The organism is Anoxybacillus sp., assembly GCF_036834105.1.
Classification (GTDB): Bacteria; Bacillota; Bacilli; order Bacillales; family Anoxybacillaceae; genus Anoxybacillus.
In genome coordinates, this window is record NZ_DAITON010000001.1 from 1 (window position 1) to 57,612 (window position 57,612).

63 protein-coding genes are annotated in these 57,612 nt (G+C 42.9%); all 63 read right to left on the reverse strand.

Annotation, left to right across the window (positions count from 1 at the left end):
• On the reverse strand, positions 1 to 505 hold a 505-nt coding region (locus V7Z64_RS00005; protein ID WP_334107599.1), incomplete at its 3' end, for a M16 family metallopeptidase.
• On the reverse strand, positions 498 to 1,460 hold the full coding sequence (locus V7Z64_RS00010; RefSeq protein WP_442884989.1) for a polysaccharide deacetylase family protein: 963 nt from the start codon (positions 1,458 to 1,460) through the stop codon (positions 498 to 500). The genes V7Z64_RS00010 and V7Z64_RS00005, both read right to left, overlap by 8 nt.
• Positions 1,461 to 1,580: 120 nt before the next feature.
• Positions 1,581 to 3,689, reverse strand: a complete 2,109-nt coding sequence (gene pnp, locus V7Z64_RS00015) for a polyribonucleotide nucleotidyltransferase (protein ID WP_297989766.1) — start codon at positions 3,687 to 3,689, stop codon at positions 1,581 to 1,583.
• A gap of 109 nt (positions 3,690 to 3,798) precedes the next feature.
• Positions 3,799 to 4,068 (reverse strand): 30S ribosomal protein S15, encoded by a 270-nt coding sequence (gene rpsO / locus V7Z64_RS00020; protein WP_091699953.1) that lies wholly within the window; start codon positions 4,066 to 4,068, stop codon positions 3,799 to 3,801.
• Between the two features lie 82 nt (positions 4,069 to 4,150).
• Positions 4,151 to 5,119 carry a bifunctional riboflavin kinase/FAD synthetase gene (ribF, locus tag V7Z64_RS00025; RefSeq protein ID WP_297989770.1) on the reverse strand — a complete coding sequence of 323 codons (969 nt, stop codon included), beginning with the start codon at positions 5,117 to 5,119 and terminating at the stop codon, positions 4,151 to 4,153.
• Positions 5,120 to 5,128: 9 nt separating this feature from the next.
• Complete coding sequence (gene truB / locus V7Z64_RS00030) at positions 5,129 to 6,025, reverse strand: tRNA pseudouridine(55) synthase TruB (protein ID WP_297989773.1); 897 nt, start codon at positions 6,023 to 6,025, stop codon at positions 5,129 to 5,131.
• Between the two features lie 48 nt (positions 6,026 to 6,073).
• A complete protein-coding gene (gene rbfA / locus V7Z64_RS00035) occupies positions 6,074 to 6,433 on the reverse strand; it encodes a 30S ribosome-binding factor RbfA (protein WP_003394813.1) in 360 nt (119 codons plus the stop codon).
• Between the two features lie 14 nt (positions 6,434 to 6,447).
• Positions 6,448 to 6,726, reverse strand: a complete 279-nt coding sequence (locus tag V7Z64_RS00040; protein ID WP_003394815.1) for a DUF503 domain-containing protein — start codon at positions 6,724 to 6,726, stop codon at positions 6,448 to 6,450.
• On the reverse strand, positions 6,723 to 8,906 hold the full coding sequence (infB, locus tag V7Z64_RS00045; protein ID WP_297989777.1) for a translation initiation factor IF-2: 2,184 nt from the start codon (positions 8,904 to 8,906) through the stop codon (positions 6,723 to 6,725). Before infB ends, V7Z64_RS00040 begins: the two co-directional genes overlap by 4 nt.
• Before the next feature lie 18 nt (positions 8,907 to 8,924).
• Positions 8,925 to 9,224 (reverse strand): YlxQ family RNA-binding protein, encoded by a 300-nt coding sequence (locus V7Z64_RS00050; protein WP_297989778.1) that lies wholly within the window; start codon positions 9,222 to 9,224, stop codon positions 8,925 to 8,927.
• A complete protein-coding gene (gene rnpM, locus V7Z64_RS00055) occupies positions 9,217 to 9,498 on the reverse strand; it encodes an RNase P modulator RnpM (protein ID WP_297989780.1) in 282 nt (93 codons plus the stop codon). Before rnpM ends, V7Z64_RS00050 begins: the two co-directional genes overlap by 8 nt.
• Before the next feature lies 1 nt (position 9,499).
• Entirely contained in the window at positions 9,500 to 10,603 is a 1,104-nt protein-coding gene (gene nusA / locus V7Z64_RS00060; RefSeq protein ID WP_297989782.1) for a transcription termination factor NusA, read from the reverse strand.
• Between the two features lie 26 nt (positions 10,604 to 10,629).
• A complete protein-coding gene (gene rimP / locus V7Z64_RS00065) occupies positions 10,630 to 11,100 on the reverse strand; it encodes a ribosome maturation factor RimP (RefSeq protein ID WP_297989784.1) in 471 nt (156 codons plus the stop codon).
• Positions 11,101 to 11,248: 148 nt separating this feature from the next.
• Positions 11,249 to 15,541 carry a PolC-type DNA polymerase III gene (locus V7Z64_RS00070; RefSeq protein WP_297989786.1) on the reverse strand — a complete coding sequence of 1,431 codons (4,293 nt, stop codon included), beginning with the start codon at positions 15,539 to 15,541 and terminating at the stop codon, positions 11,249 to 11,251.
• 104 nt (positions 15,542 to 15,645) lie between these two features.
• Positions 15,646 to 17,340, reverse strand: coding sequence for a proline--tRNA ligase (locus V7Z64_RS00075; protein ID WP_297989787.1), 1,695 nt, complete (start codon positions 17,338 to 17,340; stop codon positions 15,646 to 15,648).
• A gap of 28 nt (positions 17,341 to 17,368) precedes the next feature.
• Positions 17,369 to 18,619, reverse strand: a complete 1,251-nt coding sequence (gene rseP, locus V7Z64_RS00080; protein ID WP_297989789.1) for an RIP metalloprotease RseP — start codon at positions 18,617 to 18,619, stop codon at positions 17,369 to 17,371.
• 15 nt (positions 18,620 to 18,634) lie between these two features.
• Entirely contained in the window at positions 18,635 to 19,780 is a 1,146-nt protein-coding gene (gene dxr / locus V7Z64_RS00085; RefSeq protein WP_297989791.1) for a 1-deoxy-D-xylulose-5-phosphate reductoisomerase, read from the reverse strand.
• 15 nt (positions 19,781 to 19,795) lie between these two features.
• On the reverse strand, positions 19,796 to 20,563 hold the full coding sequence (locus V7Z64_RS00090; RefSeq protein ID WP_297989793.1) for a phosphatidate cytidylyltransferase: 768 nt from the start codon (positions 20,561 to 20,563) through the stop codon (positions 19,796 to 19,798).
• 6 nt (positions 20,564 to 20,569) lie between these two features.
• Positions 20,570 to 21,334, reverse strand: coding sequence for an isoprenyl transferase (locus tag V7Z64_RS00095; protein WP_297989795.1), 765 nt, complete (start codon positions 21,332 to 21,334; stop codon positions 20,570 to 20,572).
• A 93-nt stretch (positions 21,335 to 21,427) separates the two neighbouring features.
• Positions 21,428 to 21,979, reverse strand: a complete 552-nt coding sequence (gene frr, locus V7Z64_RS00100; protein ID WP_297989797.1) for a ribosome recycling factor — start codon at positions 21,977 to 21,979, stop codon at positions 21,428 to 21,430.
• 1 nt (position 21,980) lies between these two features.
• Complete coding sequence (pyrH, locus tag V7Z64_RS00105) at positions 21,981 to 22,703, reverse strand: UMP kinase (RefSeq protein ID WP_297989798.1); 723 nt, start codon at positions 22,701 to 22,703, stop codon at positions 21,981 to 21,983.
• A 61-nt stretch (positions 22,704 to 22,764) separates the two neighbouring features.
• Positions 22,765 to 23,646, reverse strand: a complete 882-nt coding sequence (gene tsf / locus V7Z64_RS00110) for a translation elongation factor Ts (RefSeq protein WP_297989800.1) — start codon at positions 23,644 to 23,646, stop codon at positions 22,765 to 22,767.
• Between the two features lie 117 nt (positions 23,647 to 23,763).
• Positions 23,764 to 24,471, reverse strand: a complete 708-nt coding sequence (gene rpsB, locus V7Z64_RS00115) for a 30S ribosomal protein S2 (RefSeq protein WP_003394841.1) — start codon at positions 24,469 to 24,471, stop codon at positions 23,764 to 23,766.
• Between the two features lie 138 nt (positions 24,472 to 24,609).
• Complete coding sequence (locus V7Z64_RS00120; protein WP_297989803.1) at positions 24,610 to 25,044, reverse strand: DUF6115 domain-containing protein; 435 nt, start codon at positions 25,042 to 25,044, stop codon at positions 24,610 to 24,612.
• Between the two features lie 10 nt (positions 25,045 to 25,054).
• Positions 25,055 to 25,312 carry a hypothetical protein gene (locus V7Z64_RS00125; RefSeq protein ID WP_297989805.1) on the reverse strand — a complete coding sequence of 86 codons (258 nt, stop codon included), beginning with the start codon at positions 25,310 to 25,312 and terminating at the stop codon, positions 25,055 to 25,057.
• 42 nt (positions 25,313 to 25,354) lie between these two features.
• Positions 25,355 to 26,095, reverse strand: coding sequence for a FliA/WhiG family RNA polymerase sigma factor (locus V7Z64_RS00130; protein ID WP_297989807.1), 741 nt, complete (start codon positions 26,093 to 26,095; stop codon positions 25,355 to 25,357).
• An 18-nt stretch (positions 26,096 to 26,113) separates the two neighbouring features.
• Positions 26,114 to 26,428, reverse strand: coding sequence for a hypothetical protein (locus tag V7Z64_RS00135; protein ID WP_297989809.1), 315 nt, complete (start codon positions 26,426 to 26,428; stop codon positions 26,114 to 26,116).
• Entirely contained in the window at positions 26,428 to 26,928 is a 501-nt protein-coding gene (locus tag V7Z64_RS00140; RefSeq protein ID WP_297989811.1) for a chemotaxis protein CheD, read from the reverse strand. Before V7Z64_RS00140 ends, V7Z64_RS00135 begins: the two co-directional genes overlap by 1 nt.
• Positions 26,921 to 27,556, reverse strand: a complete 636-nt coding sequence (locus tag V7Z64_RS00145) for a chemotaxis protein CheC (RefSeq protein ID WP_297989813.1) — start codon at positions 27,554 to 27,556, stop codon at positions 26,921 to 26,923. The genes V7Z64_RS00140 and V7Z64_RS00145 overlap by 8 nt, the downstream gene beginning before the upstream one ends.
• Before the next feature lie 7 nt (positions 27,557 to 27,563).
• The gene (locus V7Z64_RS00150) at positions 27,564 to 27,995 is read right to left on the reverse strand and encodes a chemotaxis protein CheW (protein ID WP_297989815.1); all 432 of its coding nucleotides are present in this window, start codon (positions 27,993 to 27,995) and stop codon (positions 27,564 to 27,566) included.
• Positions 27,996 to 28,019: 24 nt separating this feature from the next.
• The gene (locus tag V7Z64_RS00155) at positions 28,020 to 30,029 is read right to left on the reverse strand and encodes a chemotaxis protein CheA (protein ID WP_297989817.1); all 2,010 of its coding nucleotides are present in this window, start codon (positions 30,027 to 30,029) and stop codon (positions 28,020 to 28,022) included.
• Positions 30,030 to 30,043: 14 nt separating this feature from the next.
• Positions 30,044 to 31,114 carry a protein-glutamate methylesterase/protein-glutamine glutaminase gene (locus V7Z64_RS00160; RefSeq protein ID WP_297989818.1) on the reverse strand — a complete coding sequence of 357 codons (1,071 nt, stop codon included), beginning with the start codon at positions 31,112 to 31,114 and terminating at the stop codon, positions 30,044 to 30,046.
• A gap of 12 nt (positions 31,115 to 31,126) precedes the next feature.
• Positions 31,127 to 31,996, reverse strand: coding sequence for a MinD/ParA family protein (locus tag V7Z64_RS00165; RefSeq protein WP_297989821.1), 870 nt, complete (start codon positions 31,994 to 31,996; stop codon positions 31,127 to 31,129).
• Positions 31,993 to 33,096 carry a flagellar biosynthesis protein FlhF gene (flhF, locus tag V7Z64_RS00170; protein ID WP_297989823.1) on the reverse strand — a complete coding sequence of 368 codons (1,104 nt, stop codon included), beginning with the start codon at positions 33,094 to 33,096 and terminating at the stop codon, positions 31,993 to 31,995. Before flhF ends, V7Z64_RS00165 begins: the two co-directional genes overlap by 4 nt.
• Positions 33,093 to 35,129 (reverse strand): flagellar biosynthesis protein FlhA, encoded by a 2,037-nt coding sequence (gene flhA / locus V7Z64_RS00175; RefSeq protein ID WP_297989826.1) that lies wholly within the window; start codon positions 35,127 to 35,129, stop codon positions 33,093 to 33,095. Before flhA ends, flhF begins: the two co-directional genes overlap by 4 nt.
• 16 nt (positions 35,130 to 35,145) lie before the next feature.
• A complete protein-coding gene (gene flhB, locus V7Z64_RS00180; protein ID WP_297989828.1) occupies positions 35,146 to 36,228 on the reverse strand; it encodes a flagellar biosynthesis protein FlhB in 1,083 nt (360 codons plus the stop codon).
• Between the two features lies 1 nt (position 36,229).
• The gene (gene fliR, locus V7Z64_RS00185; RefSeq protein ID WP_219985337.1) at positions 36,230 to 37,009 is read right to left on the reverse strand and encodes a flagellar biosynthetic protein FliR; all 780 of its coding nucleotides are present in this window, start codon (positions 37,007 to 37,009) and stop codon (positions 36,230 to 36,232) included.
• Entirely contained in the window at positions 37,006 to 37,275 is a 270-nt protein-coding gene (fliQ, locus tag V7Z64_RS00190) for a flagellar biosynthesis protein FliQ (RefSeq protein ID WP_003394866.1), read from the reverse strand. The genes fliR and fliQ overlap by 4 nt, the downstream gene beginning before the upstream one ends.
• A gap of 14 nt (positions 37,276 to 37,289) precedes the next feature.
• Positions 37,290 to 37,955: a flagellar type III secretion system pore protein FliP gene (gene fliP / locus V7Z64_RS00195; RefSeq protein WP_297989832.1), complete on the reverse strand. Its 666-nt coding sequence runs from the start codon at positions 37,953 to 37,955 to the stop codon at positions 37,290 to 37,292.
• A complete protein-coding gene (gene fliZ, locus V7Z64_RS00200; protein ID WP_297989834.1) occupies positions 37,948 to 38,577 on the reverse strand; it encodes a flagella biosynthesis regulatory protein FliZ in 630 nt (209 codons plus the stop codon). The genes fliP and fliZ overlap by 8 nt, the downstream gene beginning before the upstream one ends.
• A gap of 12 nt (positions 38,578 to 38,589) precedes the next feature.
• The gene (locus V7Z64_RS00205) at positions 38,590 to 38,949 is read right to left on the reverse strand and encodes a response regulator (RefSeq protein WP_003394872.1); all 360 of its coding nucleotides are present in this window, start codon (positions 38,947 to 38,949) and stop codon (positions 38,590 to 38,592) included.
• A gap of 19 nt (positions 38,950 to 38,968) precedes the next feature.
• Entirely contained in the window at positions 38,969 to 40,120 is a 1,152-nt protein-coding gene (gene fliY, locus V7Z64_RS00210; RefSeq protein WP_003394874.1) for a flagellar motor switch phosphatase FliY, read from the reverse strand.
• Complete coding sequence (fliM, locus tag V7Z64_RS00215) at positions 40,110 to 41,108, reverse strand: flagellar motor switch protein FliM (protein ID WP_219985336.1); 999 nt, start codon at positions 41,106 to 41,108, stop codon at positions 40,110 to 40,112. Before fliM ends, fliY begins: the two co-directional genes overlap by 11 nt.
• A gap of 31 nt (positions 41,109 to 41,139) precedes the next feature.
• The gene (gene fliL / locus V7Z64_RS00220) at positions 41,140 to 41,553 is read right to left on the reverse strand and encodes a flagellar basal body-associated protein FliL (protein WP_297989876.1); all 414 of its coding nucleotides are present in this window, start codon (positions 41,551 to 41,553) and stop codon (positions 41,140 to 41,142) included.
• 1 nt (position 41,554) lies between these two features.
• Positions 41,555 to 41,782, reverse strand: a complete 228-nt coding sequence (locus V7Z64_RS00225) for a flagellar FlbD family protein (RefSeq protein ID WP_003394880.1) — start codon at positions 41,780 to 41,782, stop codon at positions 41,555 to 41,557.
• 40 nt (positions 41,783 to 41,822) lie between these two features.
• A complete protein-coding gene (locus tag V7Z64_RS00230; RefSeq protein WP_297989839.1) occupies positions 41,823 to 43,211 on the reverse strand; it encodes a flagellar hook-basal body complex protein in 1,389 nt (462 codons plus the stop codon).
• A 78-nt stretch (positions 43,212 to 43,289) separates the two neighbouring features.
• Entirely contained in the window at positions 43,290 to 43,658 is a 369-nt protein-coding gene (locus tag V7Z64_RS00235; protein WP_297989841.1) for a TIGR02530 family flagellar biosynthesis protein, read from the reverse strand.
• Between the two features lie 13 nt (positions 43,659 to 43,671).
• Complete coding sequence (locus V7Z64_RS00240; protein ID WP_297989843.1) at positions 43,672 to 44,139, reverse strand: FlgD family protein; 468 nt, start codon at positions 44,137 to 44,139, stop codon at positions 43,672 to 43,674.
• 11 nt (positions 44,140 to 44,150) lie between these two features.
• Entirely contained in the window at positions 44,151 to 45,494 is a 1,344-nt protein-coding gene (locus V7Z64_RS00245; protein WP_297989844.1) for a flagellar hook-length control protein FliK, read from the reverse strand.
• Positions 45,495 to 45,508: 14 nt separating this feature from the next.
• Entirely contained in the window at positions 45,509 to 46,120 is a 612-nt protein-coding gene (locus V7Z64_RS00250) for a MotE family protein (protein WP_297989846.1), read from the reverse strand.
• Between the two features lie 6 nt (positions 46,121 to 46,126).
• The gene (fliJ, locus tag V7Z64_RS00255; protein ID WP_003394893.1) at positions 46,127 to 46,570 is read right to left on the reverse strand and encodes a flagellar export protein FliJ; all 444 of its coding nucleotides are present in this window, start codon (positions 46,568 to 46,570) and stop codon (positions 46,127 to 46,129) included.
• 7 nt (positions 46,571 to 46,577) lie between these two features.
• Positions 46,578 to 47,891: a flagellar protein export ATPase FliI gene (fliI, locus tag V7Z64_RS00260; RefSeq protein ID WP_297989849.1), complete on the reverse strand. Its 1,314-nt coding sequence runs from the start codon at positions 47,889 to 47,891 to the stop codon at positions 46,578 to 46,580.
• The gene (fliH, locus tag V7Z64_RS00265) at positions 47,888 to 48,667 is read right to left on the reverse strand and encodes a flagellar assembly protein FliH (protein WP_297989851.1); all 780 of its coding nucleotides are present in this window, start codon (positions 48,665 to 48,667) and stop codon (positions 47,888 to 47,890) included. Before fliH ends, fliI begins: the two co-directional genes overlap by 4 nt.
• Complete coding sequence (gene fliG / locus V7Z64_RS00270) at positions 48,651 to 49,670, reverse strand: flagellar motor switch protein FliG (RefSeq protein WP_297989853.1); 1,020 nt, start codon at positions 49,668 to 49,670, stop codon at positions 48,651 to 48,653. The genes fliH and fliG overlap by 17 nt, the downstream gene beginning before the upstream one ends.
• A gap of 13 nt (positions 49,671 to 49,683) precedes the next feature.
• Entirely contained in the window at positions 49,684 to 51,270 is a 1,587-nt protein-coding gene (gene fliF / locus V7Z64_RS00275) for a flagellar basal-body MS-ring/collar protein FliF (RefSeq protein ID WP_297989855.1), read from the reverse strand.
• 29 nt (positions 51,271 to 51,299) lie between these two features.
• Positions 51,300 to 51,593 (reverse strand): flagellar hook-basal body complex protein FliE, encoded by a 294-nt coding sequence (gene fliE / locus V7Z64_RS00280; protein ID WP_297989857.1) that lies wholly within the window; start codon positions 51,591 to 51,593, stop codon positions 51,300 to 51,302.
• 11 nt (positions 51,594 to 51,604) lie between these two features.
• Positions 51,605 to 52,042, reverse strand: a complete 438-nt coding sequence (flgC, locus tag V7Z64_RS00285) for a flagellar basal body rod protein FlgC (protein ID WP_297989859.1) — start codon at positions 52,040 to 52,042, stop codon at positions 51,605 to 51,607.
• A gap of 3 nt (positions 52,043 to 52,045) precedes the next feature.
• On the reverse strand, positions 52,046 to 52,426 hold the full coding sequence (gene flgB / locus V7Z64_RS00290) for a flagellar basal body rod protein FlgB (protein ID WP_297989861.1): 381 nt from the start codon (positions 52,424 to 52,426) through the stop codon (positions 52,046 to 52,048).
• A gap of 164 nt (positions 52,427 to 52,590) precedes the next feature.
• Positions 52,591 to 53,370 (reverse strand): GTP-sensing pleiotropic transcriptional regulator CodY, encoded by a 780-nt coding sequence (gene codY, locus V7Z64_RS00295; protein ID WP_297989863.1) that lies wholly within the window; start codon positions 53,368 to 53,370, stop codon positions 52,591 to 52,593.
• A 12-nt stretch (positions 53,371 to 53,382) separates the two neighbouring features.
• Entirely contained in the window at positions 53,383 to 54,762 is a 1,380-nt protein-coding gene (gene hslU / locus V7Z64_RS00300; protein WP_297989865.1) for an HslU--HslV peptidase ATPase subunit, read from the reverse strand.
• 12 nt (positions 54,763 to 54,774) lie between these two features.
• Positions 54,775 to 55,323, reverse strand: a complete 549-nt coding sequence (hslV, locus tag V7Z64_RS00305; RefSeq protein ID WP_297989867.1) for an ATP-dependent protease subunit HslV — start codon at positions 55,321 to 55,323, stop codon at positions 54,775 to 54,777.
• A gap of 14 nt (positions 55,324 to 55,337) precedes the next feature.
• A complete protein-coding gene (xerC, locus tag V7Z64_RS00310; protein WP_297989869.1) occupies positions 55,338 to 56,240 on the reverse strand; it encodes a tyrosine recombinase XerC in 903 nt (300 codons plus the stop codon).
• A 60-nt stretch (positions 56,241 to 56,300) separates the two neighbouring features.
• The gene (gene trmFO, locus V7Z64_RS00315) at positions 56,301 to 57,599 is read right to left on the reverse strand and encodes an FADH(2)-oxidizing methylenetetrahydrofolate--tRNA-(uracil(54)-C(5))-methyltransferase TrmFO (protein ID WP_297989878.1); all 1,299 of its coding nucleotides are present in this window, start codon (positions 57,597 to 57,599) and stop codon (positions 56,301 to 56,303) included.
• Positions 57,600 to 57,612: the final 13 nt, after the last annotated feature.

The window sequence follows — 57,612 nt, forward strand, 5'->3', positions numbered from 1 at the left end:
CACCTGTAAATGTCGCTAACGTTTGCTCCGTTCCTAAAATCGGATAACCGAGCGGGTGATTACCGTAACTCGCTTTGCTCAATAAGTCATGAACGAGATCATCCGGTGTATCTTCGTACATTTTAATTTCTTCGAATACAACATTTTTTTCCTTTTGTAACTCATCATCTACAAACGTAGAGTGGAAAAACATATCCGCTAATATATCTAAAGCAAACGATGCGTGCGTATCTAATACTTTGGCATAATAGCACGTATATTCTTTTGATGTAAAAGCATTGACTTGACCGCCTATACGGTCAAACGATTCCGCAATATCGCGCGCTGAACGTGTCTTCGTCCCCTTGAAAAACATATGTTCAAGAAAGTGTGAAATCCCATTGTTTTGTTCATTTTCATTGCGTGATCCGGTGCCGATCCAAATTCCGATGGCTACTGATCTTACCGTTGGAATATGTTCGAGTACAACTCTTACCCCGTTTTGACACGTATATGTTTTAATCAATTCCCTTCCTCCTACTTTTTACAATTCTTTCCTCACTCAATAATGTAGACACATTGTCAATTTCATATTCTTGTTTTTGTAACGATTGAATTAACGGCTCTAACGCTTTCACTGTTGATACAGTCGGGTGCATTAAAATCATCGCCCCATTATGCACTTTCGATGTTACTCGTTCCACTATAACAGATGGGGACGGTTTTTGCCAATCAATTGTATCAACTGTCCACAAAATGGTATACATCCCGAGTTCATGGGCAATATGAACAACATCGTCACGATAACTCCCGCTTGGCGGTGCGAAAAACCGTGGCTTGATTCCTGTCACCGCTTCAATCGCATCGTTTGTTTTAACCATTTGTTCTCGAATCGCTTGTTTACTCATCATTTTTAAATCCGGATGGTTATAGGAATGATTGCCTATTTCATGTCCTGCATCTACAATCATTTTTACAAGTTGTGGATTCTCTTTCACCCAGCGCCCTTCTAAAAAAAACGTTGCTCGAACGCTGTATTTTTCAAGAATACGTAGCATGTCCGGGATATGTTCACTTCCCCAAGCAACATTAATTAAAAAGGAGACCATCGGTTTATCTGGATGTCCCCGATAAATAGGAGATGGTGGCAAATCAGGCAAATGAACGGTAGGTGATACTTGTTTATACACGAGCTGTTGCTCGGAAAATGTTCCGCTTCGTTTCATTTGTTCATACGATGCCTCAACATCTACTTCTAGTCCGTTGTATCCTGGAATGGCCTTCCAAACACGATCGACTTTCGCATTTTGTGCCGGAATGCTATATTGTTTTGCACGTTCCACAATTTGAATATATAACGGATCGCTTTGTTTCGTCGCTGCTATATGCCGTAATTCATAAATATATGTTGTCGTCCACGGATTTTGCACAACGATGGACGCCACACATACGATGATCGCTAAAAAAATCGCTCGCTGCACGCTTTGTTCCCTCCTTTTCTAATAAAGAGGGTATGTATAAAAAGGACAAGGTAGAACGAGCGCAAAAAAATTTTACACACAGCAAAGAAGCCAAGGGGAGGCGAACCCAAGGCTCCATTTTTATTGCTCTACTTCTTTTTGATCGCGCAATACGGCTTTACGCGATAAGTTTACGCGGCCTTGTTTATCGATTTCCGTCACTTTCACTAAAATTTCATCGCCGATGGAAACGACATCTTCCACTTTTCCTACCCGCTCCTCCGCTAGTTCCGAAATGTGGACAAGACCATCTTTTCCGCTAAACAATTCGACAAACGCTCCGAATTTTTCAATTCGTTTGACTTTCCCTAGATATACTTGTCCTACTTCCACTTCACGAACGATATCTTCAATGATCTTTTTCGCCTTTTGGTTCATTTCTTCGTTCACAGACGAAATAAAAATTGTACCATCTTGTTCAATATCAATTTTTACGCCAGTCTCCTCAATAATCTTGTTAATTTGTTTGCCGCTCGGACCGATGACGTCGCGAATTTTATCTGGATTAATTTGCATCGTTAAAATTTTTGGCGCATATTTTGATAGTTCTTTGCGTGGCTCGCTGATCGTTTGCATCATATGTTTTAAAATTTCAAGGCGACCTTTGCGTGCTTGCTGCAACGCTTCCTCTAAAATCTCACGCGATAAACCTTTAATTTTAATATCCATTTGCAAAGCGGTGACGCCTTTTTCCGTTCCAGCCACTTTAAAATCCATATCGCCTAAATGGTCTTCCATCCCTTGAATATCCGTCAAAATTGTATAGTGCTCTCCCTTTTTCACAAGACCCATAGCAATTCCAGCAACTGGAGCTTTAATCGGTACACCAGCATCCATCATTGCCAACGTGCTTGCGCAAATGCTCGCTTGAGATGTTGAACCGTTTGATTCTAGCACTTCGGATACAAGACGGATTGTGTATGGAAACTCTTTTTCAGATGGGATAACCGGTTCAAGCGCACGCTCACCAAGCGCTCCATGTCCAATTTCACGGCGCCCCGGTCCGCGCATCGCTCCTGTTTCCCCAACTGAAAATGGCGGGAAGTTGTAATGGTGCATAAATCGTTTTGTCTCTTCAATGCCGAGCCCATCTAAAATTTGCACATCACCAAGTGCGCCGAGCGTACATACGCTAAGTGCTTGTGTTTGACCGCGCGTAAATAAGCCGGATCCGTGCGTGCGTGGTAAAAGTCCAACCGCTGAGGAGAGTGGACGTATTTCATCTACTTTTCGTCCGTCTGGGCGCACTTTCTCTTCCGTAATTAAACGGCGCACTTCTTCTTTGACAAGTTTATATACAATCTCTTTTACTTGCTTTATTGTCTCTTCATCTGCTTCTTGTTCCTCATACGCAGCAACAACATCGGCTTTTAATTGTTCAATCGCTGCTTCACGTGCTAATTTTTCAGGCACTTGTACAGCCCGTTTGATTTCGCCCTCGACACGAGCGCGAATGTCTGCTTCAAGTTGGGCATCGAGCTCATAAAGAACGACTTCCATCTTTTCTTTACCGACTTTTGCTGCAATGTCTTCTTGAAATGCGATTAACCGCTTAATTTCCTCATGACCAAACATGATTGCTTCAAGCATCACTTCCTCAGGTACTTCATTCGCCCCTGCTTCAACCATGTTAATCGCATCTTTCGTCCCTGCTACAACAAGGTGCATATCGCTTCGTTCCATTTGAGCAACCGACGGATTAATGACAAATTCTCCATCGACACGACCAACTGTTACTCCTGCGATCGGTCCTTCAAACGGAATATCAGAAACAGTTAACGCAAGCGAAGAACCGAACATAGCGGCCATTTCTGGCGAGCAATCTTGATCGACGCTCATGACCATGCTGACGACTTGCACTTCGTTACGAAACCCTTCAGCAAATAGCGGACGAATCGGGCGGTCGATTAAGCGACTAGCTAAAATCGCTTTTTCGCTCGGACGTCCTTCACGTTTAATGAATCCCCCTGGAATTTTACCGACAGCATATAAACGTTCTTCATAGTTGACTGTTAAAGGAAAAAAGTCAACACTTTTTGGCTCTTTCGATGCTGTTGCTGTACTTAATACGACCGTATCCCCGTACCGTACTAATACCGCACCGTTTGCTTGTTTCGCTAATTCACCGATTTCAACGGTTAACGGTCGACCTGCCCAGTCGATCGAAAACACATGTTTTTCATGTTCCATATAAACCGAGTACCCCTCTCTATGTACAAATCAAAAGTTACGTTTGTTTTAGTATAATCAAATATCGGTGCAAATACTAATAAAAAGCGGGAATGCTCCCGCTTTTTACTTATCGGCGTAATCCGAGTTTGTTAATCAATTCACGATAACGGTTGACATCTTTGTTACGTAAGTACGTAAGTAAGTTACGACGACGACCAACCATTTTTAAAAGACCGCGACGAGAATGATGGTCTTTGCGATGAACGCGTAAATGTTCGTTCAAGTTGTTAATTTGCTCAGTAAGGATAGCAACTTGTACTTCTGGAGAACCTGTGTCAGTTTCGTGAATTTTGAACTGGTTGATGATCTCGTTTTTACGCTCTTGTGTTAATGCCATCCTTGTTCACCTCCTCTTTTTTCAACCCCAATTACCGAGCAAACGCCGGTGACTCGTATTGCCCAGCAATGGTTAACATACACTAAATAGAATACATGTTTTTCCGATAAAATGCAAGGGGATTTTGAAAATATTCGCGTGCAGCTTGGGCATCGCGATGAATTTGTTCCACAAGTTCATGAACAGAAGAAAATGCTCGTTCATCACGCAATCGTTTATGCCATTGGATAGACACATTTGCTCCATAAATGTCTGTCGAAAAATTAAACAAATGTACTTCAATCGTTGGTTCGTCCCGTCGTACTTGAAACGTCGGTTTATATCCGACATTGCATACGCCTTCCCACGTTTTTTCATCAATCGTGACCGTTACCGCATATACGCCGATGCGTGGGATAATGTAGTCATCGTCAAGTGCAATATTGGCCGTTGGAAATCCGATCGTCCGCCCACGTTTGTCTCCGTGAACGACTGTACCTGTAACTTTATACCATCTTCCAAGCAGATGCGGCAATTGCTCGACATCTCCTTGAGCCAATCGTTGCCGAATGTATGTCGAACTAATTTTTTCTTCACCAAACGTTTGTTTCGGAATGACTGTTTGGGTAAATTGTTCACGGGAATGAAACGGCAACGTTTCCATCGTTCCTTTTCCGAGACGACCGTACGTAAAATCAAAACCTGCCACAACATGCTTTACGCCAAGTCCGATGATGTATTCATCTACAAACTGTTGTGGTAACAAATGAGCAAATTCAGCGGTAAATTCAACGACGTATAAATAATCCACACCAAGTTTTGCGATTTGTCGCTCTTTTTCTTTTAACGGCGTAATGAAACGAACATGTTGCTGTGAGCGTCCGAGCACAACAGACGGATGCGGATGAAACGTCATGACGGCGCTTTTATATTCGTGACGGTCAGCTATTTGCTTCGCCGTTTCGATCACTTTTTGATGTCCTAGATGAACACCGTCAAAATAACCGAGCGCCATAACGAGCGGATGATCGTTTTTTTTATGTAACGGATGAGACAGCCAAATGGTTTTCATCGTTTTCACCTACAATACTTTTAAAGGTTTCATATAACTTCGCTTCGTCGGATGAGGCATATAAATCGCTAACGCTTCCCCACATGCATTCAACATTAACATACGTTCAGGCATAGAAGATGGAGCAAGAAGAAGCGCACCGTTTTTTACTTTTTTCTCTTCTTCCGTATTTACTACATATGTCGGCATATGCGCTAACGCACGTTCAATCGGCCATAATAACGCATGAACATTTCCTTCTTCTATATGACGTTCAATTTGTTCAAACGTCACACATTGTTCAAGTGTGAATGCCCCAGATGCCGTGCGAACGAGATGCGACATGTGCGCTGGGTAACCGAGCTTTTCACCCATTTGAACGGCGAGCGTACGTACGTACGTCCCTTTGCTGCATGTAACCCGAAAGCGAAAAGAAATGCGCTCTCCCGTAAAAACGGTTCGTTCGTCGAGCAGCTGCAGCTCGTGAATGTACACCATCCGTTTCGGGCGCTCTACTTCCATGCCAGCACGGGCATATTCGTATAACTTTTTACCATTCACTTTTACCGCTGAATACATCGGTGGCACTTGTTCAATTTCCCCCGTGAGCTGAGCAAATACACGTTCAATGTCACGGCGGAAGATGGGACGTTCGATCTGCTTCATGCAGACGACATCACCCGATGCATCTTCTGTTGTCGTCGCGATGCCTAACGTCGCTTCCCCTTCATACGTTTTTCGCTCCGCCGTTAATAGCTCAACAATTTTTGTCGCTTTTCCAATGCAAATCGGCAATACGCCCGACACGTCAGGATCGAGCGTTCCTGTATGACCAACTTTTTTTGTTTGGAATAACTTACGAATGCGCATGACACAATCATGTGACGTCACGCCAGCAGGTTTATGTAACAATAACACTCCGTCCATCGCTTCACCTCTAAAAATAGCGGAAATGGATAGACGCACGTCTATCCATTATTCTTCTTTATGTTCTTTTTCTTCGGAAATTTGTTTAATTAAACTTTCGATTCGTTGTCCGTAATCGATCGTTTCATCAATTTCAAAGTAAATTTCTGGCGTTTTGCGCAAACGAATACGTTGCCCAATTTCCGAACGGATGAAGCCTGTGGCTTTCGCTAATCCTTTTAACGTATTTTTCTTTTGCTCTTCATCACCAAGAACAGAAATATATACTTTCGCCTGCTGCAAATCGCCTGTCACCCGAACATCTGTAACAGTAACAAAACCGATGCGCGGGTCTTTCAGTTTGCGCCCAATAATATCGCTTAATTCTTTTTTCATTTGTTCGCCTACACGTGTGGCTCGCAAACTCATGATCATCACCTCAATTAAAACCACTCAAATGTCGTAACCGTTCGCTCAATTTCTGGAAACGAATCAATAAATTGTAGCGCCCGGTGCAATTCTTGTTCCGTTGCGGTTCGCTCAGCTGTAATGGCTACGATTCCAAGCTTCGTTCGTTGCCATACGTTTTGATAATCGACTTCGGCTACGGATATATTATATTTTTGTTTAAGCCGTGTGACAACACGTTGCAACACGGCTCGTTTTTCTTTTAATGATTGGACGTCGTAAATGATGCATTCGCATTCGACGTATCCGATCATTTCCGCTCAACTTCTTGCATAACATAAGCTTCAATGACGTCGCCTTCTTTAATATCATTAAAGTTTTTAATCGTGACGCCGCATTCGTATCCTTGGGCAACTTCTTTTACATCGTCTTTGTAACGTTTTAGTGTGTCAATTTGCCCTTCATACACGACAATGCCTTGACGAATGAGACGAACGCTGCTGTCGCGCGTAATTTTTCCATCTGTCACATAACAACCAGCGATCGTACCAACTTTCGATACTTTAAACGTTTGTCGAACTTCTGCTTGACCGATGACTTTTTCTTCATACTCCGGATCGAGCATTCCTTTCATCGCCGCTTCAATTTCTTCAATCACTTTATAAATGATGCGATGGAGACGAATGTCCACTTTTTCCGCTTCCGCCACACGTTTCGCATTTGCATCTGGGCGAACGTTAAAACCAATCACAATGGCGTTCGATGCCGATGCAAGCATAATGTCGTATTCTGTCACTGCGCCCACGCCAGAGTGAATGATTTTAACGCGCACACCTTCGACTTCAATTTTTTGTAACGCAGCGACGAGCGCTTCAACGGAACCTTGTACATCCGCTTTCACGATGATGTTGAGCTCTTTCATTTCGCCTTGCTTAATTTTTTCAAATAAGTCATCTAAGCTGACGCGCGCTTTCGCACTTCGCTGTTGCACAATTTGTTTTTGTGCACGTGCTTCACCAATTTGACGAGCTTTTTTCTCATCTTCAAACACCATAAAACGATCGCCTGCTTGCGGCACTTCGTTTAGCCCTGTAATTTCAACCGGTGTAGACGGACCCGCCTCTTTGACGCGACGACCGAGGTCATTCGTCATCGCTCGTACACGTCCGTACGTATAACCGACGACGATTGGATCGCCGACGCGCAACGTACCTGATTGTACGAGAAGCGTCGCCACTGGACCGCGTCCTTTATCTAATTTCGCTTCGATCACTGTTCCTGTCGCACGGCGGCTTGGATTTGCTTTTAATTCTTCCATTTCGCTAACAAGCAAAATCATTTCAAGTAAATTGTCAATTCCTTCGCCTGTTAGAGCGGATAGTTTACAATAAATTGTATCGCCACCCCATTCTTCCGGAACGAGCTCATACTCCATTAACTCTTGCATGACGCGATCTGGATTTGCTGTTGGCTTATCGATTTTATTGACTGCCACGATAATTGGAACGTTTGCCGCTTTCGCATGGTTAATCGCTTCAACGGTTTGTGGCATGACCCCATCATCCGCTGCGACGACGAGAATGACAATGTCCGTCACTTGCGCTCCACGTGCGCGCATTGTTGTAAATGCTTCGTGACCAGGTGTATCTAAAAACGTAATTTTTTTGCCGTTGACAACGACTTGGTACGCACCGATATGTTGCGTAATGCCGCCCGCCTCTTGTTCTGTTACTTTCGTGTGGCGAATCGAATCAAGCAACGTTGTTTTTCCGTGGTCAACGTGCCCCATGATCGTTACGACTGGCGGACGTTCAACTAAATCTTCTGGATTGTCGACGATTTCAATCGTTTCGAATTCTGTTTCATCGATCGTTACTTTTTCTTCTACTTCCACACCGTAATCGGAGCAAATTAACTCGATCGCATCTTTGTCTAAGTCTTGGTTAATTGTCGCTGGAATGCCGAGCAGAAATAGCTTTTTAATAATTTCTGACGGCTGTTTCCCTAATTTTTTCGCTAGTTCGGCGACCGTTAATGAACCTTCGAACGTCACTTTTTTCGGAAGCTCTTTTTCCTTTTTCTTTTGCACTTCTGGCTGTGGAGCTGGCTGAGGCTTTTGTTTTTTATTTTTTTTGTTATTGAAAATTTTCTTTTCTTTTTGTTGGATTTGCAAGTCGTGTTTTTTCCCTTCGCGATTTTTTACTACTGCTTTTTTAATTGGCACTTTCTTTTGAATGACTGTATCGTCATCTTCTTCAAACTGTTCTAAAACAGGTTTTTTTGCTGGTTGCTTCTTCTCTTCCTTTATCGTTTCTTGTTTTAGCTCTTGCTTTTGTACTAGTTTAAATGAACGATCTAACTTTTCAACAACATCGGCTTCAATCATCGTCATATGGTTTGATACGTCAATATTCATTTCTTTTAATTTATGGATCACATCTTTACTGGACACATTATGTTTTTTGGCATATTCGTATACACGCATTTTTGACATACATTCACCCCCAAAATGTTAGAGCATCGTTTTGAGCTTTTGTGCGAATCCTTCATCCGTAATCGCCACAACGACTCGTGCTCCTTTTCCAATCGCCCCACCTAATTCATAGCGATTGTCTACATAGCAAAGCGGAACGCGGTAAAACGCACATTTATCGGAAATTTTCTTCCTTGTGTTTTCTGATGCATCTTCCGATAAAATGACAAGCTTCGCGCGCTTACGCTGAATTTCTTTTACGACAAGTTCTTCTCCCGAAACAATTTTGCGCGCCCGATTCGCTAATCCGAGAAAAGAAGCCCACGGTTTATCATGCATTTGTTTCTCCGTTCTCCTTCTCAGCAAGCTGTATTAGCTGTTCGTAAATTGAATCATCAATCGTTGTCTTTAAATGATGCGCGAGCGTATTTTTCTTTTTCGCAAGCAAAATGCACTCTTTGCTTAACGTGATATACGCACCGCGTCCTGCTTTTTTTCCTGTCGGATCAATCGACACATCGCCTTCTTTCGAGCGGACGATGCGGATCAGCTCCTTCTTTGGCTTCATTTCCCCTGTGACAACACATTTGCGCATCGGAATTTTTTTCGGCATGTTACTCCACCTCACTAATCTCCTCTTCGTCAACTTGGAACGATGATGAAGAACGAGGGTAAATACCTAGCTGCTCCGCTTCAGACTGGCTTTTAATATCAATTTTCCAATTTGTTAATTTAGCTGCTAAACGCGCATTCTGTCCGCGCTTTCCGATCGCAAGAGATAATTGATAATCCGGCACGATGACCGTCGTTGCTTTTTCTTCTTCATTGACGATGACATCAAGCACCTTTGACGGACTTAGCGCATTAGCTACAAATTCAACCGGATCTGCCGACCAACGAACAATGTCGATTTTTTCACCTTTTAATTCGTTTACAATCGCTTGTACCCGCTGACCTTTTGGTCCGACACACGCGCCAACCGGATCGACTTCAGGGTTATCAGAATGAACAGAAATTTTTGAACGATCTCCTGCTTCACGCGCCACAGACTTAATTTCTACCGTCCCATCATAAATTTCTGGTACTTCTAACTCAAACAATCGCTTAAGTAATCCTGGATGCGTGCGCGATACGTAAATTTGTGGACCTTTTGTCGTTTTTTCTACTTTTGTAATGTATACTTTAATGCGATCATGCGGCTTATAAGTTTCGTTCGGCATTTGTTCGCTGAGCGGAAGAAGCGCCTCAATTTTACCGAGGCTCACATAAATAAATTTCGAATCCGTTCGCTGTACAATACCTGTCATAATATCTTCTTCGCGATCAATAAACTCGGCATAAATGACGCCGCGCTCCGCTTCACGAACGCGTTGTGTCACTACTTGTTTCGCTGTTTGAGCAGCAATACGTCCGAAGTTTTTCGGCGTCACCTCAATTTCAACGACGTCGCCCACTTGATAATTTGGATTGATTCGCTTCGCTTCATCGAGTGAAATTTCTAAACGGGAATCGTACACTTCATCTACTACTTCTTTGCGTGCAAATACGCGAATCGTTCCCGTTTCTTGATTAAAGTCAACACGCACGTTTTGCGCTTGATTAAAGTTACGTTTATAAGCGGACACAATCGCCGCCTCAATCGCTTCAATTAACACTTCTTTACTAATGCCTTTATCGCGCTCAAGCGCCGTTAAGGCATCTAACAATTCTGTATTCATGAACCGGTCGTCCCCCTTTATGTGAATTAAGAGAAAATGACAGCCAGCCGTGCGCTAGCTACTTTTTCGTATGGAATCGTCACCATTTTTTTCTTTGTTTTTACTTTCACTTCCACTGTCACCGTATGACCATCAAATGCGGCTAGCAACCCTTCGAACTCTTTTTGGCCATCAATTGGTTCATACGTTTTCATATAAACATGTTTCCCGACGGCACGTTCGAAATCTCTTGCTTTTTTCAGCGGACGTTCAGCGCCCGGTGACGATACTTCTAAAAAATAATTGTGCGGAATCGGGTCGACTTCATCTAACTTTTCGCTTAATCGTTCGCTGACGACACCGCATTGATCAATATCAATTCCAGTCGGTGAATCAATAAAGACGCGTAAAAACCAGTTCTTTCCCTCTTTCACATATTCAATGTCGACAAGCTCTAATCCGATCTCTGTCAAAATCGGGGTGACGAGCTCTTCAACAATGTGCGTCACTTTTTTCATCTTGGTCCTCCTAACTGCAAGAAAATCCCTTGCAACGGCAAGGAATCTCGAATCAATACGAAAGAGTGGGTTTCCCCACTCTTTTTGTACATTATCTTTACCATTTCCACTAGAACTATAACATATTGGCAAAAAAATTGCAACTCATTTAAAAGAGCGACAATTGGTTTTGATCTGGTAACGACTGCAAACAGCCTCGACTTTCGAGATATTCTAAAATCGTTTTTGATACTTTTCCGCGTTGCTGTAAATCTTCTTTCGATAAAAATTCGCCTTCTTCCCGTGCGCGCACGATGCTAAGCGCAACGTTCGTCCCTAATCCTGGAATCGCATTAAATGGCGGAATGAGCGAATTTCCGTCAATAATAAACTCTGTTGCTTGTGAACGATACAAGTCGATATTTTTGAATGAAAATCCTCGTTCACACATTTCGAGGGCAATTTCAAGCACCGTTAATAAGTTCTTTTCTTTTGCGGAAGCATCAAGCCCTTTCGCTTGAATTTCTTCAATACGTTTACGAATCGCAGCAGAGCCTTGAATCATCGCGTCTAAATCAAAATCTTCTGCCCGCACAGTAAAATATGATGCATAGTAAAGAAGCGGATGGTGCACTTTAAAATACGCGATGCGCACCGCCATTAACACGTAAGCAGCCGCATGGGCTTTCGGGAACATATATTTAATTTTTTTGCACGATTCGATGTACCATTCCGGCACATCGTGCTTGCGCATTTCCTCTTCAAACTCCGGCGTTAATCCTTTCCCTTTCCGCACTGATTCCATAATTTTAAATGCTAGCGACGGCTCTAAACCACGGTAAATTAAATATACCATAATGTCGTCGCGACATCCGATCACTTCGGATAGCGTACACGTTCCGCTCTGGATGAGCTCCTGGGCGTTGCCGAGCCAAACGTCTGTCCCGTGCGATAAACCAGAAATTTGCACAAGCTCCGAAAATGTTTTCGGTTTTGTTTCTTCCAACATTTGGCGAACGAAACGTGTACCGAACTCCGGAATTCCTAGCGTACCCGTGTTGCACATAATTTGTTCGGGTGTCACTCCGAGCGATTCCGTACTACTAAAAATTTTCATTACTTCTGGATCGTCAGTCGGAATCGTTTTCGGATCAATTCCGCTTAAATCTTGCAGCATGCGAATGACCGTTGGATCATCGTGTCCGAGAATATCTAACTTTAATAAGTTATCGTGAATGGAATGGAAATCAAAATGGGTCGTACGCCACTCCGCACTCGTATCATCAGCTGGATATTGGATCGGTGTAAAATCATAAATGTCCATATAATCTGGAACGACGATAATTCCGCCTGGATGTTGTCCTGTCGTCCGTTTGACTCCTGTACATCCTGCCGCTAACCGATCAATTTCCGCTCCCCGCACATGAAGGTTATGATCGTTTATATACCCTTTCACAAACCCGTACGCTGTTTTGTCAGCTACGGTGCCAATCGTTCCTGCGCGATATACGTTATCCTCACCGAATAACACTTTCGTATAGTTATGCGCTCGCGGTTGATACTCACCTGAGAAGTTCAAATCGATATCTGGCACTTTGTCCCCTTTAAACCCTAAAAACGTTTCGAAAGGGATGTCGTGGCCATCTTTATTGTACCGTGTGCCACATTTCGGGCAGTCTTTATCCGGTAAATCAAATCCAGAACCGACCGAGCCGTCATCAAAAAACTCGGAATGCTTGCAGTTTGGACAAACATAGTGGGGTGGAAGTGGATTCACTTCCGTAATTTCCGTCATCGTCGCGACAAACGATGAGCCGACCGAGCCGCGTGAGCCGACAAGATAGCCGTCATCAAGCGATTTTTTTACGAGTTTATGAGAAATTAAATAAATGACTGCAAATCCGTGACCGATAATGCTCTTTAACTCTTTCTCTAATCGTTTTTCAACAATGTCTGGCAGCGGATCACCGTAAATGCTTTTTGCACGCTCATAACTCATTCGGCGAATTTCTTCGTCTGCTCCCTCGATTTTTGGTGTGTACAGCTCATCTTTAATCGGTTTCACTTCCCCGATAAGATGGGCGATCTTGTTTGTATTTGTGACAACAATTTCTTTTGCTTTTTGTTCACCAAGGAACGAAAACGCCTCTAACATCTCGTTTGTCGTTCGGAAATGAACGTTCGGCAATTCATGTCGATTTAACGGATTACCGCCCGATTGTGAATGAATTAAAATTTTGCGATAAATTTTATCCTCTTTGTTCACGTAATGTACGTTTCCTGTCGCCACAACCGGAATGCCAAGTCTTTCACCAAGCTGCACAATATTTGTAATAATTTCTTTTAACGCCGCTTCGTCGCGCACATACTCCATCTCAATGAGCGGAGCGTACACTTCCGGTGGATGCACTTCAAGAAAGTCATAGAACGGAGCAATTTTTTCTGCTTCTTCCATTCCTTTTTGCATCATCGCCTCAAACAATTCACCTTTGTCGCATCCTGAACCGACTAAAATACCTTCCCGATGTTGCTGTAATACGGATCGCGGGATACGCGGAACACGGTAAAAATAATGAACGTGTGAAAATGAGACGAGTTTAAATAAGTTTTTTAAGCCGACTTCATTTTGCACGAGCAATGTCGCATGAAACGGGCGAGATCGCTGAAAAGCACCTTGTTCTTTTGATGCCGCATTTAGCTGATCGTGATGAGTAATTCCTTTTTCAGCAAGCTCCTTCAATAAATGAATGAGCAAATACCCTGTCGCTTCTGCGTCATAAATGGCGCGATGGTGTTGAGTTAGTTCAATGTTAAATTTTTTACAAAGCGTATTTAAACGATGGTTTTTTAACTCTGGATATAAATAGCGAGCAAGTTCAAGTGTATCAATAACTGGATTTGTTACTTTACCTCGATGAATCTTTTTAAATCCTGCATTTAAAAAGCCAATATCAAACGTTGCATTATGGGCAACGAGCACACAGTCTTCTATCCAATGATAAAATTTCTCTAACACTTCTTCGACGTCCGGTGCGTCTTTTAACATATCATCCGTAATTTTCGTTAATTCAATGGTCGTTGCAGAAAGCGGATGATGCGGGTTAGCAAACGACTCGAAACGGTCAATAATTTCTCCGTTTTTTACTTTTACCGCGGCTAATTCAATAATTGTATCATATACAGCGGAAAGCCCTGTCGTTTCCACGTCAAATACGACAAACGTATCATCCATAAGGCGGCGGTGAGCTTCATTGTAGGCGATCGGTACACCATCATCGACGATATTTGCCTCTAACCCATATAAAATCTTCACACCATATTTTTTTCCCGCACTATATGCTTCAGGAAACGACTGAACAACGGCATGATCCGTTACAGCGATCGCCTCATGCCCCCATTTTTTTGCTTGTTCAACAAGCTTTGTGATAGAGGCGACAGCATCCATTTGACTCATCTGTGTATGAACATGCAGTTCGACACGCTTTTCTTCCGCCGTATCTTGACGTTCATTTGGTTTCACTTCATTTAAGTCGTTCGCAATGAGCACAAGATCGCGTACAAACGTATCGTTTTGCACGCTGCCGCGCACTTTCACCCACATTCCTTTTTTTACACGTTGCATCAATTCTGCATCTTCTTTATCGCGCGAAAACATTTTCACGAGAATGGAGTTTGTATAGTCGGTCATTTTCAACGTCAATAACGTTCTTCCACTTTTCAACTCTTTTGCTTCTACATCGAAAACGTACCCTTGCACGACGACACGTCGTTCTTCCTCTACAATTTGGTCGAGAGGGCGAATTTGTTCCTCGTCTTTAATATGGTAACCGATTACAAGCGGACCGCTTTCTTCATTCTCGTGGTTTTCTTCTTGTTTCGGCATCGCGTCCATAAACGCGGCTAAGGCGCGCTCCTCATCTTCTTTTTGTTTTTGAGCTAAAAATTGTTCAAACTGCTGTTCATCGTGCTTCACGTCAGCTTCTAATTGCAAATGCGGAAAGCCAAACGAAATGTACGTCTCAGCAAACAATTGTGCAAATCGTTTTTTTAAAGCAATCGCTTCTGCCTCATTGCGCGCTTGTACAGTTACTTTCGTTCCTTTTACTGCTGGTTGCTGCTGCGCAAGTAGTGAAAGAAGAGGTGAGCTTTGTTGAATCGTCTCAACAAAAATCGGCCAATACGCTACGACATCTTCAGCGGTGAACGTTTGATCCTCCGCTTCAACTGTGCATTGCACATGGGCAATATGGCGAAATTGTTCAATTAATCGCTTACGAAATTCAGCATATACGTGCGGTTGCAAAATGGCAGGAAAGCGAAAATAAAAATGCCAACATGTTGTCCGTTTGTCGACAACGACTTTTTCAATGCGGCCATGCGCCAAACCGTTTGCGATATGAGAAGAAGAAAGCTGCAATTGTTGTAATAAAATAGAAAATCGTTCTTTTTGTTCTTCTTTCATTGTTGTTCGTTACAAAAAGATGTAACGGTACACCTCCCTTTCTTTTATATATACCGTTCGGGGGTGATAGACGACAGAAAGAGAGGGACTCCCCTCTCTGTCGTCTACAAGTAACGGCGCAATGTTTCAATTAATTGCGACACGTGCACTTCTTCTGTTTCACCTGTTTTGCGCACTTTTACTTCAACGATTCCTTCACTTGCACGCTTTCCAACCGTTACACGCACAGGCAAGCCAATTAAATCGCTATCGGCAAATTTTACTCCTGGACGTTCTGCGCGATCATCGTACAACACTTCAAATCCTTCTTGCTGTAGACGTACATACCATTCATCTGCTAGTTCCCGTTGCTCGTCCACTTTTGGATTGACAGAAATGAGATGAACATGGAACGGAGCAACTGCTGTTGGCCAAATGAGCCCATGCTCATCATTATATTGCTCTGCAATAGCTGCAAGTGTGCGAGATACACCAATGCCATAGCATCCCATAATCATCGGTTGCGTGCGCCCATTTTCGTCTAAATACGTTGCATTCATCGCTTCACTATAACGCTTTCCAAGTTTAAATACGTGTCCGACTTCGATTCCGCGCGCAAAACGAATCGTTCCTTTTCCGTCTGGCGATGGGTCTCCTTCTTGAATAAAGCGAACATCGGCATATTGGGCAGCGAAGTCACGATCTGGATTGACCCCTTTGTAATGATAGTGGGCTTCATTCGCTCCACATACACCGTTAACTATTGCTTTCACCGCATGATCGGCTAAAACGAGCACATCGTCACGAACGCCAATTGGACCAAGGGAACCAACTTCGCAGTTCATTACTTGTTTCGTTTCATCTGGCGTGGCTAATTCAACAACTGTTGCTTCTAATATATTTTTTACTTTCACATCGTTAACCTCATGATCGCCGCGAACGAGAACGAGCACATAACGATCGTCTACTTTAAATAGCAATGACTTGATACATTTTTCTTTTGGCACTTGAAGAAACTGGCTTACTTCTTCAATTGAGCGTTGCTCTGGCGTATGCACTTTTTCGAGCGGTGCATGCGGCTCATCGCTTCGCTCATACGTTGTAATCACCGGTGCCATTTCAATGTTCGCAGCATAATCAGAGGAATCTGAGTATGCAATCGTATCTTCTCCAACATCAGATAAAACCATAAATTCATGCGTATCTTTTCCGCCCATCGCACCAGAATCGGCGATGACTGCACGGAAATTTAATCCGCAACGACGGAAGACGTTTGCATACGCTTCGTACATTTTATTGTACACTTCATCTAAACTTTCGTGTGAAGCATGAAAGGAATACGCGTCTTTCATAATAAATTCACGACCGCGAAGCAAACCGAAGCGCGGACGCTTTTCGTCGCGAAACTTCGTTTGAATTTGATAAAGCGTCAGCGGCAAACGTTTATATGACTTCACTTCATCACGAACGAGCGCCGTAATGACTTCTTCATGTGTTGCTCCAAGCGCGAAATCGCGATCGTGGCGATCTTTTAAACGCATCAATTCCGGTCCGTATGAATACCAACGGCCTGATTCTTGCCATAGTTCTGCTTGTTGGAGCGCTGGCATGAGTAGTTCAATAGCACCTGCGCGCTCCATCTCTTCCCGAATGATCGCTTCGATTTTTTGCAACACGCGTTTGCCAAGTGGTAAAAAGCTATACACTCCACTTGCATTTTGACGAATGAAGCCGGCGCGGAGCAATAGCTGATGGCTTTTAATTTCCGCATCTGCTGGTACTTCACGTAATGTAGGGATAAATGACATACTTTGTTTCATCTCTTGCACCTCTTACTTCATCAATTTATTATAGGAAAAATTTTTGAATATCGTTCCATGTCACAACGAGCATGAGCAACATGAGAAGAGCGAAGCCAATAAAATGCACAATGCCTTCTTTTTGGCGATCGATCGGCTTTCCACGCAACGCTTCAACCGCAAAAAACGTTAAACGACCGCCATCGAGCGCTGGAAGCGGAAGTAAGTTGATAATCCCTAAGTTGATGCTTAAAATCGCTCCCCATTTCATTAAGTAATACACTCCTGATTGAGCGACTTTATGCGTCGAAACCGCAATACCAACCGGCCCAGATAACATATCGAACGAAAATTTTCCCGTCAGCAAATGACCTAAACCAACAATAATTTCTTTTGTCCAATAGTACGTTTCTAGCGCGCCTTGCTTGATAGCACCAACAACCGATTTTTCCATCGGTCCATACACGCCAATCAGTCCAATTGTTTCTCCTTCGATCGTTTTCTTTTCCGGTGTGACGGTGAGATCGATCATTTCGCCGTTGCGATTGACTTGAAATTGAAGCGGTTTTTCTGGACTTTTCCGAATGATTGTGACAACATCCGTCCACGAAGACATGGACTGTCCATCAATCGAAATGACAACATCCCCTTGTTTTAGTCCAGCTTCACGTGCTGCACCGTCCTCGGTTAGCTCGCCAATGATCGGCTTGTCAACAGGGTAGCCTTGCAACAGCCCAATAAGAATGAAAATGACGAACGCTAAAATAAAGTTCATTAACGGACCGGCGAAAATGGCCATCGCGCGCTGTCCGAGCGTTTTAGAACCAAATTGACGATCGTGCGGCGCAATTTGCACTTCCTCTCTGTCAATGACAAAATACGCTGGGTCACTTAATTCAAAACGTTGTAAGCGATCATCGTCGTACCCTTCAATGTACAACTCATGTTCGAAGTCAGCACGTTCTACTTCAATCATTTTTGCATCTGGGTATTCATCTTTATGATTGACGATGACTTTTTTCACTTTGCCGTCCGAATGGAATAATAACCCAACTACTTGTCCGCGCTTGACGTCAATCATCTCCGGATCTTCACCGGCCATGCGGACGAAACCACCGAGTGGAAGTAAGCGAATCGTATACGTCGTTTCCCCTTTTTTCATCGAAAATACTTTTGGACCGAATCCAATCGCAAACTCACGGCATAAAATACCTGCTCGCTTAGCGAAAATGAAGTGACCTAACTCATGAAAAAACACAAGCGCACCAAAAATGACAATAAAAGCAATAACCGTTTCCAACGTTTCAACCACCTTTTATATGTGTAGTGATTTTACAAATTGTCGCGTCTCGCGATCAACTGTCCGAATCGTATCGAGATCCGGGTGAGCAATTGGTTCATGCCATTCCATCGCCTGCTCAATGCATTGCTCAATCGCTAAAAACGATATTTTCCCAGCTAAAAAGGCGGCCACTGCTTCTTCATTTGCAGCGTTTAATACGGTCGGCATCGTCCCGCCTATTTTTCCTGCTTCATAAGCAAATTGTAAACAACGAAAGCGGTTCATGTCCACTTTTTGAAAATGTAACGTGGCCACTTCTGCTAAGTTTAGCCGCTCGATATGGAGCGGAAAGCGATCTGGATACGTTAATGCATATTGAATGGGCACGCGCATATCTGGTGTTCCAAGTTGAGCTATAACGCTTCCGTCATGAAACTGTACCATCGAATGAATAATGCTTTCTTTATGTAAGAGTACGTGAATTTTCTCATATGGTAAATGAAACAACCAATGTGCCTCAATGACCTCAAGTCCTTTGTTCATCATCGTCGCAGAATCGATCGTAATTTTTGCCCCCATCGACCAATTCGGGTGTTTGAGCGCTTCTTCAACGGTGACATGTTGCAACTGATCACGCGTACGGTCGCGGAAGCTACCTCCGGATGCGGTCAAAATAATACATTCGACGTTTTTTTGTTTCTCTCCTTGTAAACATTGAAAAATCGCGGAATGTTCACTATCTACAGGCAAAATCGACACACCATAATCGGCGGCATGTTTCATGACGAGATGGCCCGCAGTAACTAATGTTTCTTTGTTCGCTAATGCAATCGTTTTTCCCGCCTCTATCGCTTTTAACGTAGGCACTAGTCCGACGCTTCCTACAACCGCATTAACGACAATGTCCGCTTCTTCGACCGTCGCCACCTCAATCAACCCGTCTTCACCGAAAACGATGCGCACACGCCCAATATATTCACGCTGTAACATGTCAGCATCTTCTTTTTGAGCGACACATACAATTTTCGGTGAAAATTGGTCAATAATCATTCGGGCCTGTTCAATGTTTCGCCCCGCCGAAAAGGCAACGAGACGGAACGCATCACGATGGGTACGAATGACATCGAGCGTTTGCATCCCGATCGAACCTGTCGCACCTAATAAACTAATTGTTCGCAAACTGTTCACTCCTTTTCACACAATGAGGTAAAACAAATATAAAATCGGTAAAATAAACAGCAAGCTATCGAAGCGATCTAAAATGCCGCCGTGCCCCGGTAAAATCGCTCCTGAATCTTTTACCCCATAGTGACGTTTAAACGCGGATTCAACTAGATCGCCGAGCTGCCCGAAAATAGATAAAATAACGGTTGCAATAAGTAATAGGAGAAAAGACGGAGCAAACGGTGATAGCCACTCATAAACGCTCACAACAAGAAGTGCACATAACACACCGCCTATCGCACCTTCTACCGTTTTATTCGGACTAATATGCTCCCATAATTTGCGCTTCCCAAACGCCCGACCGATAAAATACGCCCCGCTATCCGTTGCCCAAATTAAAAATAGGGCATAAAAAATATAGGACAATCCTGCTTCTCGCACTTGCAAAAAGGAATAAAAACCAACGCCTACATATAACAAAGAAGCAATCATAAACCCTGCATCATCGAACGTAAATGCATTTTTGGATATGACCGTATAAATAAGCAACAATAAAAGCCCGATGATGAGCATCCATATGTTTATCATATGTTCATATGGATATAAAAAGAGCCATAAAACGAGAAAACTGACGACGCTCGGAAACGAAAAAAGCGATATACGTTTCATACGAATGAGCTCAAATAAACCAAATGTAGCTAACACATACGTTAAAATGAGAAATGGCCATCGGCCATATATGACAATAGGTAAAAAGATTGAAGCTGCAATAATCGCTGTTACGATTCTTTGTTTCATATAATATCATACGCCTCCAAATCGACGACTTCTTTGCTGAAATGCATGTACCGCCTGCAAAAAATGTTGTTCCGTAAAGTCTGGCCATAATACATCTGTAAACCAAAACTCTGTATAGGCTAATTGCCAAAGCATAAAATTACTTAGCCGAATTTCTCCGCTCGTACGAATGAGTAAATCGGGGTCAGGCAAATCATTTGTCATTAAGTATGAATGAAACAACTGCTCATCGACATCGTTTACCTCAATCGTTCCGCTTTGAATATCAGTAACGAGCTTTTGTACCGCATGTACAATTTCTGCGCGACTTCCGTAGTTTAGCGCAAAGTTTAAAATTAACCCTGTATTTTGTTTCGTTTCTTCGATCGCTTTATCAACTGCACGTAACGTATGTAAAGGTAGTTGATCCTTATGTCCCATCACTCGTACTTGCACATTTTCCTCGATTAACTCAGGTAAAAATGTGTTTAAAAATTGCTCAGGCAATTGCATTAAATAATCGACTTCTGTTTTCGGTCTTTTCCAATTTTCTGTTGAAAATGCGTATAGCGTTAACACTTTCACGCCTAGTTCATTGGCAAAACGGGTAATTTTTCGCACCGTCTGCATCCCTTCGTAATGTCCAGCCATACGTGGCAACGCGCGCTTTTTCGCCCAACGTCCATTTCCATCCATAATGATCGCCACATGCGCCGGAATCAGCCCTTGTAAAATGGATTGTTTTGAACTTACTTCTTCTTTGTTTTTCCATCTTTTCATTTTTTCAAACATTAGCGCGTGTCCTCCAGCTCTCGTCCTTATTGATTAGGCTGTGCGCCCTATTTCGTAATTATAGCAAAAAACCCTCTATAAACATAGAGGGACTTATACTTCCATAATTTCTTTCTCTTTGTCTTTCGTAATCGCATCGATTTTTGCGATGTGGTCATCTGTTAATTTTTGAATGTCTTCTGTGTAACCACGCAATTCATCTTCTGTAATTTCGCCGTTTTTCTCTAACTTTTTCAACTCATCATTGGCATCGCGACGAATGTTACGCACAGCAACTTTCGCCTCTTCTGCATATTTTTTCACAAGCTTCACAAGTTCCCGGCGACGCTCTTCAGTAAGCGGTGGAATCGCGATGCGAATGACTGAACCGTCATTTGAAGGTGTAAGCCCTAAATCTGATGCTAAAATGGCTTTTTCGATTTCTTTTAATACCGATTTGTCATACGGCTGAATGACAAGAAGACGCGCTTCTGGCACTTGAATACCTGCTAACTGAATAATCGGTGTTGGCATGCCATAATAATCGACCGTAATTTTCTCTAACAAGGCAGGATTTGCTCGCCCAGCACGAACCGTTGCGAGCTCACGAGAAAACGCTTGTACAGCTTTATCCATTTTTTCTTTCGCGTTCGTTAATACTTGCATCTTATTTCCCCCTTACAATTGTTCCAATGTTTTCGCCTAATACAGCACGTTTAATGTTTCCTTCTTCCATAATCGAGAAAACGATAAGTGGAATATCGTTATCCATACATAGTGAAGAAGCAGTTGAATCCATCACGCCTAATCCTTGTTTGATTACATCTAAATAAGATAGTTCATCATACTTCACGGCGTTTTTGTCGACTTTCGGATCGGCACTATATACGCCGTCGACGTTGTTTTTCGCCATTAAAATAACGTCCGCTTCAATTTCTGCCGCACGGAGCGCAGCTGTCGTATCTGTTGAAAAATATGGGTTTCCTGTACCTGCCGCAAAAATGACGACACGTTTCTTCTCTAAATGACGAATAGCTCTTCTGCGGATGTACGGCTCTGCCACTTGACGCATTTCGATAGACGTTTGTACCCGCGTTTGTACACCGAGTTGCTCTAAGCTATCTTGTAGGGCGAGCGAGTTCATCACCGTTGCTAACATGCCCATATAATCCGCCGTGGCACGATCCATCCCCATTTCGCTGCCAACTTTTCCGCGCCAAATGTTTCCGCCGCCAACAACGACAGCCACTTCGACTCCAAGTTCAGCTACTTCTTTCACTTGCTGGGCAATCGATTGAATGACCGCTGGATTAATCCCGAAGCCTTGATCACCAGCTAACGCTTCACCACTTAGTTTTAAAACGACACGTTTATATTTTGGGCTTTCCATTGTAAACCTCCATCCCGTTCTTTAAAAATAGGGAACACGTATGTGTTCCCTATTTGCTTCCTTACTTACGAACTTGGCTCATAACTTCTTCAGCGAAGTTATCTTGACGTTTTTCAATTCCTTCGCCTACTTCGTAACGGATGAAGCTTTTCACCGTTGCGCCATTTGATTCTACAAATTGACGCACTTTCACATCTGGATTTTTGACAAAGCTTTGCTCAAGCAAGCAAATATCCTCAAAGAATTTGCCTAAACGGCCTTCAACCATTTTTTCAACGATGTTTTCTGGTTTGCCTTCGTTTAATGCTTGTTGTTTTAACACTTCACGCTCACGTGCAATTTCATCCGCAGATACTTCATCGCGAGAAACGTATTTTGGATTAATTGCTGCAATGTGCATCGCTACATCTTTTGCCACGTCGCTGTTTGTTGTACCTTCTAATACAGTTAATACGCCGATGCGGCCTCCCATGTGCAAGTATGCACCGAATGCAGCGTTATCATCTTTTTCTACAACAGCAAAACGACGTAACGTAATTTTCTCACCAATTTTAGCAATCGCTGCGTTAATGTGCTCTTCCACTGTTGCACCGTTGTCCATTTTTTGTTGTAGCGCTTCTTCTACTGTTGCAGGCTTATGTTTTAATAAATGTGCTGCTAACTCTTTAACTAACGTTTTAAATCCTTCGTTTTTCGCAACGAAGTCTGTTTCAGAGTTTACTTCTAAAATGACTGCTATATTACCGTCAACCTCAATTAACGTTGTTCCTTCCGCTGCGATGCGATCGGCTTTTTTCGCAGCTTTCGCCATTCCTTTTTCACGAAGCCAGTCAATCGCTTTTTCCATATCTCCGTTTGTTTCTGTTAACGCCTTTTTGCAGTCCATCATCCCTGCGCCTGTTTTTTCGCGCAACTCTTTTACCATTTGAGCAGTAATTGCCATGTTCAACATCCTCCTTTTTTATGTGCAAAATCGTATGTACAGCTTGTAAATGTAGCATGCCCGATTTTCTTAAAAAAAGGTGATAAAAGGCTTCCCCTCTTATCACCTTTCACATGCTTACTCAGCTGTGACAACGGCTTCTTCGCCTTGCTTTGCTTCTAAAATCGCATCGGCAATTTTAGATGTAAGAAGTTTCACAGCACGAATCGCATCGTCGTTTGCAGGAATGACGTAGTCGATTTCGTCTGGATCACAGTTTGTATCCACGATTCCGATGATCGGAATGTTTAATTTGCGAGCTTCTGCAACGGCAATGCGCTCTTTACGTGGGTCGATAACAAACAACGCGTCTGGCAATTCTTTCATTTCTTTAATACCGCCTAAAAACTTTTCAAGACGCTCTAATTCTTTCTTTAGTTTTACCACTTCTTTTTTAGGCAATACGTCGAATGTGCCATCTTCAGCCATTCTTTCGATTTCTTTTAAACGTTTAATACGTTTTTGAATCGTTGCAAAGTTTGTTAACGTTCCACCTAACCAACGTTGGTTGACGTAGAACATGCCAGAACGTTCTGCTTCTTCTTTTACAGAATCTTGTGCTTGTTTTTTCGTACCAACAAATAAGATCGTGCCGCCATTTGCTGCAAGTTCTTTAACGAAGTTGTACGCTTCTTCTACTTTTTTCACTGTTTTTTGCAAGTCAATGATATAAATACCATTGCGCTCAGTGAAAATGTATTTTTTCATTTTTGGGTTCCAGCGACGTGTTTGGTGCCCGAAGTGAACCCCTGCTTCAAGCAACTGTTTCATTGAAATAACAGACATCTTTCATCCTCCTACATGGTTTTTTCCTCCGCTCATGTCATTTTTAAGCAAGACTGCAAAGCAGCACCGTTGCTTAAATCGATGAGCGTGTGTATTCACACCAAGTAGAACTATATCACAATTAAAAAACACATTCAACTACTTTTGGTGAAATTTAAGCAAAAGCTCCATTTCCGTCTTGCCGCGTTTTAATGTTTTCGCTATTTCGTCAATCGTTTTTCCTTGTTGTTGAAGCTTTAACGCTTCCGAAACGAGCGATTCAAGCGATTGCTCCCCGTTTGGTTTCGCAGTCGACAATTCGACTTGATCGATCACTTGCTCGACTGGAAGCAAAGGAGGCGCTTCTTTTTTCTTTTGACGAACAGGCGAGGATGTAATTTGTTTAACAAACCGCTCGTTCTCTTCTTTAAATTGCATTAAATATGTCGTCATCATCGTTTCCATTTCGCGAAGCCATTCCGCTTGCTCCTTTTCTGCCTCTTTCACCTTCATCCACTTTAACGATAAAAGAATAATGAGAAAGAGCGAAATGCCGTGCAAAACGAAGCTAATCATCCATAAAAACGTCGTCATAGCATCCCTCTTATCCGATGAAGTCAATGTGTGTCCCTTTGTAAGGGTGTTTGCTCTTCTCTCTTTTTTTAGCATGTTTTTTCCATTTTGTTTGTTCGCTTCGTTCGGCTTTCGTCACTTGTTGCCGAATGCGCTCATCTTGTTTTTTCATCTCTGCTGCAAGCTGTTGTTGAGCAAGCTGTCCGTACTGTTGCATATGTTCTTGCCATTTTCCGAGCTCGTGCGTTTTCGGCAACGCGACTTGTAACTCAACTAATTTAAAGCTCATATTTTTCACTTCCTTCATAAAATTGATGAAGGACTGCCATCATTACATAGCTTGCTCAATCAATTTGCGCATTTTAAATAATGCTTTAGCATGAATTTGGGAAATACGCGACGTTGACAGTCCCATAACATGCCCGATTTCTGTGAACGTCAATTCTTCTTTGTAAAACAAACTAACGACCAATTGTTCTTTTTCATTTAACTGTTGAATGACATCGGCTAATTGGGCAATTTGTTCTTCGCGCAACACATATTCTTCAGGGGATAGCGATTGATCGTCACGAATGGTAAACGACGTTTGGTCGTCATCATCATCAAACGGCCGTTCATCAAGCGATAAGATGTGAGCGAAAAATTGTTCGCTCATGACAGCATACACTTCATCTTCTGACATGTTTAATGCTTCAGCGACTTCTTTAGCACTTATTTCGCGCATGTACGTTTGTTGCAGCTGTTCGATCGTTGCTTCAATTTTTTTTGCCTTTTCTCGCACGCTGCGCGGAAGCCAATCTTCTTTCCGCAATCCATCTAAAATCGCTCCGCGAATGCGGAATGACGCGTACGTATCGAATTTTAAATCGCGTGACGGATCAAATTTTTCGAGCGCATCGTACAAGCCGAATAAAGCTAAGCTTTTCAGTTCTTCTTTCCTCACGCTTTTCGGAAGGGATGAAGCGATACGTTGGACGTGATAATCGACAAGTGGCATATATTTTTCAATGAGTTGATCGCCCGCTTCCCGATCGCGAGCGTCTATCCACTTTTGCCAACATTGTTCAATCATATCATCCCCCCTAGGAAATTATTTTTCCTCTTGCCTTAACAGTTGACGAATATATTGCGCGACTTTTTGTTGCTCTTCTTCGCTCAAACCTTCAATCATTTGCTCTACATGTTCATCATTTCGTTCCGTCCGTGAAACGTCTGGAGTGGATTCATCTTTTTGAATAAAGGCGACCATCCAGCGAATGACAAAAGCAAAAACAAAGAAAATAGCAAATGCGAGAAAGGCGCGTATCATAGACGTCCATATACTATTTTGCAACAACGAGGAAAAAAAAGCGATCATACAGCCGAATAAGGCGAAAACAACGTTAAACTTCCATGTACTAGCCATTACATTTCCCGTACCCCTTGATTTACTGTTCGAATGAGCAATATGCCTGTTTTCGGATGAAATTCAATCGTCCGACCACTACTTCCTCCGACGTCTTCAGCGACGATCGGGATGCGGAAGCGTTGAAGCTGTTCGCGGACGGCTTCAACGTTGCGCGGTCCAATACGCATCATATCTGTCGTTCCTGTTCGAAATTGAAACATTTGCGCACCACCAGCCATTTTTGCTTTTAAATGACCGTTTCTTCCTCCTGCCCCGATGACGCGGCGTATTAACTCTTCAATCGCGGTATCAGCATATTTCGCTACATTCATTTGTTCGGATTTTGCTAACGATGAGTCTGGCAACATGATATGCGCCATCCCTGCCACTTCTTTTGCTACATCGTATACGACCACGCCAACGCATGAGCCAAGTCCGCATGTACGAATGACATGTGGCGCTTTCACCACATTCATGTCAGCAATTCCGACTTTAACGACGTGAACAATTTCACTCATCATGTTCCACACCTAAAGCGCGAAAGATAGTATGAAACGATTCAGGGTCAGGAAGTAAGAAAAAGTGGCCATTTACACGATCATTCGGCTGATGCTCCTCATGAATCGCTGTATCTACGACAATGACATGATCGCCGACGCGCGACATTTCAATTAAACCGTAACTTAAAATCGCTCCGATCATATCAATGCTAAGCGCCGGAACAGATGGATATAAATTTAAGTTCGTAAAATCGGATAAAGAAGATAAATATGAACCAGCTAAAATGTTGCCAAGCTCCTGCAAAGCAGAGAGCGACAATTCCGAACAATCTTGTTCAAGTTGAAATTGTTCATCACCAATCATTTGCTGAATGAACCGTTCCGCTTGTTCAAGCGATAACACGAAAAACATGTTGCCGGGAGCATCCCCTTCAATGCGTAAAAAGACGGCAGCAACGACATTATCAGCTCCCCCGACAATGTCCATCATTTCATCAAATGAAATGATACGCACATCAGGAATCGTCATTTCTATTCTTTTATTTAGCAACTTCGATAACGCTGTTGCTGCATGACCCGCTCCGATATTTCCAATCTCTTTTAGTATGTCCATATGGACGGTATCCATCCGTTCAAAATATGACATGGACAAATTATCCTTTCTCTGTTTTTAATACTTTTTCTAAGTTTAATAAAATAAATAAACGTTTTCCGATTTTTACGACGCCATTAATATAGTCTGCTGTTGCTGCATCGACTACTTCCGGCGGCGGTTCGATCGCTTCTGTGTCAATATCAACGACATCATTCGCCGCATCAACAATCAAACCCACTTCAACATCATCAATTGCGACGATAATGACGCGCGTATGGTCAGAAAACTCCGCTTCCTCTAAGCCAAAACGCATACGCAAGTCGATAATAGGGGTAACAACCCCACGCAAATTAATTACACCTTTCACATACTTCGGAACGCGAGGTACACGCGTAATATGTTGAATTTTTTCAATCGAACGTACTTGTTGAACCGGAATGGCGTATTCTTCATCTTTTAATTGGAATACAATCACTTTCAGCTCAGCCACATCAAATCCCCCTCTCGCTTGTCCCTACTTAATTAATGCGTTGCAATCAATAATGAGTGCGACTTGTCCGTCACCTAAAATCGTCGCCCCCGAAATGGCAAACACGGACGTTAAGTAGTTGCCAAGCGATTTTAACACTACTTCTTGTTGACCGATGAACGAGTCAACGACAAGCCCTGCCATTTTCTCACCTTTACGTACAATAACAACAGATAAAAAGTCTTCTTCCTCTTTGGAGACTGGCACGTCAAAAATATCTTTTAAGAATAAAAGCGGAACGACTTTTCCACGGAAATCGATAACTTTTTGATTATGGGCATGTAAAATATCTTCTTTTTTCACAATCGCTGTTTCAATAATCGATGACAGCGGAATGGCATATTTTTCCTTTTGAATTTCTACTAGCATGACAGAAATAATGGACAGTGTGAGCGGCAGCTGAATGGAAAAGACAGACCCAGCTCCTTCTTCTGAATCAATCGATACCGATCCACCAAGCGATTCGATCGTACTTTTTACAACGTCTAATCCGACACCGCGTCCGGAAATATCAGATACTTTATCTGCCGTTGAAAATCCTGACGCAAAAATAAGTTCATACACTTGTTTATCTGTTAAGTTCGCCGCATTTTGTTCAGAGACGATGCCTTTACTTATCGCCTTCTTTAACACTTTTTCGCGGCTAATGCCTGCACCGTCATCTTCAATTTCAATAAACACATGGTTTCCGCTATGATACGCTTTTAACTTTACTGTTCCTTCTTCCGGTTTTCCTTTCGCCCGACGCACATCTGGCGTTTCAATGCCGTGATCGATGGCGTTGCGCAACAAGTGAACGAGCGGATCACCAATTTCGTCAATGACTGTGCGATCAAGCTCCGTTTCTGCTCCAATAATTTCAAGATTAATTTTCTTTCCTAAATCGCGAGCTAATTGCCGTACCATGCGCGGAAAGCGGTTAAATACCGTTTCGACCGGTACCATGCGCATATTTAAAATAATGTTTTGTAAATCTCCCGAAATGCGTGACATCCGCTCGACCGTCTCATGCAATTCAGGATTGTTCAGTTCGCGCGAAATTTGCTCCAATCGTCCGCGATCAATCACAAGCTCTTCAAATAAGTTCATTAGTACGTCTAAACGTTCAATGTTGACGCGAATCGTCTTGTTGCTTACTTGTTTTCCAGTTGCTTTTTCTTCTTGTCCTTCTTGCTTTTTCTCGACGGCTTGCTCTACTGCTTGTTGCTCTTCTTTTTGTTCGTGTTTTGTTTCCGTCGTTTTTTCTTCTTCCGTAGATCGATGTAAGTTCACTCGTTGAACAATGACTTGCTCCACTTCCGACACTTTCATGATTCGCTTTTGTAACTCGTCTTCTAATACTTTTGTCACAACTGTGACAACAAATTGATCATCGAACTGTTCTGCTTCTAGCATCTCAACGGTCGGAACGGATTTAATGACTTCTCCAATTTGTTCAATCACTTCAAAAATCATAAACACACGCGCTGCTTTTAATAAGCAGTCGGAGCGCAATTTTACAGTTACTTCATAACTATGAAATCCTTGCTCAACTGATTGTTTTAAAATAGTATATTCAAATTCATCATACGTTTGTTCATGTGTTGGAGCTGGTTTTTGTGGAGCGGCGACCACTTCCCCTTTTTCGATTTGCTTTAGCTGGGCGACAACATTTGTAACATCACGCTTCCCATCTCCGCCTTCAGAAATAGAAACGACCATCGCTTCTAAATCATCGACAGCGCGAAAAATGACATCAAGCAATTCAGGTGTCACAACAATTTTTCCGTTACGGATCGCATCAAGCACATTTTCCATTTGATGAGTCAAATTCGCCAAGTCTTCAAAACCCATCGTTGCTGACATTCCTTTTAACGTATGCGCAGAACGAAAAATTTCATTGACGATCGACACATCATCTGGATTTTTTTCAAGTTCTAACAATTGTTCGTTAATCGTTTGTAAATGTTCTCTACTTTCATCAATAAACACTTCGAGGTATTGACTCATGTCCATTGTTCCTATCCCCCTCAAACTTTTACGTGCTTCATTACCGCTTCAGCAATGTCATCAACGTGAACGATTTCATCAACAACGTTTGCAGCAATGGCTGATTTCGGCATACCGAATACGACGGAAGATTCGGCGGACTCTGCGATGACGAATGTCTTTCCAGACGCTTTTAGCTGTTTCAGCCCTGCTGTGCCATCTGCCCCCATGCCTGTCATAATAACAGCAATTTTTTCGTAGTCCGTTAACGCACTTAACGACTCGAACATCACGTCAACGGAAGGACGATGTCCATTGCGCGGCGCTGCTTCATCGAGATGAATCGCAAGCGATGTGCCAACACGTTTCACATATAAATGTTTTCCTCCTGGCGCAATATACGCCGTGCCTTTTTGGATGATCTCGCCATCTTCCGCTTCTTTGACGCGAATATGACTTAACGAGTCCAGACGGGTGGCCAACGATTTTGTAAACCCTTTTGGCATATGTTGAACGACTAAAATCGGCGCATCAATCGTTGCCGGAAATTTCGTTAGCACATGTTGGAGAGCGCGTGGTCCACCTGTCGATGTGCCAATGGCAATCACTTTTTTCGTTCCGCCCACGCTTTGTCGTTCGCTTACCTCTATTTTACTATATTGTTTTTGTGGTAACATAGACATTTTTTGCTTTGTTTTGACTGTTCGCAAATTCGCTTCGCTTGCTAAAAGCACTTTTTCGATCATTTTATCTTTAATTTTATATAAATCTAGCGAAATGGCACCCGATGGCTTAGCGATAAAATCAACCGCACCGTATTGCAGCGCTAAAATAGTATTTTCTGCCCCTTCCTTCGTTGTGCTTGAAATCATAACGACAGGAAGCGGATGTTTTTGCATAATATGCTTTAACGTCTCAAGCCCGTTCATGACGGGCATCTCAACGTCTAACGTCACGACATCCGGTTGGAGCTGCTCAATTTTTTGCAACGCTTCTTGCCCATCGCGCGCTGTGCCAACAACGGTCAAACGCGGATGCTGTGACAAAAAGTCGCTAATCAATTTTCGCATAAAAGCAGAGTCATCAACGACGAGCACTTTTGCTTTATTCACAGCGATGATAACCTACCTTTCTAAAAAGTATTGACGCAACTTCGCAAAAAAGTGAAATGGACGTTTCGTTTGCCCTTCATGCTCTTCATTCGCCAAATAGCGTTCAGTCATTTGTATGACCGCCTTGCTTGCTTTCGCACTCGGATCAAATATAAGAAAAGGCGTTTGACGAATAACGGCATTGCTTACCGTGCGATCTTCAGGTACGTACCCTAAAGCGTGCAGTTCTTTTCCTAAAAAACGTTTCGCTACTTGCTTTAGACGTTGCAACGTCTCTGTTCCTTCTTTGTCGGAACGGGCGCGATTGACTAACACATAAATCGGAAGTTGATGGTCTGCTAAATGAATGTATTTCATCGTCGCATACGCATCTGTTAACGCTGTTGGTTCAGGCGTCGTCACGATGAAAATATCGTCAACTGCCTTCAATAACTGAAGGCGATCTTCGGACATGCCTGCCCCCATATCGAAAATGATGTAATCATACTGCTCGGAAACAAGTTGTAGTTGTTCAATGAAATATTGTACTTTCTGTTCATCCATGTGAAAAATGTCCGTCAATCCCGTTCCGCCAGCGATAAACGACAAGTTTTCTGGTCCTGTTTTTATAATATCATGAATCGTTACGTTAGGACGAAAAATATCGATAATCGTGTGGGATGATGTTTGTCCAAGCAAAATATCGATATTTCCCATACCGATATCCATATCAAACAATAATACGTTTTTTCCGCGTTGGCGTAGTGCTAAAGAAAAGTTTAATGACACGTTCGATTTTCCAACGCCACCTTTGCCGCTTAATACAGCAATTGCTTTCGTTTCTGTTTTATGTTGCATTTTTTTCACGCGTAAACGTAAGCTTTCAGCTTGATCTCTCATCATCGTTGCTCGACCCCGGTAATCATATTTGCAACAAGCTGTGGAGTAGCCTCAACAATATCGTCGGGTACGTTTTGTCCGTGCGTCACATACGCCGCCCCGATGCCACATTGGATCATCATGTTTATCATCGCGCCATGTCGGCTCGTTTCATCGACTTTTGTAAAAATAAACTTATGAATAGGAATAATTGAAAACTGATCGTAAATGTCTTTCATATCTCGCCATTTTGCCGTTAACGATAGGACGAGAAATGTTTCCATTTCCTCGTTAAAATCAATCATTTCTTTCAAATCATTCACATATTGAGCATTGCGAAAGTTCCGTCCCGCAGTATCAATAAAAACGATATCGTATGACGCGAGCTTCTCTTTCGCTTGACGAAAATCGTCTAGATTGTAACATACTTCAAGTGGTACATGTAAAATTTTTGCGTACGTTTTCAACTGGTCAATCGCAGCAATGCGATACGTATCTGTCGTAATAAACGCTACCTTTTTACGATGTTTAATGACGCAATCAGCTGCCATTTTGGCAAGCGTCGTCGTTTTGCCAACCCCTGTCGGCCCGACGACGTTAATATATTTTTTTTGAAATGAAATCCCACCAAATGACAAGGAAGATAATGTTTGAACGATGTCGTCATAAAGCCACTGTTTCACTTCGTCTGAAGCGTTCGCCCCAGACGTATACCATCGTTGCAACAACGTAGACATGAACATCGCACGCACATCATCGCTTATTTCTTGGTCGATTAAATGCGCATCAATGGCTTTTAGAGGGGACGGATAATGCTCCATTCCCCCTCCTTGCGACAATTGATGGATCGTCGCTTTTAATTGCTGAATTTCTTTTAATAGTTGCTCATCACGCAACGGTTCGATTCGTTCTTTTCGTTTTTCTTTTATTTGTTGCACAGGCGGAGTGGTTGGTTTTGGGTCAATGGCAGCAATGACCTCAATATTTTTTCGCGAAAACAGCCCAAGAAAGCCTTTTTTATGAACGACTTTCGAATTTAAAATGACCGCATCATTTCCAAGTTCCGCTCGAATCATTTTCATCGCTTCTGGCATCGATGAAGCAACAAACTTTTTCACTTTCATTCGACATTCACCACCCCAACACTTTGAACTTCCACGTTTGCTTCAAGTTCATTATACGACAACACCGGAACGTGGCGGAAATACCGCTCGGTTAGTTGTCTCACATACATGCGCACAGCAGGTGAGCAAAGCAAAATTGGCGATTGATCTTGAAACGGAAATTGTTCGATTTGCATGGCAATCGCTTCGATTATAGCTTGAGAAACGACCGGATCTAGCGCTAAATAATTACCATGCTCCGTTTGTTGCACACCTTCGGCAATCATTTTTTCAACTTTCCCTGATAATGTAATGACGCGCAACGGCTGCCCTTCAACAACATATTGGCTCGTAATTTGGCGAGCGAGTGCTTGACGAACGTACTCCGTTAAAAGATCTGGATCTGTCGTCATTCGCCCAAAATCGGCAAGCGTTTCAAAAATGATTGGCAAGTTGCGAATGGACACTTTTTCACGTAATAAATTGGCAAGTACTTTTTGAATGTCACCAACCGACAGCGGATTCGGCGTTACTTCTTCCACTAAAATTGGATATGATTCTTTCACATGATCGATCAGCTGCTTCGTTTCTTGACGGCCGAGCAACTCGTGTGCGTGCGCTTTTAATAGCTCCGTAATATGCGTCGATACGACAGATGGCGGGTCAACGACTGTATATCCGAACATTTCAGCCCGCTCCTTCATATCTTCAGAAATCCATTTTGCTGGTAAACCGAACGCCGGCTCAATTGTATCAATTCCTTCAATTGCATCATCGTCAATGCCGGGGCTCATCGCTAAATAATGATCAAGCAACAACTCACCACGTGCCACTTCGTTTCCTTTAATTTTTAAGCGATATTCATTCGGTTGCAGTTGAATATTGTCACGAATGCGCACAACTGGAATAACTATACCAAGCTCTAAAGCTAATTGACGACGTATCATCACGATACGATCTAATAAATCCCCGCCTTGATTGGCATCGGCGAGCGGAATAAGCCCATAACCGAACTCAAATTCAATTGGGTCAACACTTAGCAAACTTACAACGCTTTCTGGACTTTTCATTTGATCCATCTCTCGTTCTTCTTCTGTTTCTTCCGGTACCGCCTCCGGCACATGAGCCTGCTTCGATAATTGATATGCCCCAAACGCGAGCAATGCCGCGATCGGAACGGTTAACAAGTCATGAATCGGCGTCAACAATCCAAGTAAAAAAATCGTTCCCGCTGTGACATATAACATTTTCGGATAAGCAAACAACTGGCGCATAATATCGGCGCCTAAATTATCATCCGAGGCGGCACGCGTAACGACAATACCTGTCGCAGTAGAAATTAATAACGCCGGGATTTGGCTAACAATTCCATCTCCAACCGTTAATAATGTATATCGTCTAGCTGCTTCACCAATATCCATACCTTGTTGCACCATTCCGATAACGATACCAAACAACATGTTGATAAGAACGATAATAATGCCTGCGATCGCATCACCTTTGACGAACTTGCTCGCTCCGTCCATCGCGCCATAAAAATCAGCTTCTTGAGCAATTTTTTCGCGCCTTTCTCTCGCTTGCTGCTCGGAAATGATTCCGGCATTTAAGTCCGCATCAATGCTCATTTGCTTTCCCGGCATAGCATCAAGCGTAAAGCGCGCTGCTACTTCCGATACACGCTCTGCCCCTTTTGTAATGACGACAAATTGAATAATGACTAAAATTAAAAAGACGACAAACCCGACGACAACATTTCCGCCGATCACAAACGTCCCAAACGTTTCGACTACCCCACCAGCTTCTCCTCTGCTTAAAATCGAGCGAGTTGTTGAGACGTTTAAACCGAGGCGAAACAACGTAAGTAAAAGAAGAAGCGAAGGGAAAATCGAAAACTGGAGCGGTTCGCGCATATTCATCGACGTTAAGAGAACGAGCAGCGCAAGAGAAATATTGAAAATGATGAGGACGCTAAGCAACCACGATGGTAGGGGAATAATAAGCATCGCTACAATTAATACAACCATAAGTAATACAGACAAATCCCTTGCCGACATAAACGTTCTCTCCTATTTACAGTTTGTTTTTCATCTTGTAGACGTACGCTAAAATTTCCGCCACCGCTTTAAAAAAAGCTTCTGGAATAACCATTCCGACATCTGTTTGATCGTATAGCGCACGTGCGAGTGGACGATTTTCAACGATCATGACATCATGCTTTTTAGCGATGTCTTTTATTTTCTGTGCCATGTAATCCGCCCCTTTAGCGACAACGATCGGGGCGTCTGCCTGTTGTTCATCATATTTTAAGGCAACTGCAAAATGCGTTGGGTTGGTAATGACGACATCTGCCTTTGGCACTTCTTGCATCATGCGGCGCATCGCCATTTCCCTTTGTTTTTGTTTAATGCGTGATTTAATGAGCGGATCCCCTTCTGTCTTTTTATATTCGTCTTTAATGTCTTGTTTCGACATACGAATATTTTTTTCAAAATCGTACCGTTGATACAAATAATCGAATATCGAAAGAAACAATAAAGCGACAGAAGCGGCGATGCCCATTTGAATCGTTAACCGTCCGAGCGTTGCCGCAATCGCACCGATCGATTTGTGCGATAACGATAAAATATCATCGATATGCAACCATAATACAGAGAATGTAACAACTCCGACAAACAATACTTTTAAAATCGATTTTAATAATTCGACGATCGCTCGCAGCGAAAATATACGTTTAAATCCTTGAATCGGATCGAGTTTGCTTAGTTTCATTTGTAACGGCTCCGTCGTAAATAAAAAGCCGACTTGTACAAAGTTTGCAAATAGTGCCGCAGCGATCGCCGCTAAAAAAATCGGGCCGACGAGCATCGCGAGCTGCTGGAGAAGATCCATGAAAATGAGCTGCACCGAATGAACGGTAACGTCCATGAAAAAATAATGCTGAAACGACTGACGAAACAGCCGTACCACCGCATCTCCCCACGCGCCTGAAGAAAAAGAAAGCACGATAAAAACAACGAGCATCAAAAAGGCAGCGGTCGCATCAGCACTTTTCGCCACTTGCCCTTTTTTACGCACTTCTTGCCGCTTCCTCGGCGTCGCTTTTTCTGTCTTTTCCCCAGCGAAAAACTGTAAATCAACCGACAGCCAGCTCACGTTATGCGCCTCCTAGTAATTTCATCATGCCGCGCATCGACATAAAAGTCAGTTCGAACAACTGTTTCGTAACAACAAACATGCTTGAAAACACAATGATAAACAAAACGAAACTAACTATAATTTTTACAGGTAAACCGATGACGAAAATGTTCATTTGCGGAACTGTCCGAGCGACAATGCCGAGCGCTACATCGACTAAAAATAAACACCCGACAATCGGAATAGCCATTTGCAACGCAATGACAAACATCGCTTGAAATAAACGGACAACTTGTTCTGCAACGGCTCCATTCCCAAAAGGGACGAGGTGGTCAACCGGAATGAATCGATAGCTATAAAAAATACCGTCTAACAACAAATGATGTCCATTGACGGCTAACAAAAAAAATAATGCGATCGTATATAAATATTGCCCCATCAATGGGCTTTGGGCACCTGTTTGTGGATCAATGACGTTTGCAATAGCAAAACCCATTTGGAAATCAATGAGTCCGCCTGCAATTTGAATCGCCGACATAATCATAAAAGCAACAAGACCGATAAGTAATCCGACAAGCACTTCTTTAATGAGCAGCATCATATACGTTCCGTCAATATTTAATGGCTCTGGATCAAGGGAAAAAAACATGAGCCAACTAATGAAAAAAGCAAAACCGATTTTATGAACGTTCGGTATATTTCGATACGAAAATAGCGGCATCGTAACAAAGAAGGAAGCGACGCGCGCAAAAATAAGTAAAAAAGTCGGTATATACGTATATAGCTCCATACGTTTCATCCTACAAATTTACTTAAGTTACTAAAAATGTTGTATGCATATGAAATCATGCGTGAAAGCATCCACGGGCCAAAGAAAATAAGACCGAGCAACACAGCGACAATTTTCGGAACGAATGCTAACGTCTGTTCTTGAATTTGCGTCGTCGCTTGCAAAATGCTAACAAATAATCCTACTGCCAACGCAAGCAACATGAGCGGTCCACATACAATAAGCACCATATATACGCCACGTTCGGCAACTTGAATGACAAAATCGGGACTCATATTTCCCACCTACTTTAAAAGCTTTCTAGTAACGATTTAACAACTAAATACCAACCATCGACGAGAACAAATAATAAAATTTTAAATGGCAATGAAATCATGACCGGCGGCAACATCATCATCCCCATCGACATGAGCACACTAGCAACAATCATATCGATAACTAAAAACGGGATAAATAACATAAAGCCAATTTGAAAAGCGGTTTTTAATTCGCTAATCGCAAAAGCAGGAACGAGCGCTGACATCGGAATATCTTGCACCGTTTTCGGCTGTTCAACCCCTGCGTAGCTTAAAAATAACGCTAAATCTTTTTGGCGCGTATGTTTGCTCATAAACTCTTTCAGCGGTACTTCCGCCCGCTCATATGCTTCTTCTAAGTTTATTTGTTCATCGAATAACGGCTGCAACGCCTCGCGATTAATTTGTTGAAATGTCGGTGCCATGATGAAAAATGTTAAAAATAGTGATAGCCCAATTAACACTTGGTTTGGCGGCATTTGTTGCGTTCCAAGCGCTGTTCTAACAAACGATAAAACGATGACGATGCGCGTAAACGATGTGACCATAATTAAAATGCCAGGCGCCATCGACAAGACGGTTAACAACAATAACAGCTTCACAGATGTAGCAACATTTTCGGGCGCACTATTGTTAAAAAACTGCATCACTTCATTCATGTTGATCCCTTTCTTTTTCCAACGCGCTCATTGCTTTTTTTCGCTCATGAGCTAGCTGTTGTAGCTCTTGATTGAACAGCTGACGAAAGCGAGGTTCGCTCGCTTTCCGCTGCCAAAGCGACTGCAGCGATTTCCATACGCCCGCCGCATCAAGCATGGAGTCGAGGCGCGCTTCATGTTGCTTAAGCAGCTCTTCAATTTCTTGTTCATCGGTAATTTCCTTTAATAAGTGAATCGACTCGCCTACACCGACAACAAACACACGCCGACCAACTTTCACAATTTGAATGGTCCGATTCGTTCCTAAACTTGTCCCACCTAAATGTTGAATGAGCCCTTTTCGCTCATAAAATCGGTTTTGTTTATTTAACCATCTTAAAAGCGAATATAGTAAAAAGATAACAAACGCCGTCGCAGCAATGAGTTTAACAAAATCCCAAACGGTAACAGGAGACGGTTGGGCAATCGTTTCATTTGGCGCATCATTGTTCGTTTGTTGTTCCTTACATGCTTCTGGATGCTCTAAACATTCTTTCACGCTATTCGTTTGTTCTGCAAAAGCAGGAGAAACTGCTTGCAGAACAACGAACGCGCACAATATGATCATGCGGATATAGCGCAATGAATTCCACCTCTAACCGAGCGTTTTGTTAATTGCTTCAATGACGCGATCTGCCTGGAACGGTTTCACGATAAAATCTTTTGCTCCTGCTTGAATCGCATCGATAACCATCGCTTGTTGCCCCATTGCAGAGCACATAATGACTTTGGCGTTGCTATCAATTTTTTTAATTTCTTTCAACGCTGTAATGCCATCCATTTCTGGCATCGTAATATCCATCGTCACTAAGTCCGGGCGAAACTCTTTATATTTTTCTACCGCCTGCGCCCCATCAGCTGCTTCCGCTACAACTTCGTGTCCGTTTTTCGTTAAAATATCTTTAATCATCATTCTCATAAATGCTGCATCATCAACAATTAAAATTCTTGCCATTCTCCAAAAACCTCCCGAATTATCGTAATTTGTTTAACCGATCGCTCTGGCTAATAATGCTTGTTACACGCACCCCGAAATTTTCATCGATAACTACCACTTCACCTTTGGCAATGAGTTTATTGTTTACTAAAATGTCAACAGGCTCACCAGCTAGTTTATCGAGCTCGATAATCGATCCTGACGATAAGCTTAAAATATCTTGCACCGATCGCTTCGTGCGTCCAAGTTCTACCGTCACTTGCAACGGAATGTCGAGCAACATATCGAGATTGCGCGACTCCGCTTCCGGTAGCGGTGCAGGTTCAAAGCTTGCAAAAGCAACAGGCTGGACGTTGACAGGCTGCTGCACAGCTCCTGTTCCAAAATGTTGAGGAGCCTCTTTTTGCGTTTGTTGAGCCGATGAAGGCGCTGGCTGCGTTGGTGCGGATGGCGCGGTTTGGCGTGGCTCATTCGTATTTATTGTAGCTGATGTTTGCGTATTTGTACTAGACGGATTTAATAAATTTTCAACTAATTCTTTCGCAAAATGAATCGGAAGTAACTGCATAATGTTTGAATCAATTAAGTTCCCTACTTTTAAACGGAACGATACTTTCACGAGCACATCGTCAGGCGGTAAATATTCAAACCCTTCGCCTTCTGATAAATCAAGCAAGTGTAAGCTTGGCGGAGAAATGTCAACTTTTTTACTAAAAATCGTCGACATCGATGTCGCCGCCGAGCCCATCATTTGATTCATTGCCTCTTGCACGGCGCTCAGTTGAATGTCATCCATGAGAGCTGGCGGGTTTGTTCCGTCTCCTCCCATCATTAAGTCCGCAATAATAGCCGCATCCGACTGTTTAATAACAAGCAAGTTCGTTCCTAAAAATCCTTCCGTATAGCTCACTTGAATCGCAACATACGGATGCGGAAATTCTTCTGCTACACGCGCACGCTCGATAAGCGAAACGCTCGGCGTCGTAATTTCGACCTTTTGATTTAATAACATCGATAACGCTGTCGCGGAACTACCAAACGAAATATTTCCTATTTCACCAAGTGCATCTTGTTCGATTGGTGTCAACACGTCATCAATTGACATTGTGCTAGACGGCATCGGATCTTCATCAATCCCACGCAACAACGCATCAATCTCGTCTTGAGATAACATATCGTCACTCATCATCGCCGTCTTCCCCCTTTATCACATCTAAAATTTGTACCGCTAATCGTTTGTTCATTTTTCCTGGCTGTCCGATAAACTTCGGCACATCTCCTACTTTAATGATTAATGGATCACGAACCGTTTGATCTAATTGAATGACATCGCCAACAGAAAGTTGCAAAAACTCTTGTACGGAAATCGTCGATGTTCCGAGCTGTGCAATCATCGGTACTTTCGTTTGTTTTAGCCGTTTTTGCAACGTTGCGACTTCTTCCGGTTCGCGCTCTTTTTTTTGCGTCTGCATCCAATAATGGACGGATAATTTCGGGATGATTGGTTCTAGCACGACGTGCGGGATACAAATATTAATCATCCCACTAATATCACCAATTTGCGTATTTAATGAAATGACGACAACCGTTTCGTTTGGCGATACCATTTGTAAAAATTGCGGGTTTACTTCAAAATCTGTAAGCATCGGATCCATGTCGGCGACCGATTCCCATGCTTCACGTAAATTACTAAACGCTTTTTCAAACAAGTTCGACATAATTTTCGTTTCGATTTCCGTTAAATTTTCAATTTTATTTAAGCTCATTCCTCTGCCGCCTAATACGCGATCAAGCATCGCATAAGCGATATTTGGGTTCACTTCTAACAGCACGCGCCCATCAAGTGGTGGAACTTCAAATACTGTTAAAATCGTCATTTTCGGAATGGAGCGAATAAATTCCTCATACGGCAATTGGTCAGCCGATGCGACTGAAATTTGCACGTATGTGCGCAATTGAGCGGAAAAAAACGTCGTTAGCAAGCGGGCAAAGTTTTCATGTATGCGCGTTAAGCTGCGAATTTGGTCTTTCGAAAACCGCAACGCTCGCTTAAAGTCGTACACTTTCACTTTCTTCTCTGCTTCTTCTTTTTTCAATTCATCAGCGCTCATCTCTCCAGCAGATAGCGCCGCCAACAAGGCATCAATTTCACTTTGCGATAAAACTTCTCCTGACACCGTTCTCACCTCCTACTCCTATTCATATGATTTACTGGAGAATAAAGGAGGTTATATAAATTTTTTCTACTTTTCCTTCTTGCATCAGCTCATTAATACGTTCGCGCAGTTTTTTCTCTAAAAGAAGTTTTCCTTGCTTTCCTTTAAATTGCTCTCCTGTCATTTCTGACAGTTCTTCAATAATAATATTTTTAATTTGAAAATCGCGCTTTTCTGCTTCTTCTTTCGCTTTTTCGCTATCTGTTTGAATTTTAAACGCAATTTTTATGAAGCGACCATCCGATAAGTTCGTCATCATTTCAGGGACATCAAACGAGCTGGCGACAATTTCATCGACCGTCGGCTCTTTCGGCTCATCATTTCCCATGAACTTCATAACAACAATAAGTGCAACAACGCTAACGAGCGTAATAACCCCCATGATAATAAGCATCACTTTTAACATTTTATTGTCTTTCAACGTCGGATCCCTCCGCATCTCTCCTTAATCCAAGCACCGAAATGTTACGGTAAAATGTTTCTACTAATAACATAACATCTTCAACAGACTCCCGCACGACAAACTTTTTGCCATTCGTTAACGTAATTGTCGTGTCAGGGAAAGCTTCAACTTGCTCTATGTAAATAGCGTTTAACGTGAAAGGTTTTCCGTTTAATCGCGTTAATTGAATCATTATGTATCGGGGGCAATCGCCCCCGTCCCCCCTTTATTCATTATTTCTTCAAGTTGACAAGCTCTTGTAAAATTTCATCCGACGTTGTAATAATGCGTGTATTTGCTTGGAATCCGCGCTGTGCAACGATCATTTCCGTAAACTCTTCTGACAAATCAACGTTTGACATTTCAAGCGCCCCAGAAATAATTTCACCTGCCCCATTTAAACCAGGGCGTGATAATTCATTAATCGTTAGACCGTTTGCATTTCGATCAAGCTTACCCGAGTTGTTCGTTTCTTTAAACGTATTGCCACCCATTTTCTCTAACCCTGTCGGATTCGGGAATTGTGCCAATAAAATTTGTCCCGCAATTTTCAATTGCCCGTTGCTGTCGATGAACGTCACTTTGCCATCTGCCGTAATTCCAAAGCTTTTCGCCGTTTTCGGAATTTGAATGAGTCCTGGCTCAAAGCTTGTCACGTTCCCATATTTTGGTTCACTATAATCTTGTAATACTTGCTGGACACTTTCCACAAAACCGCTAATTCCTTCTAAATATGGCCCCATCATTTTTTCAGCTTCCGCTAACGTATCCGGCCAATCAGCTTCGTTTTCTGGAAGTAGCGGAACAGGATTAATACTGGCTTTCGGAGATACACGATCATTAAAATACGTCCCAGCTGCAGCAAGCGTTGCATCATCTGGATCTGTCTTTCCTGTAATTTTCTCGTTTAGACTTTTTAGTTCATTGTTAAAGTTTTTAATAAAATTAATGAAATCTGTTTGTGTAGTTGGGTTATTATCCGGGTCTTTCGTAAACTCATCCTTCCACTTCTTTATGAAGTTCACAAGACCATTGGTACTATTAAGAAATACATCTAAGTCACGTCTCGCTTGAGCAACATATGGTGCGTTCGCGATAACAGTATCCACATCTTTAATCGCTGCTTCCCCGATTAAATATTGCCCGTCCGAGTTTACAATATAACCGTATTCATCTAAATAAAAGTTACCGGCACGTGTAAAGCTTAAGTTAAACACGCGGTCAATTGGTACACCTGTATTCACTTTATTTGTTCCGAGCTTTCCAGCTGGTCCATCCATGCTAATTAATGTGACGTCGTTAATCGAGCCAACAACGAAAAAGCCGTCGCCACCGAGCGCCAAATCGAGCGGACGAGATGTCGTTTGCGTCGATCCTTGCGTATGAATCGTTTCGATCGAACCAAGTCCACTCCCTAAACCAATTTGTTTTCCGTTCATTCCTCCGCGCGTGCCTGTCGATGATGTCGCTGCGGAAATTTGTTGCGACACAAGGTCTTTAAACGTCACACGCGCTTTTTTGTAGCCGTACGTATTGACGTTAGAAATATTGTTACCAATGACGTCTAATTTATATTGGAAGTTGCGAATACCACCAATACCAGTAAACATTGAACGTAACATATAATCCTCTCCTTTTTGTTATTTGAGCGGCTTCTGTCATTCCGCACGCTCAAAGGCTTCCTGTAACGGTCCAGCCTTTTATATAATGATGGCGCCATTAATATTTGTAAACAGTTGCGTTTGTGCTTCTTCGCGATTCATCGCGGTAATGACCGTTTCATTCACAGCGCTCACAATTAATGCAGCTTCATTTGTAATGACGAGCGAATCACGCACCCCTTTTTGTTTCGCTTCTGCAATTTTTTGCCCAATCATTGCCCATTGTTCGTCGTTAATGTGAATATTTCGCTCTTGCAAACGTTGCTGCGCATGTTTGCTTATTTTTAACCCTTTTCCTGCTTCAACAAGCGCATCGCGAAACGATTGTCGCTCTGACTTTGATGAAGCAACGACTTGCTTTTTCGGTGGAATGAGCGGGGCGTGCGGGAAAAACTGTATTCGATCCATTCCCTCACCTCCTTTATTGCGACACTTTTGTGACGCGAGAGGCTAACACCGTTTCTCCTTGCTCGAGCTCTAACCATATATCTGTTCCTTTTTGAACGACCGCTTGAACAACACCGCTTTTTTCATCCCACGTCACCGTCTTGCCAATCCATTCACTATATTGAGCGAGCGACGGCGTAGATTGTTGTTGCATAAGCTTTTGCAACGCATCTAGCGTGCTGACAAGCTTTTCCGATGTACTTGTTTGCGATTCAATAAATTTGCCCATCATATTCGACATATTTACCATTTGTTCAAGCGATGAGAAGTTTGCCATTTGTGAAATAAATTCTCGGTCTTCCATCGGATTGAGCGGATCTTGGTGTTGCAATTGCGCAATTAAAATTTTTAAAAAATCATCTTTTCCTAACGAACTTTTTCCTGTTTCACGCTGTTTTACTTGGCGTTGTGATAAAAGTAAACTCGGATCGATCGCTGTCACAACTATCACCTCTACACGTCGAAATGAAACAACTCTTTTAACCACTCATCAAACGATTGGTCAGGCTGCTTTTTTTCTTCTTTTTGCTGTTGTTGCTGCTGTTGCTGCTTTTGTTGATGGAAGGCATGGTCGCGAAACTTTGCTTCGTCAAATACATTGAATTGTTCGACCGTCACTTGATCTGCAATGTGCGCAAGTTGATGGATGTGCTGTTCCACTAACTGTTTCGCCGCTTCCGTAGACGTAATCATTTTTGCCGTTAGCTTCCCTTTTTGCTGAATGAGTTTAATCGTGACGTATCCTAAATGCTCAGGATGCAACCGAATCAGTAATTGTGCATTTCCGTTTTTCCATTGTGTCAATTGACTTGCGCGAACGATCCGTTCGATTTGCGATGCAAGCGGGGTTTCGCTTGTCGTATTGACCGTTTGCACCTCTATTGGCACACTTTTTTCAACCGACTGCTGTACTGCATGTAGCGCACTTGGCATCCGAACGATCCGCTCCTTTTGCGATGCAAGCGGAGTTTCGCTTGTCGTATTGACCGTTTGCACCTCTATTGGTACATTTTTTTCAGCCGACTGCTGTACTGCATGTAGCGCACTTGGCATCCGAACGATTCGCTCCATTTGCGACGCAAGCGGAGTTTCGCTTGTCTGTGTCTCTAGCGGCACGCTTGATTGGACGGCTTGTTGAGCGTGCAACAGATCAGATGTGCGAACAATTCGTTGCATAGGAGCTAATTGTTCGTGGACAGGTAGCCACGATTGTTGTTGCTGGAACGGCCATTCAACCATTTTTTGCGCATTGTTCAACAACATAAGTTGGTTATTAACGACGTTTTGCAACATCGCCTGAATGGTAGCGTTTTGTTCATCATGTGCCCCAAACACGTGACGAAATGTTGCGCGCGCATATTCAATGATCTGCTCTGGAATCGCCCATTGCTTTTGCTCCAGTTGGAATAATGCAACGACAAGCATGAGCTCGTCTTTTTCATTTCGATCATCCGTTGGCGCAAACATCGCTTCAAGCGGTTGCCCAGATGAAAATCGTTCCGTGATGTCATTTTTCGTGTCTTCTGGCAAAAGGGAAAGGAACGCTTGAACGACATCGTTACATAACGTTTGTTTGTCTGCATACCCGTCATGAGCAGGAAGTTGTGCAAACCATTGTTGCAGCTGTTCCCAGTCGACAGTTTGTACCTTTTCGGATGAATGAACGGATTGCTGTAACGGTTTCGCCTCTTGACGCAACAATGCAATGATACGAGCAAATGCGTTGTCATCGCTCGTTTTCATTTGTCCATGTTGTCCGCTAGATGACGTCATGAAGGAAATCGGTGCGATATTCATCTACTCACCTCCTTTCAATTATCTGCTTTTTTCGCAAGCAAGCTCGTATATTTCGCCGCATTTTGTGCATCCATTTTTTCTAAAATGGCCGCCACTTTATCTGTTTTTAACTTCGACAATAAATTGACTGCCTCTTGATCTGACATTTGAGGAATAATTTCTGCCGCTTTGCGCGGAGACATCGTTTCATACATTTTGACAACATCAACACGCGGTGTACTTGTTTGCTCAGTTGGCGGTGTTGTTGTCGGCTCTTGCACTTGTTCCTTTTCCGCTTGCAAGCGGGCAATTTCTTGCTGAAGCGCATCAATTTCCGCTTCTTTTTCTTTGAGCGCATCTTTTGCCTTTTTTAGTTGTTTCTCTTTTTCAACGATCGTTGCTTTTAGCTCGACGAGTTGTTCTTGCAGTTTCTTTTTTTCGTTTGCTTCCGTTCCTTCTACCCACTGAGAAATAAAAGGCAATTGACCTGCATATTTTTTTCCTTGTTCAAATACGTTAATGCCAGAAAACGTTAAAATGAGCAAAGCGATTGAAATCGTAAATAACAGCGGAATAAAAACGACAAAGAGAAACCATTGCAACTTGCTTGTTTTTTTCGTTTCTTCATCTTTTTCAAACTGTTCCATTGACGCTCACCTTGTTTCTCGATAGCAATATTGCTGGATTGAAAGATCGTCCATCTGCTTTTGTTCCATCATGCGCATATGCTGAGCCATCATTTCGTCATGTTTTTCTTTCATCTTTTCATATTTTTTCACTTCTACGTTCAGCTCGACTAATTTTAGCTGTTTCAACTCCATATGCTGACGGGCTTGCATGACGAGATGTTGATAATGATCGATAATGCGTTGCAAATTGACCATAAATTGTTGAAAGGAGCGAATATGTTGAATAGCTACTCCCGATTGCAACTGATGTTTATGCTGTTCTTCATACTCTTCTTTTTGTTTTAAAAAATGGTACAGTTTTTCCGCCACTTCTTCAAATCGGCTGCGCGCCTCTTCATATTCGTGCAACGCTTTTTGTTTTTCGTGTTCTTTTAAGTTTAAAATTTTCGTTAGCTTAAACGGTGTCATCATTTATTCACCCTTGTTCAATAAGTTGAAACAACTGTTGAACGCTTTCGTTTATTGTGAATGATTCATGCACATCTTGCTTTAAAAATGAAATGATTTTTGGATAGTAACGAATCGCTTCGTCAATTTCTCGCGACGACCCTCGCTTGTAAGCTCCAATTTGAATTAAGTCTTCCGATTGAACGTATGTCGCAAGCAGCTCGCGCAATTTGTCTGCCACTTTCCGATGTTCTGGCGTGACGATATAGTTCATAACGCGGCTGACGCTTTTTAATACGTTAATTGCTGGATATTGTCCTTTATTCGCTAGTTGGCGCTCCAAAACAAAGTGACCATCTAAAATGCCGCGAACGGTATCAGCAATCGGCTCATTCATATCGTCTCCATCAACGAGCACTGTATAAAAGGCAGTAATTGTGCCATGCTCATTCGTCCCCGTTCGTTCAAGCAATTTCGGCAAAATCGCAAAGACAGACGGCGTATATCCTTTCGTCGTCGGCGGTTCTCCGATCGCCAATCCGATTTCACGTTGAGCCATCGCGACGCGCGTGACAGAGTCCATCATCAGCATAACGTTAAGTCCTTGATCGCGAAAATATTCCGCAATTGCTGTCGCTGCATATGCCCCCTTCATACGCATTAAGGCTGGCTGATCCGATGTAGCGACAACGACGATAGAGCGCTTTAATCCTTCGGGACCAAGGTCACGTTCAATAAACTCACGCACTTCGCGTCCGCGTTCGCCAATTAAAGCAATAACGTTTAAATCGGCATTTGTGTTTCGAGCAATCATTCCCATTAACGTACTTTTTCCAACACCAGAGCCGGCAAAAATTCCGACGCGTTGTCCTTTTCCAACCGTCAGTAAACTGTCGATGATTTTTACGCCGACCTCGATTGGCTCAGAAATCGGTGGACGCGTCATCGGGTTTGGCGGCTGGCGATCGATTGGAACAGCCGTTAGCCCTTTAGGAAGCGGCTGACCGTCGAGCGGTGCGCCTAGCGCATCAATGACCCGTCCGACAAGCGCTAAACCTACTTTAATTTCTAACGGGGAGCCCGTTGCCTCGACAATACAACCGGGGGCAATATCTTGAACTGTTGCATATGGCATTAATAGTACGTATTCATCGCGAAATCCAACGACTTCCGCTTGAATTTTCTTCTTTTTTTTATGGCCAATATGAATATAGCAAACATCACCGATCGAGCTTTCCGGCCCTTTTGCTTCAATCATTAAGCCGATCACACGCGTCACTTTGCCAAATCGTTTGTACGGGTCGAGCAGATCAATTTCATTGACGAGCGCTTGCCAATTCATTCATTTTCCCCCTCGATTCGCTCGAGCAATTGAAGTTTTAACTGCTCCAGCTGTGTGTCGACACTCGCATCAATGCGACCGAACGGCGACTCGACAATGCAACTTGTCTCCGCCAATGTTTCATCCGGATAAATAAACAAATGAACGTCTTGGCTAAATAGCGCTTTTAGCTCCTCTTTTTGACGAGCGACGACGTCATAATAAGCCGGATGAACGTATATTTTCACTTCTTCATGTTCACGAACTTCTTTAATGACTTGTTTTACAAGTCCAAGAAAATGTTCTTTATTTTCGGCGAGACGTTCGCCGATGATGCGCTCTGCTACTTTGCATGCAACGAGTAAAATCGTTTCATCGGCCGACTGCAACATATGGTAAAATTGCTCATTCGCTGATTGAACGATTTGTTTTGCTTCACGAATGGCTTCCGTATATTGTTGAAAACCGTCATGCCGTCCTTGCTCTAAACCGACCGCATAGCCTTCTTGACGCGCTTGCTCAATCCATCGGCTTCGTTCTTCTTCCCATTGCCTTTGTTCTTCGGCAATTTGTTGTTGAATCGATGCGTAGTACATGTCTGCTTCTTGACGAATGCTTGCTGCCTGTTGTTCCGCTTGTTCAATGAGCATTTGTGCATGTTCTACCGTTGCTTCCTCATGATGCTCGTTCGCTTCAGGCTGCATATCAGGCAGCATTTTTTTTACTTGAATGACCGCTCGTTGCTCCGTACACGTCCGAGCAAACGGGGCTTTAATGACTTTAGACAATAATATCATCTCCTCCGCCACGAGCAAAGACAATTTCACCCGCTTCTTCGAGACGGCGAATGACAGCAACAATGCGCGATTGCGCTTCTTCTACGTCGCGAAGACGAACTGGTCCCATAAATTCCATTTCTTCTTTAAACGTTTCCGCCATGCGCGATGACATGTTGCGGAAGACGACTTCTTTCACTTCATCGCTAGACACTTTTAATGCAAGCAACAAGTCTGCGTTGTCCACTTCACGAATGACGCGTTGAATCGCACGGTTATCAAGCGTAACGATATCTTCAAATACGAACATCCGCTTTTTAATTTCTTCCGCTAATTCTGGATCTTGAATTTCAAGAGCATCTAAAATCGTGCGTTCAGTAGCCCGGTCGACACCGTTCAACACTTCGACAACTGCCTCGATGCCACCTGTTTGCGTGTAATCTTGTACAACTGTCGTTGACAGCTTCCGCTCAAGCACTTGTTCTACTTCGTTAATCATTTCCGGCGATGTGCGGTCCATCAACGCAATGCGACGCGCGACATCGGCTTGCATTTCTTGTGGAAGCGCAGATAAAATTTGGCCAGCTTGGGCAGGGTCTAAATACGACAACACGAGCGCAATCGTTTGTGGATGTTCGTTTTGTAAAAAGTTTAAAATTTGTGCCGGATCGGCTTTCCGTGCAAAATCAAACGGACGTACTTGCAAGGCGGACGTTAAACGATTAATGATGTTCATCGCTTGCTCTGGACCGAGCGCTTTTTCAAGCACTTGTTTCGCATAAGCGATTCCGCCTTGTGAAATGTAATCTTGCGCTAAGGCGATTTGATGAAACTCTTCTAAAATCGTTTCTTTTTTCTCAGCATCAACTTGACGAACGTTAGAAATTTCAAGCGTTAGCTTTTCAATTTCTTCTTCAGATAAATGTTTATATACGGATGCTGACACGTCAGGACCTAACGAAATGAGGAGGATGGCCGCTTTTTGTTTTCCTGTTAGTTCGCCTTTTTGATCACGCTTTGCCATATAATCCCCTCCCTTATTCTTCTGCAAGCCATGTTCTTAACAGTTTTGCAAACTCTTCTGGTTTTTCTTTTGCAAGCTTTTCAAGCTGCTTGCGGCGCAGCGTTGCTTCTGTTTCGACTTCTTCGTTTACATCTGGAATGTGTACTGCCACTTGCTCTTCTTGTAGCGGCAGTTCGTCCATTTCTCCTTTTTTTCGCTTGCGCAACCATAAAAAGACGAGCAATGCAATGATGAAAACGAGCACCCCGCCACCAGCAAGGTAAGCCCACGTTGGAATGGCTGTAGATTGTTCGTCAAACTGCACCTTTCCGTTAAACGGCTGTACAGAAACGACGACGCGGTTTTGTAAGTCCGCATCGGTCCATTGACCTGCGATCTCTTTATCAACCGATGTACGCACGATCGTCCCTAAAATTTTTGTAATGTCGTCAACCGTTTGCGCCGGAAGTGAGTTCGGATCGTTTGGTGTCGGCGGTTCTACCATCACTTGAATGCCTAAATCTTTTACTTTATAAGGACTTGAAACAATTTCCTTTTTTATTCTATTAACCTCGTTGTTAATTGTTTCCTCGATTCGCTCATAATCCCCGTTTGTCTCGCCATTTGCCTCTTGATATCCGGGCACCTCGTTTTCTCCTACGCCCGTCGGGCCACCCGGCTGTGCCCCTTTTCCTGAAAACGTCTCAGTAATGCGTTGCACACTAACGGCGATGCCTTCCATATTCTCTTTATCCACTGGCTCAACAAGCTCTTCTTGACGGTTTTCTTGCGTGAAATCGACGTCGGCAGTCACAGACACGACTACTTTATCTTGGCCAATCATCGTTCCTAGCATTTGTTGAACACGCCGTTGAATGTCGCGCTCAATTTGTTGTTTCACTTCATACTGCTCAGCAAATGTTTTGCCAGACGAAAAATTTTCTTTATTTTTTAAGTCAAAGTACTCAAAATATTGATTCATAATGACGATATTTTCAGTAGGAAGGTTCGGCACGCTTTTGGAAACAAGATGGTATAACGATTGAATTTGCTGTTCATTGAATTTATATCCTGCCTTTGTTTTCAAAACGATCGATGCCGATGCTTCTTCCTGTTGATCACCAACAAAGATGGTCGGCTGGGGTAGATTAATCATCACTTTCGCATCTTCTACCCCGTCGATACTTTTTATTAAATTAGCGAGTTCTGTTTGCATTGCCTCAATTTTTAGCACGTTAAATTCGTTATCTGTCATCCCGAAGCCGGAGTTTTTCCCAAAAAACGAATAATCAATGCTGCCGCTTTCCGGGATGCCTTCTGCGGCCAATTCTACTTTTAACGTATTCACAAGTTGTTCAGGCACTAAAATCGTCGTGCCGTTATCGGCAACTTGCGACTGAATGCCGCGCTGATCAAGCGTTGCCTTAATTTGTCCTGCTTCTTGCGGCGATAAATTGCTGTAGAGAGGAACGAAATTCGTCCGCGTCGCAAAAAAAGCGGTGAGCGCCACGGCAATGACTACCAGGCCAACGAGTCCGAAAGCCATCCTTTTTTGCTGCTTTGTCCTCTCGCTCCAAAACAATTTGAATCGTTCTATCGCTTGTTTTAATTGCTCGTTCATATGCTTCCTCCGCTATCTCATGAGGTCAATTATACTTGCATTCTCATCACTTCTTGATACGCTTCAATCACTTTATTGCGCACTTCGATCGCTAGTTGAAGCGACACGCTTGCTTTTTGCGAAGCGATCATAACATTGTGTAAATCAACGTTTTCCCCTTTTGCTAACTTCGTCGTTAGTTCGTCTGATTGAATTTGCTGCTTGTTCACTTCTTGAATCGCTTCTTTTAAAAATTGTGAAAACGCCCGTTGCGCTTCAGCGGGCTTTATCGCTTGCCTCTGGACAGCTGGCAATAAAGCTGTACGTTGAATACGATCCATCATCGTTTATCCCCCTACTTTCCGATTTCTAACGCCTTCATTAACATTCCTTTCGTCGCGTTTAATACGGTCACGTTCGCTTCATATGAGCGAGTCGCGCTCATTAAATCGACCATTTCTTTTAACGGATCAACGTTTGGAAGCTGTACATACCCATTTTCATCTGCATCAGGATGAGATGGGTCATACACAAGTTTAAACGGCGTTTGGTCTTCGATAATTTTCGTCACTTTCACTCCGCCTGCTGCTCGCTCGTTCATGGCCTGACTCAAAAAAGAAGAAAACGATTCGTTCGGCTGCATGACAACCATTTTTCGCCGATACGGCTGCCACTTCCCATCTACCATCTTCGCTCGCGTCGTATCGACGTTCGCCATGTTGGCTGAAATGACGTCCATGCGCAATCGTTGCGCTGTTAATGCGGAAGCGGACACATTGAAACTTTGAAACATATATTATTTTCCTCCCTTAATGACTGTTTTTAAGGAGTTAAACTTCCCGTTCAGTCGTTCGACTAATGCGTTGTAATAAATTTGGTTTTGCGCTAAATCTGACATTTCTTTATCCAAATCGACATTGTTCTTATTATGATTGTAAACGAGATCGTTTTTCGTTGTCACGAAAAATTTGCTTGTCCTCCCTTTAAACTCAAAATGGCGCGGATCGGTACGATACGCTTGCAGCGCTTGTTGAAATTCGTTCCGGAACTGAACGTCTTTCGCTTGAAAGTTCGGTGTATCGACATTCGCAATATTGTTTGCGATCACTTTTTGCTTCAATGATGAGTAATTTAATCCTTGTTCTAATATTTGAAATGTATGTGAAAACAATTTCACGACATATTCCTCCTTGTGAAGACACCGTTCGACACCTTTATTGTAAAAAATTATTTCCAATATGTATATAGGGAACATTGGACTATTTTTCACATACTTTAACAAAAGAGGCATCTTTGCGAGAAAGATGCCTGCTTTATTTAAAGACTAAGAAGCTTTTCTTATTAATGATGTTTTAATTTTTCAAGCTCTGTTAAAAACTTATCGTTTAACACTTTAATGTACGTTCCTTTCATTCCAAGGGAACGAGATTCAATCACTCCAGCGCTTTCTAGTTTGCGCAATGCATTAACAATAACCGAACGCGTAATACCGACTCGATCGGCAATTTTACTTGCAACAAGCAAGCCCTCTGTCCCATTTAATTCTTCAAAAATATGTTCAATTGCTTCTAATTCACTATATGAAAGCGAGCTAATCGCCATTTGAACGACCGCTTTACTGCGCGCTTCCTCTTCAATTTCTTCCGCTTTTTCACGCAAAATTTCCATTCCAACAACCGTTGCACCGTATTCAGCTAAAATTAAATCATCATCGTCAAATTCTTTATCTAAACGGGATAAAATAAGCGTTCCTAAACGCTCGCCCCCACCAATAATCGGGACGATCGTCGTTAACCCGTTTTTGAATAAGTCTCTATTTTCTACTGGAAACGCCGTATACTCACTATGAATATCAAGGTTTGGTGATGTTTCTGTAATGTTAAATAAATTTTTCGTATATTCTTCTGGGAATTGACGGTCAGCTAACATTTTTTTCATTCGCTCGTTTTCAATCGTTTGTTTAATCGCAAATCCGAGCAATTTGCCTCGGCGGCTAACGACGAAAACATTTGCCTCGATCACTTCGCAAAGCGTTTCTGCCATTTCTTTAAAGTTTACTGGTTTGCCAGCTGCATTTTGCAGCATCGCATTAATTTTTCTTGTTTTTTCAAGTAAATTCATCTCGCATCCTCCTTATAAAATAAACTGACTTAAATCTTTGTTTCGCACAATATTTCCAAGTTTTTTCTCCACATATTGCGGAGTGATGACAATTTTTTCAAGATGCACATCCGGTGCTTCGTACAATAAATCTTCTAACAACTTTTCCATAATCGTATGAAGACGGCGTGCGCCAATGTTATCTGTTTGTTGATTGACTTCAAATGCTACTTCCGCAATTTTACGAATAGCATCGTCAGAAAATTCAAGTTGTATACCTTCTGTTGCAAGTAAAGCGACATATTGTTTTAAAAGGGCATTGTTTGGCTCCACTAATATTTTTACGAAATCATCTACCGTCAGCTTCGTCAACTCGACGCGAATCGGGAAACGCCCTTGCAATTCTGGAATTAAGTCAGACGGTTTCGCCATGTGAAACGCACCAGCCGCAATAAATAAAATATAGTCCGTTTTCACTGGTCCGTATTTCGTCATCACAGTTGACCCTTCCACAATCGGCAAAATGTCGCGTTGTACACCTTCACGGGAAACGTCAGCTGATGAGCCAGTCTGTCCTTTTCGCGCAATTTTATCGATTTCATCAATAAAAATGATGCCTGATTGTTCAGCTAACTGAATGGCTTCTTGCGTCACTTCGTCCATGTCGATCAGCTTTTGCGCTTCTTCGTTCGTAAGTACATGGCGCGCTTCTTTCACTTTTAATTTCCGTTTTTTTCGCTTCTTTGGCATAAAGCTGCTTAACATATCTTGCATATTGACGCCCATTTGCTCCAAACCAGCACCTTGAAATAAGTCAAACATCATCGGTTGTTGCTCTTCCACTTCAACCGTCACAAATTCATCTTCTAACTCACCGTTTGCGAGCTTCCACGCCATTTGTCGCCGTTTTTCGGCAAGATGTTGCTCATCGCCTCCTGTTTCCGGCTGCTCTTGTGCACCACCAAACAAAAGTTCAAATGGATTTTTCATCGGCTGCTTCGTTTTTTCAGGCACGAGCAATTCAACAAGACGCTTGTTCGCCAACTCTTGCGCGCGCTCTTTCACTTCGTTCATTTTTCTTTCTTTTACAATACGTACAGACGTTTCAACGAGATCACGTACCATCGATTCGACATCGCGTCCGACATAGCCGACTTCAGTAAATTTCGTCGCTTCTACTTTTACGAACGGAGCGCCAACAAGTTTCGCTAATCGCCGCGCAATTTCTGTTTTTCCTACGCCCGTCGGTCCAATCATCAAAATGTTTTTCGGCACGACTTCATCGCGCAACTTCTCGTCTAACAAGCTGCGGCGATAACGGTTTCTTAACGCGATCGCCACCGCCTTTTTCGCTTCATGCTGACCGACGATAAATTGATCAAGTTTTTCAACAATTTGTTTTGGCGTTAACATGCCGCTCCCCCCTTACAGCTCTTCGACAATAATGCAATCGTTTGTGTACACGCAAATATCGCCCGCTACTTTTAATGCTGCTTCCGCAATTTGCTTCGCTGTTAAATGCTCACCTGCATACGCCTTTAACGCTCTCCCTGCCGCTAGCGCATAGTTGCCACCTGAGCCGATCGCTAATATACCATCATCCGGTTCAATGACTTCTCCCGTTCCGGAAATGAGGAGTAAATGGGTGTCGTCCATGACGATTAACATCGCCTCTAACCGGCGCAACACTTTATCGCTCCGCCATTCTTTCGCTAGCTCAACCGCAGCGCGCTGTAAATTTCCGTTGTATTCTTCCAGCTTTCCTTCGAACATTTCAAACAACGTGAACGCATCGGCTACCGCCCCCGCAAAGCCAGCTAACACTTTGCCGTGAAAAAGCCTACGAATTTTTCGTGCGGTATGTTTCATCACAACAGCATTGCCGAACGTTACTTGACCATCACCTGCCATCGCCCCTTTCCCTTGGTGGCGAATCGCAAAAATCGTCGTCGCATGAAATTGGCTCATAAACATCCTCCTTATTTTCGTTATGCGCGCGGGTGGGAATGTAAATACATATGGCGCAAATGATCTTTCGTTACATGTGTATACACTTGCGTCGATGAAAGATGCGCATGCCCTAACAATTCTTGTACAGAACGTAAATCCGCGCCTTCATTTAACAAATGGGTCGCAAATGTATGACGAAACATATGGGGACTTACTTTTAGCGAAAGAGCAGCGCGTTCGACGATGTCGTTTAAAATATGGCGCACCCCTCTTGGCGTTAACGCGCCGCCGCGCGCATTTAAAAAAAGCACATCCGTCGGCGCTTTTGTTTTGCTTATCAGTTGCTGACGTCCGTCTTGTATATATCGTTCAAGCGCTTCTTTGGCGTACGTACCGAACGGGACATATCGCTGTTTATTTCCCTTTCCGTAAATTAAAATGGTACATACCGAAAAATCAATGTGTGATAAGCGAATGTTACAACATTCACTTACCCGTACACCCGTTGCGTACAACAGCTCGATGATGGCTTGGTTTCGTTGACCGATCGCTGTATTCAAATCATTGACAACAAACAGCTGTTCTAATTCGTCTTGGTACAAAAAATGTGGAATTTTCTGTTCTTTCTTCGGCAACGAAGCAAGGGCAAACGGATTTTCAGAAACGATTTTTTCACGCACTAAAAATTTATAAAAACTGCGCAAACTCGACATTTTCCGGGCAATCGAACGGCTAGATTGCTTCCGCTTATGAAGCTCCGTTAAAAACAGGCGAACGTCGCTGTAAGAGACGTCTTGCAATCGTTTGACTTGTTCGCGCTCCATAAATTCGAAAAATTCGCCAATATCATGCTTATAACACGCAATTGTATATTCTGAATAATTTTTTTCTATTTGTAAATATTCAATGAACAAATGTAACGTAAAATTCACATTTTCCATTCGATCACCTCACAAGAGCTACTAAATAGTAGCATAATTTAGCAGCTCTTGCAATGAATTTCACAACTTTTTTAAAAATTTCTGAATCGTTTCTAACGCCCGTTCTGCATACCGTTCATTTTTTTTCTTTTTATCTTTAATCGGCTCATCAAGCGGGGCAAATAACCCGAAATTAGCGTTCATCGGCTGAAAATGTTTTGGGTTCGCTGACGTAATGTAATGCGCCATGCTGCCGATTGCTGTTTCCTGTGGAAATACGATCAGTTCTTTCCCGAGCACGTAATGTGCGGCGTTGATCCCTGCCACAAGTCCTGAGGCTGCTGACTCAACATATCCTTCGACACCGGTCATTTGTCCTGCGAAAAATAGGTCTTCCCTCTCTTTATATTGATACGTCGGCTTTAGTAACTTTGGAGAGTTCAAAAACGTATTGCGATGCATGACACCGTATCGTACAATTTCTGCTTGTTCAAGCCCCGGAATGAGACGAATGACTTCTTTTTGCGCCCCCCATTTTAAATGCGTTTGGAAGCCGACAATGTTGTATAACGTCCCTGCCGCATCATCTTGACGAAGTTGTACAACAGCATAAGGACGTTTCCCTGTACGTGGGTCTTCTAAACCGACAGGCTTCATCGGACCAAACAGCAACGTCTTTTTCCCGCGTCGTGCCATAACTTCAATTGGCATGCATCCTTCAAAATAAATTTCTTTTTCAAACTCTTTTAAAGGAACTGTTTCAGCAGAAATGAGCGCATCATAAAATCGCTCGAACTGCTCCTCTGTCATCGGGCAGTTAATGTACGCCGCTTCCCCTTTATCATAGCGAGATTTCACATACACTTTCTCCATGTTAATGCTTTCTTTTTCAACAATCGGTGCTGCCGCATCGTAAAAGTATAAATATTGTTCCCCTGTCAACGCTTGAAGTTGTTCTGAAAGCGACTGCGATGTTAGCGGGCCGGTCGCAATGATGGTCGGACCGACCGGAATCGCTGTTACTTCTTCACGAATGACGGTAACGTTCGGATGATTCGCTACCATTTCCGTCACTCTTGCCGCAAATTCGTGACGATCGACAGCTAAAGCGCCGCCGGCTGGCACTGCACAAGCATCTGCTGCTTTTATAATAACGGAGTCTAAACGACGCATTTCTTCTTTTAACACACCGACCGCATTCGTTAATGTGTTCGCACGAAGAGAATTGCTACATACAAGTTCCGCAAATTTATCGGTATGATGCGCGGGGGTTTGTTTAACCGGACGCATTTCGTACAATCGAACACGAATGCCGCGCTTCGCTAGCTGCCACGCCGCTTCACTTCCTGCTAGTCCTGCTCCGATAACTGTTACTTCCATATACATATTCCCT

What these genes read in the sequence shown, in the direction of transcription:
- hslU (WP_297989865.1), bottom strand. Translation starts at nt 54,762, where the DNA reads ATGTTAACGCCAAAACAAATTGTTGAAAAACTTGATCAATTTATCGTC.
- V7Z64_RS00250 (WP_297989846.1), bottom strand. Translation starts at nt 46,120, where the DNA reads ATGGAACAGTTTGAAAAAGATGAAGAAACGAAAAAAACAAGCAAGTTG.
- V7Z64_RS00050 (WP_297989778.1), bottom strand. Translation starts at nt 9,224, where the DNA reads ATGCATGATAAACCGTGGGCTTCTTTTCTCGGATTAGCGAATCGGGCG.
- V7Z64_RS00140 (WP_297989811.1), bottom strand. Translation starts at nt 26,928, where the DNA reads ATGAGTGAAATTGTTCACGTCGTTAAAGTCGGAATTGCTGACATGAAT.
- fliR (WP_219985337.1), bottom strand. Translation starts at nt 37,009, where the DNA reads ATGAAACGTATGGAGCTATATACGTATATACCGACTTTTTTACTTATT.
- pnp (WP_297989766.1), bottom strand. Translation starts at nt 3,689, where the DNA reads ATGGAACATGAAAAACATGTGTTTTCGATCGACTGGGCAGGTCGACCG.
- V7Z64_RS00125 (WP_297989805.1), bottom strand. Translation starts at nt 25,312, where the DNA reads ATGAGCTTTAAATTAGTTGAGTTACAAGTCGCGTTGCCGAAAACGCAC.
- fliJ (WP_003394893.1), bottom strand. Translation starts at nt 46,570, where the DNA reads ATGACACCGTTTAAGCTAACGAAAATTTTAAACTTAAAAGAACACGAA.
- V7Z64_RS00040 (WP_003394815.1), bottom strand. Translation starts at nt 6,726, where the DNA reads ATGATCGGATACGTCGAATGCGAATGCATCATTTACGACGTCCAATCA.
- fliH (WP_297989851.1), bottom strand. Translation starts at nt 48,667, where the DNA reads ATGATATTATTGTCTAAAGTCATTAAAGCCCCGTTTGCTCGGACGTGT.
- V7Z64_RS00120 (WP_297989803.1), bottom strand. Translation starts at nt 25,044, where the DNA reads ATGACGACGTTTTTATGGATGATTAGCTTCGTTTTGCACGGCATTTCG.
- frr (WP_297989797.1), bottom strand. Translation starts at nt 21,979, where the DNA reads ATGCAAGTATTAACGAACGCGAAAGAAAAAATGGATAAAGCTGTACAA.
- V7Z64_RS00235 (WP_297989841.1), bottom strand. Translation starts at nt 43,658, where the DNA reads ATGGATCGAATACAGTTTTTCCCGCACGCCCCGCTCATTCCACCGAAA.
- flhF (WP_297989823.1), bottom strand. Translation starts at nt 33,096, where the DNA reads ATGAAAGTGAAAAAGTTTGTTGCTTCATCGATGCCAGAAGCGATGAAA.
- nusA (WP_297989782.1), bottom strand. Translation starts at nt 10,603, where the DNA reads ATGAATACAGAATTGTTAGATGCCTTAACGGCGCTTGAGCGCGATAAA.
- V7Z64_RS00095 (WP_297989795.1), bottom strand. Translation starts at nt 21,334, where the DNA reads ATGTTTGAAAAAATGAAAAGATGGAAAAACAAAGAAGAAGTAAGTTCA.
- V7Z64_RS00070 (WP_297989786.1), bottom strand. Translation starts at nt 15,541, where the DNA reads ATGAAAGAAGAACAAAAAGAACGATTTTCTATTTTATTACAACAATTG.
- V7Z64_RS00130 (WP_297989807.1), bottom strand. Translation starts at nt 26,095, where the DNA reads ATGATTGAACAATGTTGGCAAAAGTGGATAGACGCTCGCGATCGGGAA.
- V7Z64_RS00155 (WP_297989817.1), bottom strand. Translation starts at nt 30,029, where the DNA reads ATGGACATGAGTCAATACCTCGAAGTGTTTATTGATGAAAGTAGAGAA.
- flhA (WP_297989826.1), bottom strand. Translation starts at nt 35,129, where the DNA reads ATGTCGGCAAGGGATTTGTCTGTATTACTTATGGTTGTATTAATTGTA.
- rpsB (WP_003394841.1), bottom strand. Translation starts at nt 24,471, where the DNA reads ATGTCTGTTATTTCAATGAAACAGTTGCTTGAAGCAGGGGTTCACTTC.
- ribF (WP_297989770.1), bottom strand. Translation starts at nt 5,119, where the DNA reads ATGAAAACCATTTGGCTGTCTCATCCGTTACATAAAAAAAACGATCAT.
- fliP (WP_297989832.1), bottom strand. Translation starts at nt 37,955, where the DNA reads ATGAATGAAGTGATGCAGTTTTTTAACAATAGTGCGCCCGAAAATGTT.
- tsf (WP_297989800.1), bottom strand. Translation starts at nt 23,646, where the DNA reads ATGGCAATTACTGCTCAAATGGTAAAAGAGTTGCGCGAAAAAACAGGC.
- truB (WP_297989773.1), bottom strand. Translation starts at nt 6,025, where the DNA reads ATGGACGGAGTGTTATTGTTACATAAACCTGCTGGCGTGACGTCACAT.
- V7Z64_RS00090 (WP_297989793.1), bottom strand. Translation starts at nt 20,563, where the DNA reads ATGAAACAAAGAATCGTAACAGCGATTATTGCAGCTTCAATCTTTTTA.
- flgC (WP_297989859.1), bottom strand. Translation starts at nt 52,042, where the DNA reads ATGTTTCAAAGTTTCAATGTGTCCGCTTCCGCATTAACAGCGCAACGA.
- rnpM (WP_297989780.1), bottom strand. Translation starts at nt 9,498, where the DNA reads ATGCCGAAAAAAATTCCGATGCGCAAATGTGTTGTCACAGGGGAAATG.
- fliQ (WP_003394866.1), bottom strand. Translation starts at nt 37,275, where the DNA reads ATGAGTCCCGATTTTGTCATTCAAGTTGCCGAACGTGGCGTATATATG.
- V7Z64_RS00245 (WP_297989844.1), bottom strand. Translation starts at nt 45,494, where the DNA reads ATGAATATCGCACCGATTTCCTTCATGACGTCATCTAGCGGACAACAT.
- trmFO (WP_297989878.1), bottom strand. Translation starts at nt 57,599, where the DNA reads ATGGAAGTAACAGTTATCGGAGCAGGACTAGCAGGAAGTGAAGCGGCG.
- V7Z64_RS00225 (WP_003394880.1), bottom strand. Translation starts at nt 41,782, where the DNA reads ATGATTCAATTAACGCGATTAAACGGAAAACCTTTCACGTTAAACGCT.
- fliI (WP_297989849.1), bottom strand. Translation starts at nt 47,891, where the DNA reads ATGAATTGGCAAGCGCTCGTCAATGAAATTGATCTGCTCGACCCGTAC.
- fliY (WP_003394874.1), bottom strand. Translation starts at nt 40,120, where the DNA reads ATGATGAGTGACGATATGTTATCTCAAGACGAGATTGATGCGTTGTTG.
- V7Z64_RS00205 (WP_003394872.1), bottom strand. Translation starts at nt 38,949, where the DNA reads ATGGCAAGAATTTTAATTGTTGATGATGCAGCATTTATGAGAATGATG.
- V7Z64_RS00135 (WP_297989809.1), bottom strand. Translation starts at nt 26,428, where the DNA reads ATGGCTAGTACATGGAAGTTTAACGTTGTTTTCGCCTTATTCGGCTGT.
- pyrH (WP_297989798.1), bottom strand. Translation starts at nt 22,703, where the DNA reads ATGGAAAGCCCAAAATATAAACGTGTCGTTTTAAAACTAAGTGGTGAA.
- fliG (WP_297989853.1), bottom strand. Translation starts at nt 49,670, where the DNA reads ATGGCAAAGCGTGATCAAAAAGGCGAACTAACAGGAAAACAAAAAGCG.
- V7Z64_RS00075 (WP_297989787.1), bottom strand. Translation starts at nt 17,340, where the DNA reads ATGAAACAAAGTATGTCATTTATCCCTACATTACGTGAAGTACCAGCA.
- rbfA (WP_003394813.1), bottom strand. Translation starts at nt 6,433, where the DNA reads ATGAGTTTGCGAGCCACACGTGTAGGCGAACAAATGAAAAAAGAATTA.
- codY (WP_297989863.1), bottom strand. Translation starts at nt 53,370, where the DNA reads ATGAATTTACTTGAAAAAACAAGAAAAATTAATGCGATGCTGCAAAAT.
- hslV (WP_297989867.1), bottom strand. Translation starts at nt 55,323, where the DNA reads ATGTTTATGAGCCAATTTCATGCGACGACGATTTTTGCGATTCGCCAC.
- infB (WP_297989777.1), bottom strand. Translation starts at nt 8,906, where the DNA reads ATGTCAAAAATGCGTGTATACGAATATGCCAAAAAACATAATGTGTCC.
- fliE (WP_297989857.1), bottom strand. Translation starts at nt 51,593, where the DNA reads ATGATGGATCGTATTCAACGTACAGCTTTATTGCCAGCTGTCCAGAGG.
- V7Z64_RS00230 (WP_297989839.1), bottom strand. Translation starts at nt 43,211, where the DNA reads ATGTTACGTTCAATGTTTACTGGTATTGGTGGTATTCGCAACTTCCAA.
- fliF (WP_297989855.1), bottom strand. Translation starts at nt 51,270, where the DNA reads ATGAACGAGCAATTAAAACAAGCGATAGAACGATTCAAATTGTTTTGG.
- xerC (WP_297989869.1), bottom strand. Translation starts at nt 56,240, where the DNA reads ATGGAAAATGTGAATTTTACGTTACATTTGTTCATTGAATATTTACAA.
- fliL (WP_297989876.1), bottom strand. Translation starts at nt 41,553, where the DNA reads ATGTTAAAAGTGATGCTTATTATCATGGGGGTTATTACGCTCGTTAGC.
- V7Z64_RS00145 (WP_297989813.1), bottom strand. Translation starts at nt 27,556, where the DNA reads ATGTCATATTTTGAACGGATGGATACCGTCCATATGGACATACTAAAA.
- rimP (WP_297989784.1), bottom strand. Translation starts at nt 11,100, where the DNA reads ATGAAAAAAGTGACGCACATTGTTGAAGAGCTCGTCACCCCGATTTTG.
- rpsO (WP_091699953.1), bottom strand. Translation starts at nt 4,068, where the DNA reads ATGGCATTAACACAAGAGCGTAAAAACGAGATCATCAACCAGTTCAAA.
- V7Z64_RS00165 (WP_297989821.1), bottom strand. Translation starts at nt 31,996, where the DNA reads ATGATGAGAGATCAAGCTGAAAGCTTACGTTTACGCGTGAAAAAAATG.